The organism is Pseudomonas sp. L5B5, from assembly GCF_020520285.1.
Taxonomy (GTDB): Bacteria; Pseudomonadota; Gammaproteobacteria; order Pseudomonadales; family Pseudomonadaceae; genus Aquipseudomonas.
The window spans coordinates 2,658,923-2,715,339 of sequence record NZ_CP084742.1 but is presented as its reverse complement, the minus strand read 5'-3'; the positions used below and the strand labels follow the sequence as shown (position 1 = coordinate 2,715,339).

The 56,417-nt window shown below is 63.5% G+C and carries 51 protein-coding genes and 1 pseudogene (2 of these 52 running past the window's edge); 27 read left to right on the top strand and 25 right to left on the bottom strand.

Going from position 1 to position 56,417, the window contains the following annotated elements; translation table 11 throughout:
• From LGQ10_RS12385 to LGQ10_RS12355, 7 genes are all read right to left on the bottom strand, one after another.
• Positions 1-173, bottom strand: partial view of a DUF692 domain-containing protein gene (locus tag LGQ10_RS12385; protein ID WP_226525699.1) — the 5' portion only. The gene continues 715 nt to the left of window position 1, outside the view; only the first 173 of its 888 coding nucleotides appear in the window; the start codon lies at positions 171-173; its stop codon lies beyond the left edge, outside the window.
• Between the two features lie 25 nt (positions 174-198).
• Entirely contained in the window at positions 199-501 is a 303-nt protein-coding gene (locus LGQ10_RS12380; protein WP_058433620.1) for a DUF2282 domain-containing protein, read from the bottom strand.
• Between the two features lie 154 nt (positions 502-655).
• Complete coding sequence (locus LGQ10_RS12375; protein ID WP_226525698.1) at positions 656-1,357, bottom strand: ABC transporter ATP-binding protein; 702 nt, start codon at positions 1,355-1,357, stop codon at positions 656-658.
• Positions 1,358-2,125, bottom strand: coding sequence for a high-affinity branched-chain amino acid ABC transporter ATP-binding protein LivG (gene livG, locus LGQ10_RS12370; RefSeq protein WP_058433619.1), 768 nt, complete (start codon positions 2,123-2,125; stop codon positions 1,358-1,360).
• A complete protein-coding gene (locus tag LGQ10_RS12365; protein WP_058433618.1) occupies positions 2,122-3,378 on the bottom strand; it encodes a high-affinity branched-chain amino acid ABC transporter permease LivM in 1,257 nt (418 codons plus the stop codon). Before LGQ10_RS12365 ends, livG begins: the two co-directional genes overlap by 4 nt.
• The gene (livH, locus tag LGQ10_RS12360; RefSeq protein ID WP_058433617.1) at positions 3,375-4,298 is read right to left on the bottom strand and encodes a high-affinity branched-chain amino acid ABC transporter permease LivH; all 924 of its coding nucleotides are present in this window, start codon (positions 4,296-4,298) and stop codon (positions 3,375-3,377) included. The genes LGQ10_RS12365 and livH overlap by 4 nt, the downstream gene beginning before the upstream one ends.
• Positions 4,299-4,527: 229 nt before the next feature.
• Positions 4,528-5,655: a branched-chain amino acid ABC transporter substrate-binding protein gene (locus LGQ10_RS12355; protein WP_058433616.1), complete on the bottom strand. Its 1,128-nt coding sequence runs from the start codon at positions 5,653-5,655 to the stop codon at positions 4,528-4,530.
• A 338-nt stretch (positions 5,656-5,993) separates the two neighbouring features.
• Here LGQ10_RS12355 and LGQ10_RS12350 point away from each other — a divergent pair, with 338 nt between their 5' ends.
• Positions 5,994-6,299 carry a DUF2288 domain-containing protein gene (locus tag LGQ10_RS12350; protein ID WP_413247620.1) on the top strand — a complete coding sequence of 102 codons (306 nt, stop codon included), beginning with the start codon at positions 5,994-5,996 and terminating at the stop codon, positions 6,297-6,299.
• Positions 6,300-6,585: 286 nt separating this feature from the next.
• On the opposite strand, the gene LGQ10_RS12345 is transcribed toward LGQ10_RS12350, so the two are convergent.
• Positions 6,586-8,766 carry a hypothetical protein gene (locus LGQ10_RS12345; RefSeq protein WP_226525696.1) on the bottom strand — a complete coding sequence of 727 codons (2,181 nt, stop codon included), beginning with the start codon at positions 8,764-8,766 and terminating at the stop codon, positions 6,586-6,588.
• A gap of 198 nt (positions 8,767-8,964) precedes the next feature.
• Here LGQ10_RS12345 and LGQ10_RS12340 point away from each other — a divergent pair, with 198 nt between their 5' ends.
• Positions 8,965-9,861, top strand: a complete 897-nt coding sequence (locus LGQ10_RS12340; protein WP_226525695.1) for an NAD(P)-dependent oxidoreductase — start codon at positions 8,965-8,967, stop codon at positions 9,859-9,861.
• Here the strand turns inward: LGQ10_RS12340 and LGQ10_RS12335 are convergent.
• Together LGQ10_RS12335 and LGQ10_RS12330 are read right to left on the bottom strand one after the other, a co-directional pair.
• Positions 9,752-12,031, bottom strand: a complete 2,280-nt coding sequence (locus tag LGQ10_RS12335; RefSeq protein ID WP_226525694.1) for a putative bifunctional diguanylate cyclase/phosphodiesterase — start codon at positions 12,029-12,031, stop codon at positions 9,752-9,754. The genes LGQ10_RS12340 and LGQ10_RS12335 overlap by 110 nt on opposite strands.
• Before the next feature lie 141 nt (positions 12,032-12,172).
• A complete protein-coding gene (locus LGQ10_RS12330; RefSeq protein WP_058436948.1) occupies positions 12,173-12,541 on the bottom strand; it encodes a YkgJ family cysteine cluster protein in 369 nt (122 codons plus the stop codon).
• Between the two features lie 322 nt (positions 12,542-12,863).
• Here LGQ10_RS12330 and LGQ10_RS12325 point away from each other — a divergent pair, with 322 nt between their 5' ends.
• Positions 12,864-14,210, top strand: a complete 1,347-nt coding sequence (locus tag LGQ10_RS12325; RefSeq protein WP_226525693.1) for a spinster family MFS transporter — start codon at positions 12,864-12,866, stop codon at positions 14,208-14,210.
• A gap of 165 nt (positions 14,211-14,375) precedes the next feature.
• On the opposite strand, the gene rapA is transcribed toward LGQ10_RS12325, so the two are convergent.
• A complete protein-coding gene (gene rapA / locus LGQ10_RS12320; RefSeq protein ID WP_058436946.1) occupies positions 14,376-17,225 on the bottom strand; it encodes an RNA polymerase-associated protein RapA in 2,850 nt (949 codons plus the stop codon).
• A gap of 216 nt (positions 17,226-17,441) precedes the next feature.
• Between rapA and LGQ10_RS12315 the strand changes: the two genes are divergently transcribed.
• A complete protein-coding gene (locus LGQ10_RS12315) occupies positions 17,442-17,783 on the top strand; it encodes a hypothetical protein (RefSeq protein WP_058436945.1) in 342 nt (113 codons plus the stop codon).
• Here LGQ10_RS12315 and LGQ10_RS12310 read toward each other — a convergent pair.
• The 3 genes from LGQ10_RS12310 to LGQ10_RS12300 form a co-directional block, all read right to left on the bottom strand.
• A complete protein-coding gene (locus tag LGQ10_RS12310) occupies positions 17,780-18,985 on the bottom strand; it encodes an aminotransferase class V-fold PLP-dependent enzyme (RefSeq protein WP_226525692.1) in 1,206 nt (401 codons plus the stop codon). The genes LGQ10_RS12315 and LGQ10_RS12310 overlap by 4 nt on opposite strands.
• Positions 18,982-19,452 carry a RidA family protein gene (locus LGQ10_RS12305; RefSeq protein WP_226525691.1) on the bottom strand — a complete coding sequence of 157 codons (471 nt, stop codon included), beginning with the start codon at positions 19,450-19,452 and terminating at the stop codon, positions 18,982-18,984. The genes LGQ10_RS12310 and LGQ10_RS12305 overlap by 4 nt, the downstream gene beginning before the upstream one ends.
• Before the next feature lie 66 nt (positions 19,453-19,518).
• Complete coding sequence (locus tag LGQ10_RS12300; protein ID WP_226525690.1) at positions 19,519-20,415, bottom strand: LysR substrate-binding domain-containing protein; 897 nt, start codon at positions 20,413-20,415, stop codon at positions 19,519-19,521.
• Positions 20,416-20,594: 179 nt separating this feature from the next.
• Between LGQ10_RS12300 and LGQ10_RS12295 the strand changes: the two genes are divergently transcribed.
• Together LGQ10_RS12295 and ccoM are read left to right on the top strand one after the other, a co-directional pair.
• Positions 20,595-20,738 carry a hypothetical protein gene (locus LGQ10_RS12295; protein ID WP_226526244.1) on the top strand — a complete coding sequence of 48 codons (144 nt, stop codon included), beginning with the start codon at positions 20,595-20,597 and terminating at the stop codon, positions 20,736-20,738.
• Positions 20,739-20,882: 144 nt separating this feature from the next.
• Positions 20,883-20,999, top strand: coding sequence for a cytochrome c oxidase subunit CcoM (gene ccoM / locus LGQ10_RS31410; protein ID WP_007959205.1), 117 nt, complete (start codon positions 20,883-20,885; stop codon positions 20,997-20,999).
• 152 nt (positions 21,000-21,151) lie between these two features.
• Here ccoM and LGQ10_RS12290 read toward each other — a convergent pair whose 3' ends face one another.
• Positions 21,152-22,627, bottom strand: a complete 1,476-nt coding sequence (locus tag LGQ10_RS12290) for an inorganic phosphate transporter (RefSeq protein ID WP_058436942.1) — start codon at positions 22,625-22,627, stop codon at positions 21,152-21,154.
• Positions 22,628-22,953: 326 nt separating this feature from the next.
• The gene (locus LGQ10_RS12285) at positions 22,954-23,154 is read right to left on the bottom strand and encodes a hypothetical protein (protein WP_226525689.1); all 201 of its coding nucleotides are present in this window, start codon (positions 23,152-23,154) and stop codon (positions 22,954-22,956) included.
• Positions 23,155-23,791: 637 nt separating this feature from the next.
• Between LGQ10_RS12285 and pcaR the strand changes: the two genes are divergently transcribed.
• From pcaR to pcaC, 9 genes and pseudogenes are all read left to right on the top strand, one after another.
• Positions 23,792-24,634: a pca regulon transcriptional regulator PcaR gene (gene pcaR / locus LGQ10_RS12280; protein WP_058436940.1), complete on the top strand. Its 843-nt coding sequence runs from the start codon at positions 23,792-23,794 to the stop codon at positions 24,632-24,634.
• 267 nt (positions 24,635-24,901) lie between these two features.
• Positions 24,902-25,578, top strand: a pseudogene (locus LGQ10_RS12275) (MFS transporter); the annotation flags it as partial.
• A gap of 215 nt (positions 25,579-25,793) precedes the next feature.
• The gene (locus LGQ10_RS12270; protein WP_226525688.1) at positions 25,794-26,654 is read left to right on the top strand and encodes a CoA transferase subunit A; all 861 of its coding nucleotides are present in this window, start codon (positions 25,794-25,796) and stop codon (positions 26,652-26,654) included.
• Positions 26,651-27,430 (top strand): CoA-transferase subunit beta, encoded by a 780-nt coding sequence (locus tag LGQ10_RS12265; RefSeq protein WP_226525687.1) that lies wholly within the window; start codon positions 26,651-26,653, stop codon positions 27,428-27,430. Before LGQ10_RS12270 ends, LGQ10_RS12265 begins: the two co-directional genes overlap by 4 nt.
• Positions 27,427-28,632 (top strand): 3-oxoadipyl-CoA thiolase, encoded by a 1,206-nt coding sequence (gene pcaF / locus LGQ10_RS12260; RefSeq protein ID WP_226526133.1) that lies wholly within the window; start codon positions 27,427-27,429, stop codon positions 28,630-28,632. Before LGQ10_RS12265 ends, pcaF begins: the two co-directional genes overlap by 4 nt.
• 115 nt (positions 28,633-28,747) lie before the next feature.
• Entirely contained in the window at positions 28,748-30,043 is a 1,296-nt protein-coding gene (locus tag LGQ10_RS12255) for an MFS family transporter (protein ID WP_058437305.1), read from the top strand.
• Positions 30,044-30,088: 45 nt separating this feature from the next.
• On the top strand, positions 30,089-31,453 hold the full coding sequence (locus tag LGQ10_RS12250; RefSeq protein ID WP_226525686.1) for a 3-carboxy-cis,cis-muconate cycloisomerase: 1,365 nt from the start codon (positions 30,089-30,091) through the stop codon (positions 31,451-31,453).
• Between the two features lie 11 nt (positions 31,454-31,464).
• A complete protein-coding gene (pcaD, locus tag LGQ10_RS12245) occupies positions 31,465-32,253 on the top strand; it encodes a 3-oxoadipate enol-lactonase (protein ID WP_226525685.1) in 789 nt (262 codons plus the stop codon).
• Positions 32,254-32,275: 22 nt separating this feature from the next.
• The gene (gene pcaC, locus LGQ10_RS12240) at positions 32,276-32,674 is read left to right on the top strand and encodes a 4-carboxymuconolactone decarboxylase (protein WP_058437074.1); all 399 of its coding nucleotides are present in this window, start codon (positions 32,276-32,278) and stop codon (positions 32,672-32,674) included.
• A gap of 86 nt (positions 32,675-32,760) precedes the next feature.
• Here the strand turns inward: pcaC and adeC are convergent, their stop codons facing one another.
• From adeC to emhA, 3 genes are read right to left on the bottom strand one after another with little or no spacing between them, the layout of a single operon-like run.
• On the bottom strand, positions 32,761-34,224 hold the full coding sequence (gene adeC / locus LGQ10_RS12235) for an AdeC/AdeK/OprM family multidrug efflux complex outer membrane factor (protein WP_226525684.1): 1,464 nt from the start codon (positions 34,222-34,224) through the stop codon (positions 32,761-32,763).
• Positions 34,221-37,367 (bottom strand): efflux RND transporter permease subunit, encoded by a 3,147-nt coding sequence (locus LGQ10_RS12230; protein WP_226525683.1) that lies wholly within the window; start codon positions 37,365-37,367, stop codon positions 34,221-34,223. The genes adeC and LGQ10_RS12230 overlap by 4 nt, the downstream gene beginning before the upstream one ends.
• Positions 37,368-37,370: 3 nt before the next feature.
• A complete protein-coding gene (gene emhA / locus LGQ10_RS12225) occupies positions 37,371-38,528 on the bottom strand; it encodes an efflux RND transporter periplasmic adaptor subunit EmhA (protein ID WP_226525682.1) in 1,158 nt (385 codons plus the stop codon).
• Positions 38,529-38,793: 265 nt separating this feature from the next.
• Between emhA and emhR the strand changes: the two genes are divergently transcribed.
• Entirely contained in the window at positions 38,794-39,426 is a 633-nt protein-coding gene (emhR, locus tag LGQ10_RS12220) for an efflux system transcriptional repressor EmhR (protein ID WP_226526132.1), read from the top strand.
• A 164-nt stretch (positions 39,427-39,590) separates the two neighbouring features.
• A complete protein-coding gene (locus LGQ10_RS12215) occupies positions 39,591-40,475 on the top strand; it encodes a DMT family transporter (protein ID WP_058438537.1) in 885 nt (294 codons plus the stop codon).
• A gap of 72 nt (positions 40,476-40,547) precedes the next feature.
• Here the strand turns inward: LGQ10_RS12215 and LGQ10_RS12210 are convergent, their stop codons facing one another.
• From LGQ10_RS12210 to LGQ10_RS12200, 3 genes are read right to left on the bottom strand one after another with little or no spacing between them, the layout of a single operon-like run.
• The gene (locus LGQ10_RS12210; RefSeq protein WP_058438535.1) at positions 40,548-41,597 is read right to left on the bottom strand and encodes an alkene reductase; all 1,050 of its coding nucleotides are present in this window, start codon (positions 41,595-41,597) and stop codon (positions 40,548-40,550) included.
• Between the two features lie 34 nt (positions 41,598-41,631).
• A complete protein-coding gene (locus LGQ10_RS12205; RefSeq protein ID WP_226525681.1) occupies positions 41,632-42,798 on the bottom strand; it encodes an MFS transporter in 1,167 nt (388 codons plus the stop codon).
• 18 nt (positions 42,799-42,816) lie between these two features.
• Entirely contained in the window at positions 42,817-43,119 is a 303-nt protein-coding gene (locus LGQ10_RS12200; protein ID WP_058434778.1) for an ArsR/SmtB family transcription factor, read from the bottom strand.
• A 154-nt stretch (positions 43,120-43,273) separates the two neighbouring features.
• On the opposite strand from LGQ10_RS12200, the gene LGQ10_RS12195 reads away from it, so the two are divergent.
• Entirely contained in the window at positions 43,274-43,864 is a 591-nt protein-coding gene (locus LGQ10_RS12195; protein WP_226525680.1) for an ACP phosphodiesterase, read from the top strand.
• A 7-nt stretch (positions 43,865-43,871) separates the two neighbouring features.
• Here the strand turns inward: LGQ10_RS12195 and LGQ10_RS12190 are convergent, their stop codons facing one another.
• Both LGQ10_RS12190 and olsB read right to left on the bottom strand, forming a co-directional pair.
• Positions 43,872-44,666, bottom strand: coding sequence for a lysophospholipid acyltransferase family protein (locus LGQ10_RS12190; RefSeq protein WP_058434776.1), 795 nt, complete (start codon positions 44,664-44,666; stop codon positions 43,872-43,874).
• Positions 44,666-45,421: an L-ornithine N(alpha)-acyltransferase gene (olsB, locus tag LGQ10_RS12185; protein WP_058434775.1), complete on the bottom strand. Its 756-nt coding sequence runs from the start codon at positions 45,419-45,421 to the stop codon at positions 44,666-44,668. Before olsB ends, LGQ10_RS12190 begins: the two co-directional genes overlap by 1 nt.
• A gap of 141 nt (positions 45,422-45,562) precedes the next feature.
• On the opposite strand from olsB, the gene LGQ10_RS12180 reads away from it, so the two are divergent.
• The 9 genes from LGQ10_RS12180 (at position 45,563) to LGQ10_RS12140 (ending at position 55,012) form a co-directional block, all read left to right on the top strand.
• Positions 45,563-46,459: an acyl-CoA dehydrogenase gene (locus LGQ10_RS12180; protein WP_058434774.1), complete on the top strand. Its 897-nt coding sequence runs from the start codon at positions 45,563-45,565 to the stop codon at positions 46,457-46,459.
• A 70-nt stretch (positions 46,460-46,529) separates the two neighbouring features.
• Complete coding sequence (locus tag LGQ10_RS12175; protein WP_226525679.1) at positions 46,530-47,627, top strand: serine hydrolase domain-containing protein; 1,098 nt, start codon at positions 46,530-46,532, stop codon at positions 47,625-47,627.
• Positions 47,624-47,953 carry an amidase gene (locus LGQ10_RS12170; RefSeq protein WP_226525678.1) on the top strand — a complete coding sequence of 110 codons (330 nt, stop codon included), beginning with the start codon at positions 47,624-47,626 and terminating at the stop codon, positions 47,951-47,953. Before LGQ10_RS12175 ends, LGQ10_RS12170 begins: the two co-directional genes overlap by 4 nt.
• A 123-nt stretch (positions 47,954-48,076) precedes the next feature.
• Entirely contained in the window at positions 48,077-49,252 is a 1,176-nt protein-coding gene (locus tag LGQ10_RS12165) for a M20 aminoacylase family protein (protein ID WP_226525677.1), read from the top strand.
• A 102-nt stretch (positions 49,253-49,354) separates the two neighbouring features.
• A complete protein-coding gene (locus tag LGQ10_RS12160) occupies positions 49,355-50,665 on the top strand; it encodes a citrate-proton symporter (RefSeq protein ID WP_226525676.1) in 1,311 nt (436 codons plus the stop codon).
• Positions 50,662-52,125, top strand: a complete 1,464-nt coding sequence (locus LGQ10_RS12155) for an amidase (protein WP_226525675.1) — start codon at positions 50,662-50,664, stop codon at positions 52,123-52,125. The genes LGQ10_RS12160 and LGQ10_RS12155 overlap by 4 nt, the downstream gene beginning before the upstream one ends.
• An 85-nt stretch (positions 52,126-52,210) precedes the next feature.
• Positions 52,211-52,984 (top strand): IclR family transcriptional regulator, encoded by a 774-nt coding sequence (locus tag LGQ10_RS12150; protein ID WP_226525674.1) that lies wholly within the window; start codon positions 52,211-52,213, stop codon positions 52,982-52,984.
• Positions 52,985-53,271: 287 nt separating this feature from the next.
• Entirely contained in the window at positions 53,272-53,853 is a 582-nt protein-coding gene (locus LGQ10_RS12145) for a YceI family protein (protein ID WP_058438622.1), read from the top strand.
• A 1-nt stretch (position 53,854) separates the two neighbouring features.
• Positions 53,855-55,012, top strand: a complete 1,158-nt coding sequence (locus tag LGQ10_RS12140) for a phospholipase D-like domain-containing protein (RefSeq protein WP_226525673.1) — start codon at positions 53,855-53,857, stop codon at positions 55,010-55,012.
• A 248-nt stretch (positions 55,013-55,260) separates the two neighbouring features.
• Here the strand turns inward: LGQ10_RS12140 and bglX are convergent, their stop codons facing one another.
• Positions 55,261-56,417 carry the 3' portion of a beta-glucosidase BglX gene (gene bglX / locus LGQ10_RS12135; protein WP_058436333.1) on the bottom strand. Its footprint extends 1,135 nt past the window's final position, so only the last 1,157 of its 2,292 coding nucleotides appear in the window; its start codon lies beyond the right edge, outside the window; its stop codon occupies positions 55,261-55,263.

The following is a 56,417-nucleotide window of genomic DNA, read 5'->3' as shown; positions in this document are numbered from 1 at the left end:
GGACCACCCGCCACCATGTAGTTTTCGGCGTGCACTTCGAAGAAGCCAATGTCGGGCCGTTGCTCGAGCACCGGCTTGAAGTGCTCGGTCTTGAGTCCCAGGCCGGCCCGGTACGGCAGGCCTGGGGCTGCCGGAGTGCCGGGAGGGGCCGCTTGGTTCAGGCTGGTATTCATCGTCGGCACTCGGGCAGGCAAGGGGTCAGGACTTGGCCTTGAACGCCTGGAGCTGGCCGAAGCCGGTAGGCGAGGTGCTGCTGGCGGTTTTCTCGCAGGTGCCCTTGGGCACCAGTTTCCAGGCATTGGCCTGGTCATTGAGCTTTGAGGTTCCGGCGCAGGTGGTGCCGGCGCCGGCTGCGCAATCGTTCTTGCCTTTCATGGCCACGCCGAAGCATTTCTCCATGTCCTCGGCGGCATGGGCGGTGGTGGGCAGGGCGGCGATGCTCAGGGCGGACCCCAAGGCCAGGACCAGGGCGGTAGCGGACAGGGTGCGGGGGTTGCTCATGGTGATTCTCCAGGATCGGGTTTGGAAAAAGCAGCATTGGTGCTTGCTTGTTCCTCTAGAGAAGGACCGGGGCGGTTCGTTACAGCTGGCCGGCAAGTATTTTCAAGGTCAATGAAAAACGGCCCCGAAGGGCCGTTCTGTTTGTTGCCTGCGCTCAACCGCCCAGGTAGGCGTCGCGGACCTTGGGATCGGTCAGCAAGGCTTCGCCGGTGCCCTGCATCACCACCCGGCCGTTTTCCAGTACATAGGCACGGTCAGCGATCTTCAGCGCCTGGTTGGCGTTCTGCTCCACCAGGAACACCGTCACGCCGTCGCGGCGCAGTTGCTCGATGATGTCGAAGATCTGCTGGATGATGATCGGCGCCAGGCCCAGGGACGGTTCGTCCAGGAGCAGCAGCTTGGGTTTGCTCATCAGCGCCCGGCCGATGGCGAGCATTTGCTGTTCGCCCCCGGACATGGTGCCGCCACGCTGGGTGAAGCGCTCCTTGAGCCGCGGGAACAGGTGCAGGACCTTGTCCATCTGCTCCTGGTAGTCGCCCTTGTCGGTGAAGAAACCGCCCATGGCCAGGTTCTCCTCCACTGTCAGGCGGGCGAACACCCGGCGCCCCTCGGGCACTACGGCAATGCTCTTGCGCATGATCTGCGCCGAGGTCTGCCCCACCAGCTCCTCGCCCAGGTAGCGAATGCTGCCGCTGTGGGCCTGGGGCGAGCCACACAGGGTCATCAGCAGGGTGGACTTGCCAGCGCCGTTGGCCCCGATCAGGGTGACGATCTCGCCCTGGCGGATCTCGACGTTGACACTGTGCAGCGCCTGGATCTTGCCGTAGTAGGTGGAAACGTTCTCGAACTGCAGCATTTACGCTTCTCCCAGGTAGGCTTTGATCACTTCGGGATTGTCGCGGATCTGCTCCGGCGTACCGTCAGCCAAGGGCGTGCCCTGGTTGATCACGACGATGTGGTCGGAAATGCTCATGACCAGCTTCATGTCGTGCTCGATCAGCAGCACAGTGACGTTGTGCTCTTCACGCAGCACGCTGATCAGCGCCTTGAGATCCTCGGTTTCCCTCGGGTTCAGGCCGGCGGCAGGCTCGTCGAGCATGAGGATCCGCGGTCGGGTCATCATGCAGCGGGCGATTTCCAGGCGCCGTTGCTGACCATAGGCCAGGGTACCGGCGGGACGGTTGGCAAACTCGCGCAGGTTGACCTTGTCCAGCCAGTAGCCGGCGTACTCCATGGCCTCGTGCTCGCTCTTGCGAAACGCCGGGGTCTTGAACAGCCCGGACAGGAAGTTGGTGTTCAGGTGACGATGCTGGGCGATCAACAGGTTCTCGACCGCGGTCATGTCCTTGAACAGCCGCACGTTCTGGAAGGTCCGCACCACGCCCTTGCGGGCGATCTTGTGGCCGGGCAGGCCCTGGATCGGCTCGCCGTCCAGCAGGATGGTGCCGGCGCTTGGTTGGTAGAAGCCGGTGAGGCAGTTGAATACCGTGGTCTTGCCGGCGCCGTTCGGGCCGATCAGCGCCACCACTTGTTTTTCCTTGACGGTCAGGGCCACGCTGTTGACCGCCAGCAGGCCGCCGAAGCGCATGGACAGGCCGGTTACTTTCAGGATCTCACGGCTCATTTGCGCAGCTCCATGTGAGGACGTTGCATGGGCAGCAGACCTTGAGGACGCCAGATCATCATCAGCACCATCATGGCGCCGAACATCAACATCCGGTATTCGCTGAATTCACGCATCATTTCGGGCAGCAGGATCATCACGATTGCCGCGAGGATGACCCCCAGTTGCGAGCCCATGCCGCCGAGCACGACGATGGCGAGAATGATCGCCGACTCGATGAAGGTGAAGGACTCCGGGGTCACAAGGCCCTGGCGTGCAGCGAAGAAGCTGCCGGCGAAACCGGCGAACGCGGCACCCAGGGTGAAGGCCGAGAGCTTGATCACAGTGGGGTTCAAGCCCAGGGCGCGGCAGGCGATCTCGTCTTCACGCAAGGCTTCCCAGGCACGGCCGATCGGCATGCGCAGCAGGCGGTTGATGACGAACAGGGCCGCCAGTGCCAGCAGCAGGGCCACCAGGTAGAGGAAGATCACCTTGTTGATCGAGTTGTATTGCAGGCCGAAGAACTCGTGGAAGGTCTGCATGCCTTCTGCGGCCTTGCGTTCGAAGGTCAGGCCGAAGAAGGTCGGTTTCTCGATGTTGCTGATGCCGTTGGGGCCGCCGGTCAGGTCGGTCATGTTGCGCAGCAGCAGGCGGATGATTTCACCGAAGCCCAGGGTCACGATCGCCAGGTAGTCACCCCGCAGGCGCAGCACCGGGAAGCCCAGCAGGAAGCCGAAGGTGGCCGCCATCAGGCCGGCGATGGGCAGGCAGATCCAGAAGCTCAGGCCGAAGTAGTGCGACAGCAGCGCGTAGCTGTAGGCGCCCACGGCGTAGAACCCCACGTAACCCAGGTCCAGCAGGCCGGCCAGACCGACGACGATGTTCAGGCCAAGGCCGAGCATCACGTAGATCAGGATCAGCGTGGCAATGTCCACCGCCCCGCGCGAGCCGAAGAACGGCCAGACCAGGGCGCCGAGGATCAACGCCAGGATGATCCAGCGCTGAGTGCCGGGCAGGGTCAGGAAGTTGCTGGCCTTGGCCGGGATCAACGGCATGCTGGGAGAGGACTTCCAGGCTGCGCTGATCTGGGAGTGGAACAGCACCCGCAGGAACATCAGCACCGAACACACCGCGATGGTGGCAAGGATGGTCGGGCTGGTGTTGTGGACTTCCAGGTTGATGCCGACGATGGTCAGTTTCAGGCCCAGTACCGGGTAGGCTACTGCCCAGACCAACAAGGCGCTGAACAGCGCCGATTTAAGATTCCTAGTCATACTTTCTCAACCTCCGGACGGCCCAGAATGCCGGTCGGCCGGAACAACAGCACCAGAACCAACAGGCCGAACGCCACGACATCCTTGTACTGGTCGCCGAACACGTCGGCGCCAAAGGCTTCAGCCACCCCCAGCACCAGCCCGCCGAGCATCGCGCCCGGGATACTGCCGATGCCGCCCAAGACCGCTGCGGTGAAGGCCTTCAGGCCCACCAGGAAACCGGCGTTGGGGTTGATCACACCGTATTGCATGCTCAGCAGCACGGCGGCGATGGCCGCCAGCGCAGCGCCGATCACGAAGGTCAGGGCGATGATGTTGTTGGTATTGATGCCCAGCAGGTTGGCCATCCTGATGTCCTCGGCACAGGCACGGCAAGCGCGACCCAGGCGAGAGCGGGAGATGAACAGCGTCAGGCCGAGCATGGCGATGAGGGTCACCACGAATACCACGATCTGCATGTAGGAAATCAGCACTTCATGTGCACCACCTGGCCCGATGGAGAAGTTCCCCGGGATCAGGTTGGGGATGGACTTGTCCTTGGAGTCCTGCGCCAGCAGCACGGTGTTCTGCAGGAAGATCGACATGCCGATGGCAGAGATCAGCGGGATCAGGCGGTTACTGCCACGCAAGGGGCGGTAGGCGATCCGTTCGATGCTGTAGCCATAGGCACTGGTGACGACGATGCTCGCGATGAAGGCTGCGGTCATCAGAAGCGGGACACTGTCGAGTCCCATCATGGCCAGGCCCGCGATGGCGATGAACGCCACGTAGGATCCGATCATGTAGACCTCGCCGTGGGCGAAGTTGATCATTCCAATGATGCCGTAGACCATCGTATAGCCGATGGCGATCAAGGCATACGTGCTGCCAACGGTGAGACCGTTAACCAGCTGTTGGAAAAAGTGATAGATGTCAGGCATTACAACGCTCCTAAAAACCTGATACGCATTTCACTGGTGGAGTCATTTTCCCGGCCATGCCCCGTAGGTCTGCACCCACTTCGGGCTGGACTTTGCCAGCGAACCGCTGATGACGGTTTTGAGATTTTCAGGTGGGCAGGCTCCCGGATCACGGAAGCACGGCCCATACATTCGTAAAACAAAGCCCACGGCAAGCCGTGGGCTTTATCGGCAGTCAGTCAGGGCAGCCTTACTGAGGCGAAACTTCGGTTTTTGGCTTGCCGAAGTGCCACTCGTAGACCACGAACTTGAAGTCTTTCAAGTCGCCCTTGGCATCGAAGCTCAGGTCGCCGGTCGGGGTCTTGAAGGTACCGGCGTGGATGGCTTCGGCCACCTTGGCCGCGTCTTCGCTCTTGGCGTTGGTGATGGCGCCGGCGATGACTTCAACTGCGGAGTAGGAAGGGAATACGAAAGGACCGCTCGGGTCTTCTTTCTTGGCCTTGAACGCGTCAGCCAGGGCGACGTTGGCCGGGTCCTGGTCGAAGGACTTGGGCAGGGTCACCAGCAGGCCTTCGGAAGCGTCCTTGGCAATCTGCGAAATGGAGTCGTTACCCACGCCTTCCGGGCCCATGAACTTGGCCTTCAGGCCTTTTTCCTGTGCCTGGCGCAGGATCAGGCCCAGTTCCGGGTGGTAGCCGCCGTAGTAGACGAAATCGACGTTGGCCTGCTTGAGCTTGGCGATCAGCGACGAGAAGTCCTTGTCGCCGGCGTTGATGCCTTCGAACAGGCCGACCTTGGTGCCTTTCTTCTCCAGGGTCTGCTTCACGGCGGTGGCGATGCCTTCACCGTACTGCTGCTTGTCGTGGAGCACGGCGACGATCTTCGGTTTCACGTGATCGGCGATGTAGTTGCCGGCGGCCGGGCCCTGGGCGCTGTCCAGGCCAATGGTGCGGAACACCATCTTGTAGCCCCGGGCGGTGATGTCCGGGCTGGTGGCGGCGGGGGTGATCATCACCACGCCTTCATCTTCATAGATGTCGGAGGCCGGTTGAGTGGAGCTGGAGCAGAGATGGCCGACGACATACTTGACGCCATCGTTGACCACCTTGTTGGCGACTGCCACGGCCTGCTTGGGATCGCAGGCGTCGTCGTATTCGACGGCTTCGAGTTTCTTGCCGTTGACGCCGCCCTTGGCGTTGATCTGTTCAATGGCCATCTTGGCACCACTGAACTGCATGTCTCCGTACTGTGCTACAGGGCCGGTTTTGGGGCCGGCGATACCGATCTTGATGGTGTCAGCTGCGAACGAATGGCTGGCAACCCCGGCCAGGACCATAGCGGCAAACAGTTTGGAAATCTGCTTAGTAGCCTTATTCATAGTGCTCCACTCTTGCTGTTGTAATTTTTATAGTTCCGGCGGCCTTGAGTCGCAGAACCGAACCGATATCGCGAATATCCGTCGGAAATGCCCCTGGCAACTGTACCGGTACAGTGTAGTGCGCCGGTCGTTCGCTTGAAAAGCTGGCTGCTGGGGGCAAAAACGCGGAGTGTCGCTTGGTTGAAAGAAAAAGACAGATTTGCGGCGTGGTTTTTCGCGCGATTCGGCGTCAATCCCTGGCGCTTCTGAGCTTCTCGATCGATGACGCTTTTGCTACCGGGTTTTTCTGCCAGGGCACCGACGTTATGATTGCGCCGATTTCTTTTCTGGACAGTCCCATGACTCAAGAACCTAGCACCCTCTATGCCAAGCTGCTTGGCGAGACCGCATCCATCAGCTGGAAGGAACTGGAGCGGTTCTTTGCCAAGGGTGCCCTATTGTGGGTCGATGCCGACCTGGATCTGATCGAAGCGGCCCAGGCCGTGGCCGAGAACCAGGCGGACAAAGTGGCGGCCTGGCTGGCCGAGGGGACCGTTGAAAAGCTGTCTGCAACGCGGGCGTCCGATCTGCAGGAGCGTGATCCGACGTTATGGGCGGTGGTGGTGTCGCCCTGGATCCTGGTCCAGGAAAGGGCATCGCGCTGATGGCGTGCGCCGAAGTGGTGCGGTTTTTTGTCGGACAAAAGTGTGTAGCCGAGTAACCGTGAATCCAGTGATGGCACCTTGCCGTAGAGAAAGGCCCCACAGCCCGATTTGCCCAAGGTGACGTTCACGGAAGGGGAACAGTTTCAAGCTCGTCCGACGAGCTGTTCAAGTGTTCCACGGCACTGGGTGGACCTGTCGGTCCACCTCTCTTGCCTGGTCTGATCTGCGGCCGGTGGCGGCACGACAGATCCGTTGTCTGTCCGTGCCGCAGCCGGCGGGCGAATGATCAGTAGGCAGTCTTGCCGGTGTGCTGATTGAGGGAGATGACCCGGGTCTTGCCGATGCGGTGACGGTAGATTTCCCGCAGGTACTTGATGGCTTTCTTCACGCAATCCCGGGACAGGCGGATGTCGTTGATCGAGACGAACTTGTCCTTGTCGTTGATCAGCTCGCGGTATTTCTTCTCGTACATCGGCTTGATCGCGTACCAGTTGGTGTCGAGGATTTTCGCCGGGTTCTCGAATTCGTTGAGCAGATCGTCGATGTGATTTTCGTCGAAGTGGTCGCTGGTGATGAAGTCCAGCACCGAGTTGTCCAGGGTGTCGTCGAAACGGTACGGATTGCGCGCGAAGCAGCGCTTGATGAAGGCCACGATCAGGGTCAGGAAGTCATCCGACAGGCACGGGCTCTTGGCGATCAGGGTGGTCAGCGACAGGTTGGCCGAAGCGCCGATCACCAGCGCATAACGCTTGAGGGTGGTATTGGGGAACAGGCTGTTGAGGTGGGTCTTGAGCCGGTTCAGGTCCATGTAGGACAGCTTGTAGTCCTTGGGCAGCGACACGATGGACACCACCGACGAGCAGTTCTTGAAGAAGTGCAGGTCGTGCAGTGCCGCGGCGTCGAACCCCGAGGCCTTGTACTGCTCCAGCGCCGCGCGATAGCGCTTGGACTCGATTGGCAGCAGGCTGATCCCTTCGATGGCCTGGGTCTGCTTGTTGAAGTGCGGCAGGTCGATGGAGCGGAAGAACAGGTCGTCGATGTTCAGGCGCTGTGGCTCCTTCTCGAACACCTTGAACTTGTCGCCGGTCGGCACCGGCTGCTCCGGCACCACGGATTCGGCGTAGGCGATCGCCACGGGACCGGCCAGGCTCATGAACAGGTCGTTGGCGTCCAGGCGGATGGTTTCGCCGATGTCGATGCCGGCACGACGGAAGTAGTTCTGGTCGTAGTCGGTGGTCACCGCCTGGGCCGTGAGGATGTTGAAGATCTGCTGGGAGATGTACTGGTTGGCGTGCTTCTCCATGGCGTTGACGTCAATGTTCTGGATGTTGCCGTCATCGCTTTCTTCGGCATAACGCATGATGTCGTTGGAGATCAGCATCATTGCGTTCCATGGGCGGATCCGGCCCATGACGCTGGCTTCACTGCTGTCTTCGTTATCGAAGTTGTAGGAGAAGTCCCACTCTTCCGACAGGTATTTGCACAGCAGGCGGCCGGCGTTGATGTGCAACGCCTCGGACATCTCGCTGCGGTGGTCGGAAATGTTGGGCAGCACGCAGATGCCGCTGGTGAAGATCGGCTCGAAGACGAAGGAGTGCCCGCTCTTGCTGTCGTGCTCGTCCATCGGCTTGGTGTCGAAGGTCTTGTTCATGTACGAATACTGCTGGGCCAGGCCGAATTCCGAGGCCATGCCCGAGCCGGTACCGCCGCCGGCGCTGAAGATCGAGAAGTACAGGCGCGACTGGTTGGCCTTGATCCCGCAGGAATCGATCAGGTACGAGTGGATCATTTTCCAGTCGGGGCTGGAGAAGCGCTGGGTGTCCTTGTTGAGGATGATCTTGGCCAGGTACTGGCCGAGGATCGGCGCGTTACCGGCGCCACCGGCGTGGACTTCCGAGAGGTCCATGATCTTCATCTTGCTGTAGTCGCGGATGAACCCGCTCTTTTCGCCCTTGCGCGAGAAGCGGATGCGCCCGGCGATGTCCTTGTCCAGGTCGCCCAGCATCACCAGCGGCTCCACCAGGAACACGGGCTTGCTGGCCTTGTTCTGGCCCAGGCGCAGATTCTGCCGAATCCACTGGCCAGGGCTGTAGGCGCCTTCGTAGGCCTTGTCTTCGTTGTTGAATTCGTTGAGGTAGAACTTGCGCGCGTTGTACACCAGCTCCGCCACGTCCAGGGCGATGTTGGAGCCGCAGCGGCCGAGGCCGATCAGGCATACCGACGGGAACTCCTGCTCGCGGCGGTTTTCCTGCTCGTCTTCCAGATGCACCGGGCGCGGGAACACCATGTCACGCAGGCCATCGAGGTTATCGAGGATGCGGTCGGTATTGGTTTCGGTGAAGTACAGGTACTGCTGGGTCGACAGGGGGCGTGAACTGGACAATGGCTTCGTATCCGAGTGGCTTGGTTTGGAGGAGGTCAGCGTCATCTCGGAGACTGCGTTGGCAGGATCATTTTTAGAAGTCATTGTGCGCCATATGCCTGGTCAGGTTGGCTCGGGGACGAGGTGTCGGCGAGCCATCACGGAGTGGGACCTCGCTGCTGCGTGGAGCGCGAATTTTACCCAAGGTGTCAGGGTTTTTTCTGAGCGACGCTCGGGGGAGTCCTTTCCTGAATCAAGATGAATCGGCCAGTATTCACTGATCTTTAATCAAATGAGGGCAATATGATGTCAGCGTTACCTTCACTCGGTTTTGCCGGGATCGGCCTGATGGGATTGCCAATGTGCCAGCGCCTGCTGGCTGCGGGCTATCCGGTGGCGGTGTGGAACCGCAATCCGCAGAAGTGCGCTGCCCTGGTGGCCGCCGGGGCGCGACAAGTTGCCGCGCCATCGCAGCTCTGTCAGCAGGCCGACCTGGTGCTGTTGTGCCTGGCCAATACCGAGGTGGTGCGCGAGGTGGTCTTTGGTCCTGGAGGGATTGCCGAGGGCGCCCGGCCCGGCCAGTTGCTGCTAGACCTGTCCAGCCTGGAGCCGGGCGCGACCCGGGAAATGGCTGCCACGCTGGCTCGTGATACTGGCATGGGCTGGGTCGACGCCCCGGTGTCCGGCGGCACCCAGGGCGCCGAGGCCGGTAGCCTGGCGATCATGGTCGGTGGCGAGGTGGCGGATGTCGAACGCGTGCGACCGGTGCTGCTGGCCATGGGGCAGCGGGTCACGCATATGGGAGCAGTGGGGGCGGGCCAGGTGACCAAGGCCTGCAACCAGATGATCGTCGCCTGCAATGCCCTGGTGATTGCCGAGGTCGTGGCCCTGGCCGAGCGGTCCGGAGTCGATGCGCGGTTGCTGGCCGAGGCCCTGGCCGGGGGCTTCGCCGATTCACGGCCGCTGCAGATTCTGGCTCCGCAGATGGCCGAGAGCCGTTTCGAGCCGGTGAAATGGCATGTGCGGACCCTGCTCAAGGACCTGGATGGCGCGGTGAAACTCTCCCGGGAACAGGGCGCCGCGACGCCGATCAGCGGGTTAGCTGCGCAGTTGATGCGTCTGCATGGTGGGCAAGGCTATCTGGAAAAAGATCCAGCGACGCTGGTTCATCTCTATCGGGACCCGCCAACCGGGGAGTGAGGTCGCCGGCATGGCGGCTGTCGAGTTCGTCCAGCACCTCGCGCAATTCATGCAGTGGCACTGGCCGGCTGAGCAGGTAGCCCTGCAGGTAGTCGCAGCCGTAGTGCTTCAGCAGTTGTTGCTGCTCCAGGGTCTCGACGCCTTCGGTGACCACCTGCAAATGCAGGGTATGGGCCATGACGATGATCGCCTGGACGATCTCCATGTCCTGGGTCGACTTGGGGATGTCCTGGATGAACGAACGGTCGATCTTCAGGGTATTGAGAGGCAGGCGCTTGAGATAGGCCAGGGAGGAGTAGCCGGTGCCGAAGTCGTCGATCGACAATGATACCCCCAGGCCGCGAATCTGCTTGAGCAGCGCCAGGGTGCTGGCGATGTTGCCCATCAGGGCGTTTTCCGTGACTTCCAGTTCAAGTCGCTGGGGCGCCACTTGGGCACTGCGCAGGGCGCTCTCGATTTCCCCGGCCAGTTCCTCGCGGGTCAGGTTCAGTGCCGAACAGTTGACCGCAATCTTCAGTTCCCCACGGCCATGGCGTGAAAGATGGGCGAGGTCCTGGCAGGCCTTGCGCAGCACCCAGTTGTCCAGCTCGGCGATCATGCCGTTGGCTTCGGCAATGCTGATGAAGCGCTCCGGGCTCAGCAGGCCGTGGTGTGGGTGCTGCCAGCGCACCAGGGCCTCGAGCTTGGTGACCCGGGCGCTCTTGAGGTCATAGATCGGCTGGTAGTACAGCAGCAAGCCCTGGTCGTCGCGCAGGGCATTGCGCAGTTCTTCCTCCAGTTGCAGCTCCAGGGTGGCCCGGGTCTTGAGGTTGGAACTGAAGAAATGCAGGCTGTTGCGTCCCGAGTCCTTGGACTGGTAGAGGGCCAGGTCGGCGTTCTTCAGCAGTTCCTCGCAGGTCTTGCCGTCATCGGGATAGAGGCTGATGCCGATGCTGGTGGTCATCACCATGCGCCGTCCACCCAGTTCGATCGGCTGCTTCATCTTCTGCATGATGCGCTGGGCCATGTTGCGTGCCTCTTCGCGCTCGTACAGGTTGATGAGGATGCAGAACTCGTCGCCGCCCAGGCGGGCCACCACGTCCTCGTGGCTGCGGGTGGAACTCTTGATGTGCCCGGCGATGACCTTGAGCAGCTCATCGCCGGCATCGTGGCCGAGGCTGTCGTTGATGCGCTTGAAATGGTCGATGTCGAGGAACATCACCGCCAGCATGCCGCCGAACGTGCTCTTTTCCATCAGCTTTTCGGCGAACATCTGGTTGAAGCCGCGTCGGTTGATCAGGTTGGTCAGGGCATCGTAGTGGGCCACGTGCTGCAGGGAGGCCCGGGCCTGGTCCAGCTGCGAGAGCAGGGCGTTGACCCGCCGCAGGTCTCGCTCCTTGTGCTGTAGCTTCTTGTCCGCCAGGGCCGCGCTGATACCACTGCCGATGACCAGCAGCACGATCGCGCAGACAGCCAGCGCCAGTTGCAGGTGGCCATCGGGCGCCACCGAGATGGGCAGGGCCCCGGCGGGCAGGGCCAGGGTCATGGACCACATGCCGGTGAAATGCATGAGGACGATGGCGCCGCCCAGTACCAGGCTGCTGGTGTACTTGAGCAGTTGATGGAACATCCCGCTGCCTTCACGCAGGTGCCGTGACAGCAGCAGGGCCGCCAGGCTGCAGGCGATGGCCACCAGCAGTGACAGCCCCATGAGCCAGGGGTCGTAGTACAGGGTCGCGCTGGAGCGCATGGCCGCCATGCCCACGTAATGCATGGTGCTGATCCCCAGGCCGATCCACACCGACGCCAGGCCATAGCGCCAGAGTGGCAATTGCAGGTGGCTCAGGGTGTTCATCGCCAGCCAGGCGGCGATCAGGGCGATGAACAGCGACAGCAGGGTCAGCGGTAGGTCGTACCGGATTTCCAGCGGTGCCTCGAACGCCAGCATGGCGATGAAGTGCATGGACCAGATGCCGCCGGCCAGGCAGCAGGCGCCGAACCAGCGCCACAGGCGCTGGCTGGTCGGATGCTCGACATGGCTGACGCGTTCGGCCATGTCCAGGGTAGCGAAGCTGGCGGCGCAGGCCACCAGGTAAGCCAGCAGCACCAGAACCGGATTGTGGGTGCAATGGAGGACCACTTGCCCGCTGTCCGGAAGCTCGGTAATGAAATGCAGACCCAGCCAATCCATAGCGTGCCCATTTTATTGGTCATCTGGCGTCGGCGGTTCAGCGCCAACGAGTGCTTGGAGTATAGAGGGCACCCGGTGGCTGCAATGGGCAGTGGCAGTTTGGCTCTAATGATTTGCTTATGGCTTCTATCGCCAATCGCGCTAAGCGCTTTCCTCGTACCAGGGCTCGTCGTTCGCCGGCTCAAGGGGCGCAAGCCCGAAGGCGGCACGGGCGGCGTCGCAGGCGCTGTTGTGCAGCCCATCGACCCAGGACGCCTCGAACTCCCGGCAAGGGCTGGCGCGCTGGGCATAGATTGAGCAGCTCACGCCCTGGCCGACCTCACCTTGCAGGGCGACGCAGCGCGGCGACTTGCAGTCGGTGCCGAGCATCGCCACCCGGCTGGGGCTGATGCTCAGCACCAGCTCGTCGGGGACCGTTCCGCCGGACGAAGCGCATTCGCCCCAGAAAAAAGACACACGAAAGTGTGAACAGCAGGCACCGCAATTCAGACACGGACTGGCTTCGGACATAGGCGTATTCAACGGGGAAGGGGTGGGGAAGGGGGGAGGCAAGGCGGCTATTCTAGGCTTCGCATCGGCCTTGGGAAGGGGGGGCACAAGGTATTTTTTCAACCTTGGCCAAGCCCTTGAAAATCTTGCTCAAGCCCCGGGTTACGGGGGCTGTGGCCAAGTCGCCGAGCCTCTTGGGGCCATCCGTGCCCAGGCCTGCCAGGTCGGCCTGCGATGCTCTGGTATCAGGCTGGCGAATGATCACAGACAGTTGCGGCGCGCCTGACTAGATTGCACTCTCCAGGCTCGCGTCTGGCCGAATAACAATAAAAGAGATCGACCCATGGATAACTCGACTCAAGCGGCAAATGCCTGGCGCATTCTGTTCCTGTTGTTTTTGGCAAACCTGTTCAACTTCTTCGACCGCACCATTCCCGCGATCATCATCGAGCCGATCCGCATGGAATGGCACCTGAGCGATTTCCAGCTGGGGATCATCGGTACCGCCTTCACCATCGTCTATGCCATTGCCGGCCTGCCCCTGGGACGGATGGCCGATACCGGCTCGCGCAGTAAACTGATGGGCTGGGGCCTGGCGGTCTGGAGCGGGCTCACCGCCGTCAATGGCATGGTCGGCAGTTTCTGGAGCTTTTTGCTGGTGCGCATGGGCGTCGGGATTGGCGAGGCCAGTTACGCGCCGGCGGCCAACTCGCTGATCGGCGACCTGTTCCCGGCCCATCGCCGGGGCCGGGCCATGGGCATCTTCATGCTGGGTTTGCCCCTGGGCCTGCTGTTGGCGTTCTTCACCATCGGGGCCATGGTCAAGGCGTTCGACAGCTGGCGCGCGCCGTTCTTCATCGCTGCCGTGCCGGGCTTGCTGCTGGCGGTGTTCATGTTCTTCATCAAGGAGCCCAAGCGCGGAGCGGCCGAGGCGACCAAGGTGTCCCAGGAACGGATCGAACGGCCGATCCGTCGGGTGCTGGCGATCCCGACCTTTCTCTGGCTGACCCTGGCCGGCCTGACCTTCAACTTCGCCACGTATGCCTGCAACTCGTTCCTGGTGCCGATGCTGCAGCGCTACTTCCTGATGCCCTTGCAGGAGGCCGCGGTAGCCACCGGGGTGATCGTCGGCGTGACCGGCCTGATCGGCTTGACCCTGGGGGGCTGGGTCGCCGACAAGATCCACCAGCGAGTGGCCAACGGCCGGTTGCTGTTCGCTGCCGCCAGCCTGCTGGTCTCCACCCTGTGCACCGCCTGGGCCCTGCACGCCGGACGGATCGAGATCGGGGTATTCGTCGCGGTGTTCAGCCTCGGCTGGCTGTTTGCCTACAACTTCTATACCTGTGTCTACACCGCGATCCAGGATGTGGTGGAACCTCGGTTGCGGGCCACTGCCATGGCGCTGTTTTTTGCCGGCTTGTACCTGTTGGGGGGCGGCCTGGGGCCAGTGGTGGTGGGCGCGTTGTCCGATCATTTCGCCCATTCGGCGATGTATGCCGCTGGGGCCGGGCAGATGACCGAGGCCTTCAAGGCCATCGGCCTGCACGATGCGATGTACCTGATCCCGGTGGCGTTGTTGTTGACCCTGGTGTTTCTGTTCATGGCCTCACGCTGCTTTGTGCGGGATGCACAGCGGATGCGCGACGGGCTGGCGCCGGGCGAGCCGGTGGGCGCGGCAGCCACGGCCTGATGGCTCGGCTGTTGTCGGAGCGAGGCTTGCCCGCGATAGGAACAACGCGTTGTGTCTGACGCATCGCTGATCGCTGATCGCTGGTCGCGGGCAAGCCTCGCTCCTACGGACGACGATAAAAAAAGCCCGCATTGCGCGGGCTTTTTCGTGGGGCGGGAGACGACTTCAGCCGGCTACCAGGACCCGGATCGCTTCCAGGCGCAGCGCCGCTTTCTCGAGCATGGCCAGGCCTTGTTCGCGCTGCTTGCGCAGGGCTACCAGTTCGCTGTCACGAACAGTCGGGTTGACCGCCTGCAACGCGGTCAGGCGTGCCAGCTCTTCTTCGGTATCGGCAGCCAGGCGGCGTTGGGCCTCGGCCACGCGCTCGGCGTGACGGGGGGCGATCTTGGCTTCGCCAGCGTTGATCTTCGGCGCCAGCTGGTCGCGCTGGGCCTGGATGAACTTGTTGGCACTGGCCTTGGGTACGCTTTCCAGCTGGTCGTTCAGGGTCTCGAAGGCCACCCGTGGCGACAGGTCATTGCCATTGGCGTCCAGCAGGCAGCGCAGGGCGGCCGGTGGCAGGTAGCGACCCAGCTGCAGCGAGCGAGGGGCGACCACTTCGCTGACATACAGCAGCTCCAGCAGCACGGTACCGGGCTTGAGTGCCTTGTTCTTGATCAGCGCCACGGCGGTGTTGCCCATGGAGCCGGACAGCACCAGGTCCATGCCGCCCTGTACCATCGGGTGTTCCCAGGTGATGAACTGCATGTCCTCGCGGGACAGCGCCTGGCCACGGTCGTAGGTGATGGTCACGCCTTCGTCGTCGCCCAGGGGGAAGCTGGCGTCGAGCATCTTCTCGCTGGGCTTGAGGATCAGGGCATTGTCCGAGTGGTCCTCGCTGTCGATGCCGAAGGCGTCGAACAGGGTTTCCATGTAGATCGGCAGGGCGAACTGGTCGTCTTGTTCGAGGATCGCTTCCACCAGCGCATCGCCTTCGCCGGCACCGCCGGAGTTCAGCTCCAGCAGGCGGTCGCGGCCGGTGTGCAGCTCCGCTTCCAGGCGCTCACGCTCGGCGCGGGCTTCGTCGATCAGCGCTTGCCATTCGCCGTCGTCGGCGTTTTCCAGCAGCGGCAGCAGGCGCGGGCCGAACTGGTGCTGTAGGGCGTTGCCTGTCGGGCAGGTGTTGAGGAAGGCGTTCAGCGCTTCGTGGTACCACTGGAACAGGCGCTCTTGCGGGCTGGTCTCCAGGTACGGGATGTGCAGTTCGATCACGTGCTTCTGGCCGATCCGGTCCAGTCGGCCGATGCGCTGCTCCAGCAGGTCCGGGTGCGCCGGGAGGTCGAACATCACCAGATGATGGGCGAACTGGAAGTTGCGGCCTTCACTGCCGATTTCCGAGCAGATCAGCACCTGGGCGCCGAACTCTTCATCAGCGAAATAGGCGGCGGCGCGGTCGCGCTCGAGAATGTTCATGCCTTCGTGGAAGACCGTGGCCGGGATGCCGGAGCGCACGCGCAGGGCGTCCTCCAGGTCCATGGCGGTCTCGGCGTGGGCGCAGATCACCAGGACCTTGGTGCGCTTGAGCATCTTCAGCTGGTCGATCAGCCACTCGACCCGTGGGTCGAACTTCCACCAGCGCTGTTCTTCATCGCTGGCCTCGGGCTGGGCCTGGAAGCTGACTTCCGGGTACAGCTCGGCATGTTCGCCCAGGGGCAGTTCCAGGTACTCGTCCGGGCACGGCAGCGGGTAGGCGTGCAGCTTGCGCTCCGGGAAACCCTGGACGGCGGCGCGGGTATTGCGAAACAGCACGCGGCCGGTGCCGTGGCGGTCCAGCAGTTCGCGCACCAGGCGTGCACTGGCTTCACTGTCGCCATCATTGACGGCGCTCAGCAGGGCTTCGCCCTCGTCGCCGAGGAAACCCTGGATGGTCTTGTGCGCTTGGGGAGACAGGCGTCCCTGGTCCAGCAGTTCCTGCACGGCTTCGGCCACTGGGCGGTAGTTCTCGCTCTCGGCACGGAATGCCGCCAGGTCGTGGAAACGGTTCGGGTCCAGCAGGCGCAGGCGGGCGAAGTGGCTGTCCTGGCCCAGCTGTTCCGGGGTCGCCGTCAGCAGCAGCACGCCGGGGATGGTCTCTGCCAGTTGCTCGACCAGGGTGTATTGCGGGCTGGCCTGCTCTTCGTGCCAGACCAGGTGGTGGGCTTCGTCCACGACCATCAGGTCCCAGCCGGCGGCGAACAGCGCGTCCTGGGCCTTTTCGTCGTCCACCAGCCATTCCAGGGCGACCAGGGCCAGCTGAGTGTCTTCGAACGGGTTGCTGGCATCGCTTTCGATGAAGCGTTCCTCGTCAAACAATGCCACCTGCAGGTTGAAGCGCCGGCGCATCTCCACCAGCCACTGGTGCTGGAGGTTTTCCGGAACCAGGATCAGCACCCGGCTGGCACGCCCCGAAAGCAGCTGGCGATGAATCACCAGGCCGGCTTCGATGGTCTTGCCCAGGCCCACTTCGTCCGCCAGCAGCACCCGTGGCGCGATGCGGTCGGCGACCTCACGGGCAATGTGCAGTTGGTGGGCGATGGGCTGGGCGCGCACGCCGCCCAGGCCCCAGAGCGGGGACTGCAGCTGGCGGCTGGTGTGTTCCAGGGTGTGGTAGCGCAGCGAGAACCAGGCCAGCGGATCGATCTGGCCGGCGAACAAGCGGTCGCTGGCCAGGCGGAACTGGATGAAGTTCGACAGTTGGGTTTCCGGCAGGATGACGGGCTCGTTCTGCCCGTTGAGGCCGTGGTAGACCAGCAGGCCGTCGACGTCCTCGACTTCCTGGACGGTCATTTTCCAACCTTCGAAGTGGGTGATGCTGTCACCCGGCGAAAATCTCACGCGAGTGAGGGGCGCATTCCGTAGCGCATACTGGCGGGTGTCGCCAGTGGCCGGATAGAGCACGGTCAGCAAGCGGCCGTCCTGTGCCAGAACGGTGCCTAGACCTAGCTCGGCTTCGCTGTCACTGATCCAGCGTTGCCCCGGTTGATACTGCTGCGCCATGCTGCCTGACTCCCGCTTTGAAAAAGCCGACTATCTTAACGGAACCTGCTTGCAGTCCAAAGAACTCTGATAAAACCCCTGTATAAAAAGTAGCGTAGGCAGTGTGTTCGTCAGTGCAGCGGGCACTATCGGCTGACGACTGGGTCACAGTTTTGCGACCGATGGCTCAAGTCGCCCATGCCGCGGCCGACAGCCTGCCGACAGGAGACCAATAACATGCTGCCACCGATGCTCCCCTTGAGCGCCGTGCCCGTCACCTCCCAGCAGGACCCGATCCGCCCGCGACCGGACATCCCGCCTGTGGTACCGGTGCAGGAAAGCTCCAATGAAAGCACCATCGACCTGCAAAAACGCGATGCCGAGCAGTCGGCCCTGCTCCTGCGCGAGGAACAGCAGCGCCAGCAGGAACGGCAACGGCGCCAGCGTGAAGACCAGGACGATCCGGAGCAGCACCTGGCGGTGCCCGGTGACGAGTTGAACGCCGACAACACGGTGCCGGTGGCGCCGCTGATCGAAGATGCCCCGCGCCAGGGCTTGTGGGTAGACGTGCAGGTCTAGCCCGCCGGGCCTGATCCGGCCAGTGTCCTGAGCGCCTGCAGCAGGCGTTCGATTTCCTTTTCGGTATTCAGATGGCTCAGGGCGATCCGCGCGACGCTGTCCAGGCCTCGAGCCTGCATGTCCAGCGGGGTGTAGGCCACGCCATTGGCGCCAATATTGATGCCCTGGCGCGCCAGGCGGGCCTTGAGGGCAAAGCTGTCCCAGCCTGCGAGGGTGAAGGCGATCAGGCCCGATTGCTTCCCCGGTTCGCCCAGGTCTTGGCGTTGCAGGCCGGGTATGCGGTCCAGGGCTTGGCGCAGAGGGTCGCTCAGGTGCCTGATGTGTTGTTCGATGGTCTCGCTGCCGATTTCGTTGAGCTCCTGCAGGGCATTGGCCAGCCCGACGAGCAGGACCAGCGACATCTCGCTGGTTTCGAAACGCCGGGCATCTCCACGCAGGCCGAAGCCTCGGCCGTCCCAGGGCGCCGACAGCACATCCCGTGGCAAGGGCTGCAACTGTTCGATAAAGCCGGGCCTTATGTACAGCAATGCCGTACCTCGAGGCCCCCGCAGGTATTTGCGCCCCGCAGCCTTGAGCACATCGCAGCCCAGGGCCTGGACATCGCAGGGCAGTTGGCCAAGCGCCTGGCCGGCATCGATGAAATAGGGGATGTGCCACTGGCGCGCCAGGCGGCCGATGGCGGCGACGGGGTTGATCAGGCCGCCGTTGGCCGGCAGCCAGGTCAGGGCGATCAGGCGCACCCGGGCATCGAGCATGGATTCAAGGGCTTGGACCGATACGGCACCGTGGCTGTCGCAGGGAATGATTTCCAGGCGCGCGCCCGCCGCCAAGGCCGGAGCCATGCAGGCCAGGTTGCCGCCCCATTCATGACGTCCCACCAGAATACGGTCGCCTGGCTGCCAGCGGGGCAGTGCGCTGAAGGCGCTGCCCCAGGCCGCCGACCCGCTGCTGGCGAAGGCGATCGCCTCGCTCGAGGTATTGAGCAGGCGGGCGGCGGCCTGGCGGGCCCGCTCTGGCCAAGCCGCATCCAGTGCAGCCTCCATCGGCCCTTCGGTGGCTTCGCGATGCAGCTGCCCAAGCATGGCATCCAGGGTTCCCTGGCTGGGCAGCGATGCACCGGCATGGTTGAAGTGGCACACGCGAGCGCAACCCGGGGTGGCCTGGCGCAGGCGAGCAACGTGTTCCGGGCCCAGGCTGGTCATGGCTGGAGCTCGAAAATCCCGTCCACCTCCACGGCTACACCGGCAGGCAGGCTGGCCACGCCGATGGCGGTACGGGCATGCCGGCCCTTGTCGCCGAGGGCGTTGACGACCAGGTCGGAAGCACCGTTGGCGACGCCGCTATGGCCCTGGAAATCGCCGCTGGCGGCGATGAACACGTTGAGCCGGCTGATGCGCTGCAATCGCGACAGGTCGTCATCCAGGGCTGCGCTCAGTTGGGCCAGCAGGCCCAGGGCGGCCAGCTCGGCGGCCTGGGCGCCCTGTTCAGGTGACAAATTCTCGCCGAGTCGGCCAAGCAGGGCAGGTTGGCCGTGGTGCAGGGGGATCTGCCCGGAAATGAACAGCAGGTTTTGGCTGCGCACGTGATTGACGTAGTTGGCGGCTGGCTGGCCGGGCTCCGGCAGTTCCAGGCCCAGTTGCTGCACGCGATGTTTCAAGGAGTGGTTCATGGCAAGCCCTCGGATGGAAGACCAGCAGCATCGGCTTTCGCTCCGGGGGGCGACAAACGGATAGATCTAATTCGACGTATCTGAATTTCTCATGGATGCCTCGACCTGTTCCTGCAACCACAGGGCAAAGCATTGCGCTGCAGGATTCGACGCAGCCCTGGCGGTCACCAGCCAGTAGCCGATCTCGCTGTGCAGGGGCGGCAGGTCGAAGGCATCCACCAGGCTGCCCTGGTCCAGATGGCGTTGGATCAGTTGGCGGCGACCCATGGCGATACCCTGGCCGGCCACTGCGGCTTCCACCACGATGTTGTAGTCGTGCAGCATCACTTGCGGGTGCTGGCTGAGGTCCAGGCCATGGCTCGCACTCCAGTCATGCCACTCGAAGGGCTGGTGGGAGCGCGCCATCAGGCGTGGAGCGTGGGCCAGGGCAGTGGCCTTGAGCTGCGGACTGCAGACTGGCGAGAGTTGTTCAGCCAGCAGCAGTGTGGAGTCGACCCGGGGCCAGTGGCCTTTGCCGTAGCGGATGGCCAGGTCGACTTCGGCCCCGGCGACGTCCGCCAACTCGATGGCCGGTTGCAGTTCCAGCTGGATATGTGGGTAGCGTCGGCTGAAATCCGCCAGGCGCGGCGCCAGCCAGAGGGTGGCGAAGGAGGCCAGAAGACCGATGCGCAAGGCGCGCTGTTCAGGAACGGCCAGCAGTTCCTGGGTTGCCTGGGCGATCTGCTCCAGGGCGGGGCGGATCTGTCGATAGTAGGCATCGCCCGTGCAGGTCAGGTCGATGGCCCGAGTGCGTCGGATGAACAACGGCTGTCCCAGGTGCTCCTCGAGCTTGTGCACCTGATGGCTGATGGCACTCTGGCTGACGCACAGTTCCCGGGCTGCCTTGATGAAGCTCAGGTGTCGGGCCACGGCTTCGAAGGCGCGCAGGGCCAGCAGCGGCGGCAGGTGCTTGGGCATTTCCACGGCAGGTTTCCCGGAGGCGGTTCAAAGGCCAATTGTGCGGATAAAAAAGTGGCGCAGCAGCGATTTTATTCGCCGGATGCGGGTCAGATGACTGGTCAGGGGCGACGTCACGCCGCATTATTGCCCCATCCGCCATTGATCCTCCGTGATGCAGCCAAGCCATGAATCAAGACGTCAAGTTGATCGACCTCAACGCTGAGCGCGCCAAGCGCGTGCACGACCTCAACGAAAAGCGCCTGAATGAAGTGCGCCAGGCCTTCGAGCAGGCGATGCCTTTGGGCAAAACCAAGAAAAAGCCAAAAAACAAACCGAAAAAGCGCTGAACAGCCGGTTTTCTGTTGATACAGGTCAGTTATTCCCCCTTCCTCGCCCTCCGTCCATGGCGTCATTGACGCCGGTCAATTTTCTCCTGCCCCTCTTTGGTTACCTTAGCTCCATCGCAACGAGGCACGAGCAGGAGGCTGGTCATGTTTTTCGACAATGTGGTGTTCGCCGGAGTGCTGACAGTCGGCCTCATGGTTCTGTTTTTCGCAGGTTTTGGATTCTTCATCTGGAAAGACGCAAACAAGCGTAAAAAACCTTAAGCCTTTCCAGGGCAACGAGCACGCAAGGCATTTTGGGCAACTTCGGTTGCCCTTTTTTTTGCCTGCAGGAAAGTGCCTGACTTGAAAGGCCAGGCATAAAAAAAGGTGCGCCCCTGGGGGCGCACCTTTTGTCTGGCTGCTCGAAGCGCTTGTCAGCTGCCCAGGACCTTGGAGGCAGCCCAGAACAGGCCTGCCGACAGGGCCACGGTAGCCGGCAGGGTCAGGACCCAGGCCATCAGGATGGTCTTCACCGTGCCGCTTTGCAGGCCGCTCTTGTTGGCGACCATGGTCCCGGCCACGCCGGAGGAGAGCACGTGTGTGGTGGAAACCGGCAGGCTGAAGACGTTGGCCAGGCCGATCAGGCCGGCCGCGGTGATCTGGGCCGACATCCCCTGGGCGTAGGTCATGCCCTGCTTGCCGATCTTCTCGCCGATGGTCTGTACCACACGTTTCCAGCCGATCATGGTGCCCAGGCCCAGGGCCAGGGCCACGGCCAGGATCACCCAGAACGGTGCGTATTCGGTGGTGGCGGTCAAATCCTTGCGCAGCTTGTCCAGGTCGGCCTTTTCACGGGCGGCCAGGCCAGGCAGCTTGCCGACTTTCTTGGCGGTGTCGTCCAGGCACAGCAGGTAGCGGCGCACTTCGATGCGGTCTTCCGGGGACAGCGAATGGTAGTCGGAAACACCCTTGAGGCTGCTCAGCAAGGCGCTGATGGTCGGTTCGGTCTGTTGCGGATTGCAACGGAACTTGCCGGGAAGATCATCCTTCACGCTTTTGCCCAGGGCCAGGAACTCGCCCAGGGATTCATGGTTGCGCTGGTAGAACTGACTCAGGTGCAGGGTGGCGTCGCGGGTACGTTCGATCTGGTAGGTGGTGCTGTTGAGGTCCAGCACGAACTGCGCGGGCACGATGCCGATCAGTACCAGCATGATCAGGCCGATGCCTTTCTGGCCATCGTTGGAGCCGTGCACGAAGCTCACGGCCATGGCCGAGATCACCAGCACCAGGCGGTTCCAGAACGGTGGGTGTTTCTTGTCGTCGACCTTGCGCCGCTGTTCCGGGGTCTTGTGCATCTTCGAAATGGGGCGCCACCATTTCAGGCCGATCAGTACCAGCGCTGCAATAATGAAGCCCGCCATGGGCGAGACCACCAGGGACGCGCCGATATCGATCGCCTTCTGCCAGTTCACGCCATCGCCCAAGGGGATGTCATTGAGCAGGGCGTTGGCCAGGCCCACGCCGAGGATCGAGCCGATCAGGGTGTGGGAGCTGGAAGCGGGGATGCCGAAGTACCAGGTGCCCAGGTTCCAGGCGATGGCTGCGGCCAGCAAGGAGAAGACCATGGCCAGGCCGTGGCCGGTATTGACATTGATCAGCAGCTCGACCGGCAGCAGGTGGACGATGGCGTACGCCACGCCGACGCCGCCAAGGAGCACGCCGAGGAAATTGAATACACCGGAGAAGAACACGGCCAGGTGCGGCGGCATGGCTTTGGTGTAGATGACAGTGGCAACCGCATTTGCGGTGTCATGAAAGCCGTTGATGAACTCGTAGGCGAGGACAAAAGCCAGGGCGAGCAAGAGGCTCACAAGCACCCAAGCATCCAGTCCGCTGAATAAATCGATCATGAAGGTTTTCTGACCCGGTCATAAGGGGGCGCGATTATGCCAGAAAACCCTGCTAATCAACGCACAAGCTGCTCACCGGTAACATTCTTCAACGAAAAAACTGACCCGGAGCAGAGTTTTCTCCGATTCCTCTCAGAGCTTTCAACCCACTGATTTTGCTAGGTCATGGCTCATTGGGCGAGGGTTCGGGCCTGGTTTCAAGGGGGTTAAAACTTTTGTATGAAATTTCACCGAAAGGTCTTGCCGGGTGTTGTCCCTCGGCCGGGCAGGGCGAGGCACTGAAGGCCCGGGGTGGCAAATATCGATGATCGGCCTGGCCGCCGGACTCATGCCTGCTCGGGCCTGAGTTCCTTTTCCATCTTCTGCAGTTCCTGGTTGAACGCCTGGTCGCGAATGCTGGAGCGTTTACGCCAAGGTTTGCGTTCAGGTTCCGGCTGGGCGGCATAAAGAGTGACTTCGCCACCGTAAACGTCCTTGTAACGTTGCTCCTGGCGCTCAAGTTCCGCGCGCAGTTCGTCTTTCGTCACAGTGTTACCTAATTGAGTGAGGGGCCATTCCGGTGTAACGCATGGCTGGAGGACGCCTACGGAAAAGCGGACTCATCACCGCTCTGGGTTCTGAATCGCAATCCTTTCAAGCAAGCCCTTTAATGCATGCGGCCACGTCACCGGATGAAAACGACTGTCGTAGCAACAGCGTCGTCCAATGCAAACGGACTGACCAAATAGTCTTTTGGGGTCAAGCGTTTGCGGAAGGTGATCGATTATAGCGGCAGATCACCTGGATGAGGGGCAAAGGGCCTTCGCCCATCTTCCTCATTCGAGCAGTATAGCTTCGGTAAAGGATAACTGTATGACCGTAAAGTTTAAAACTGCCAACTTCAGTGTGAGTGTTTTGTTACGTACAAGTTCTACTCATTTTTTATGCTGGTGGCTGTTCCGGTACTTTGCAGGCGCAACTCTGGCGAGCGAGACACTGCTTGCAGCTATTTTTACCGGATGATTGTTACCTTGGGTGAATCAATGTGCTGCTCGTAGTTGGGACTTGAGGGGTTATTTGCGATTAGCGATCGACGGTTCGATAATCGCCCGGTCTTGCCTGCGCCTGCTGTAGGGTGACAGTACAGCTTGCAATGGCGCAGAACTTCCCCGCAGAGAGCCTGAAATGAACGATCAGATGCGTAACTCCTTCACGTCGATGGCGCCCCCGATCGTGGCATCTGCGGCGAAGAGAATCCAGGCATTCACCGGTGACCCGGACTTCATGACCTCCCTGGCCCGGGGCCTGGCGGTGATACAGGCGTTTCAGGAGCGCAAGCGGCACCTGACCATCGCCCAGATCAGCCATCGCACGGAAATTCCCCGGGCTGCGGTGCGCCGCTGCCTGCACACGCTGATCAAGCTGGGTTACGCCACCACCGACGGGCGTACCTATTCGCTGCTGCCCAAGGTCCTGACCCTGGGGCATGCCTATTTGTCGTCGACTCCCCTGGCCGTGTCGGCGCAACCCTACCTGGATCGCATGAGCGAGCAACTGCGCGAGGCCTGCAACATGGCCACCCTGGAAGGCGACGACATCCTTTATATCGCCCGTTCGGCCACGACCCAGCGGCTGATCTCCGTCGATCTCTCGGTAGGGGGGCGGTTGCCCGCCTACTGCACGTCCATGGGGCGGATCCTGCTGGCCGCGCTGGATGACTCCTCGTTGCGCGAGTATCTGGAACATGCCGACCTGCAAGCCAAGACCAGCCGCACCCTGCATACCCCCCAGGCGTTGCTGGAGTGCCTGCAGCAGGTACGCCAGCAGGGCTGGTGCATTGTCGACCAGGAGCTGGAGCAGGGATTGCGTTCGATCGCCGTGCCGGTCTACGACGCTTCCGGCCAGGTGCTGGCGGCGCTCAATGTCAGTACCCATGCCGGTCGGGTCAGCTGCACCGAGTTGGAGCAGCGATTCCTGCCCGGTCTGTTGGTTGCCAGCCGCGAACTCAGTGCCCAGCTGTTCGCTTGAGTCGTTCGATAAACGCACAGAACCGCCCTCGACGAATTGACGCTTTTTACCTTGGCATCATTGATGCCGTGGGAGTGTCATCGGCTGCATGCACCGTCCCACGCCAATAATAAAGAAGAGGCCTGTCCCATGAGCACGTTCCCTGCGCGTCGTTGCCGCGACCGTTCTCGCCGCCCCAGGCAATAGGCCTGACTCCCTCGTTCCTGCTGTGACCTGGCCAACCCTGGCACAGGCGCCCGCCGGGGATTGTGCATGGATACAAAAGCCATGCACCTATCGCGATCCACGGCAGGGAACTGTCTTGACGTGCAGTCCCTGATCAACGCCCGACCCTTGTCGCTCTACCAGTGGCGGGTGGTGGTCCTGTGTTTCCTGATGGTCTTTCTCGATGGCCTGGATACTGCGGCCATGGGCTTCATTGCCCCGGCCCTGTCCCGGGACTGGAGCATCGATCGCGCCAGCCTCGGCCCGGTGATGAGTGCGGCGCTGATTGGCATGGTCTTCGGAGCCCTGGGGTCCGGGCCGCTGGCCGACCGTTTCGGACGCAAGTGGGTATTGGTGGGCGCCGTGCTGTTGTTCGGCTCTTTCAGCCTGGTATCGGCCTACCGCACCAGCGTCGAGCAGTTGCTGGTCCTGCGGCTCCTCACTGGCCTGTGACTCGGGGCGGGCATGCGCAATGCCACCACGCTACTCTCCGAATACACCCCAGAAGCCACAAGTCGCTGCTGGTGACCGGCATGTTCTGTGGTTTCAACCTGGGCATGTCCGCAGGTGGGTTCATCTCCGCCAAGCTGATCCCCGCCTTTGGCTGGCACAGCCTGTTGCTGATCGGCGGCATCCTGCCGTTGCTGCTGGCGCCGGTCTTGCTGGTCTGGTTGCCGGAGTCGGCGCGTTACCTGGTGGTACGCAACCGTGGCACCGCCAAGGTACGCAAGGCCTTGGCGTCGAACCCCCTCTATGCGCACGGCAAGAGCGAGGCGGGAAGTCTCGGGGCTGGAGCGGGGCAATCGATAGCTTGGTAACAATTGGTTCGATAATCGAACACTTAGTCGATTATCGGATTGTCTTGCGGTTTTTCCCCGGCTTAATCTTCAGGCACCGCGGCGCACCCAGAGCGCCTCTTCTCCAGTCGCTGGACATCTACCGGGAGACTCCCTCCATGGCTGCAATCCTCTCGCTGCATGAGGCCGTGAAGCAGTTCATCAACGACGGCGACACCGTCGCGCTCGAAGGTTTCACTCACCTGATTCCCACGGCCGCCGGCCATGAAATCATCCGCCAGGGCAAGCAGGACCTGACCCTTGTGCGGATGACCCCGGACCTGATCTATGACCAGCTGATTGGCGCCGGTTGTGCCCGCAAGCTGATCTTTTCCTGGGGTGGCAATCCGGGGGTGGGTTCCCTGCATCGCCTGCGCGATGCCGTGGAAAAACACTGGCCTGGGCCGCTGGAGATCGAGGAGCACAGCCATGCGGACCTGGCCAATGCCTACGTCGCCGGTGCTTCAGGCCTGCCGTTCGCCGTGCTGCGTGCGTACGCCGGCTCCGACTTGCCCAAGGTCAACCCGCTGATCAAGACCGTGACTTGCCCCTTCACGGGTGAAGTGCTGGCGGCGGTGCCTTCGGTACGTCCCGACGTCACGGTGATCCACGCCCAGAAGGCCGATCGCCAGGGCAACGTGCTGTTGTGGGGCATCCTCGGGGTACAGAAGGAGGCGGCGCTGGCCGCCAAGCGTTGCATCGTCACCGTCGAGGAGATCGTCGATGACCTGAACGCGCCGATGAACGCCTGCGTACTGCCGACCTGGGCTCTGAGCGCGGTGTGCCATGTGCCTGGCGGTGCCCATCCGTCCTACGCCCACGGCTACTCCGAGCGCGACAACCGCTTCTACCAGGCCTGGGACTCCATCGCCCGCGATCGCGAGACCTTCACTGCGTGGATCGACCACTACATCCTCGGCAGTGCCGACTTCAGTGAATTCCAGGCCAAGCTGGCCGCTACCCGTGAGGCCCGGCAATGACTTACTCCACCAGTGAAATGATGACCGTGGCCGCTGCCCGGCGCCTGCGCAACGGTTCGGTGTGCTTCGTCGGCATCGGCCTGCCATCCAAGGCCGCCAACCTGGCACGCCTGACTTCGTCGCCCGATGTGGTGCTGATCTACGAGTCCGGTCCGATCGGTGCCAAGCCCAGCGTCCTGCCGCTATCCATTGGCGACGGTGAACTGGCGGAAACCGCCGATACCGTGGTGCCCACCGGGGAAATCTTCCGCTACTGGCTGCAGGGCGGGCGGATCGACGTGGGTTTCCTGGGCGCGGCCCAGGTTGACCGCTTCGGCAATATCAACACCACGGTGGTCGGCGACTACCACCAGCCCAAGGTGCGTCTGCCGGGGGCCGGAGGTGCGCCGGAAATCGCCGGCTCGGCCAAGAGCGTACTGATCATCCTCAAGCAGTCCGCCCGTTCCTTCGTCGACAAGCTGGACTTCATGACCTCGGTCGGCCATGGCGAGGGCGGTGATTCACGCAAGCGCCTGGGCCTGCCGGGCGCCGGTCCGGTGGGGATCATCACCGACCTGTGCATCATGGAGCCGGAAGCTGGCAGCAATGAGTTCATCGTCACCTCCCTGCACCCGGGCGTGACCCGCGAGCAGGTGGTGGAGGCCACGGGCTGGGCTATTCGTTTTGCCGAGCAGGTGGCCGAGACCAGCGCGCCCACCGCGCTTGAGCTGACAGCCCTGCGCGAACTTGAAGCGCGTACCGCCACGGCCCATGGCCAGACTCCGGGAGAAGCCTGATGCGCGACGTATTCATCTGCGATGCCATTCGTACCCCCATCGGTCGTTTTGGCGGCGGCCTGGCGACCGTGCGGGCCGATGACCTGGCGGCGCTGCCGATCAAGGCCCTGATGGAGCGCAACCCCCAGGTGGACTGGAGCGCCGTGGACGAGGTGTTCCTCGGCTGTGCCAACCAGGCGGGCGAAGACAACCGCAATGTGGCGCGCATGGCGCTGTTGCTGGCAGGCCTGCCCGACAGCGTGCCGGGGGTTACCCTCAATCGTCTTTGCGCCTCGGGCATGGAGGCCATCGGCACAGCATTTCGCGCCATCGCCAGCGGCGAAATGGAGTTGGCCATTGCGGGTGGCGTCGAGTCGATGTCCCGCGCGCCCTTCGTCATGGGCAAGGCCGACAGCGCCTTTTCACGCAACATGAAGCTGGAGGACACCACCATCGGCTGGCGCTTCATCAACCCCTTGATGACCGCCCAGTACGGCGTGGATGCCATGCCCCAGACCGCCGACAACGTGGCGGACGAGCACGGCGTGTCCCGCGCCGACCAGGACGCTTTTGCCCTGCGCAGCCAGCAGCGCACTGCCGCGGCCCAGGCGGCGGGGTTCTTCGCCGGGGAAATCGTCCCGGTGCGCATCGCCCACAAGAAGGGCGAGACCCTGGTGGAACAGGACGAACATCCGCGGGCCGATACCAGCCTGCAAGCGCTGGGCAAGCTCAAGCCGGTCAACGGTGCGGACAAGACCGTCACCGCCGGCAATGCCTCCGGGGTCAACGATGGCGCCGCGGCGTTGATCCTGGCTTCGGCTGCGGCAGTGCAGCGCCATGGCTTGACGCCCCGGGCGCGGGTACTGGGCATGGCCAGCGCTGGCGTGGCGCCACGGGTCATGGGCATCGGGCCGGTGCCGGCGGTGCGCAAACTCACCGAGCGCCTGGGCCTGGCGGTCGGCGATTTCGATGTGATCGAACTCAACGAGGCGTTCGCCAGCCAGGCCCTGGCCGTGCTGCGCGAGCTGGGGCTGGCGGACGACGCCCCCCAGGTCAATCCCAATGGTGGCGCCATCGCCCTGGGGCATCCGTTGGGCATGAGCGGTGCACGGCTGGTGCTGACGGCCCTGCGCCAGCTTGAGCTGACCGGTGGCAGGAAAGGCCTGGCCACCTTGTGCGTGGGGGTCGGCCAAGGCCTGGCCCTGGCCATCGAGCGGATCTGACGCCTGTTGCCGGCAGCTGCGGGAGCGGCTGCGGCAGCGGTTGTCATGGAGAATGCGGAACGGGAGTGTTGCCAAGTATGTCTAGACTGACACTGTCCCCCATGAGTGCAAAAAAATGACTACAACGACCAGTCACTACACCGGAGAGGAACGCAGCAAAAGGATCTTTGCCATTGTCGGTGCTTCGTCCGGCAACCTTGTGGAATGGTTCGACTTCTATGTCTATGCCTTCTGTGCCATCTACTTTGCCCCAGCCTTCTTTCCCTCGGACGACCCAACGGTGCAGTTGCTCAACACGGCCGGGGTGTTCGCTGCCGGATTCCTGATGCGTCCGATTGGCGGCTGGCTGTTCGGCCGGGTCGCCGACCGCCATGGGCGCAAGAATTCGATGATGATCTCGGTGCTGATGATGTGCGCCGGTTCCCTGGTCATCGCCTTCCTGCCGACCTACGCCAGCATTGGTGCCTGGGCACCGTTCATGTTGTTGGTGGCGCGGTTGTTCCAGGGCTTGTCGGTGGGAGGCGAGTACGGCACCACCGCCACTTACATGAGTGAAGTGGCGCTCAAGGGCCAGCGCGGTTTCTTCGCCTCGTTCCAGTATGTGACGCTGATCGGCGGGCAGTTGCTGGCGGTGCTGGTGGTGGTGATCCTCCAGCAGTTTCTCGACGAGGCGCAACTCAAGGCCTGGGGCTGGCGCATCCCGTTCGTGATCGGGGCCATCGCGGCGCTGATCTCGTTGCTGTTGCGCCGCTCGCTGAAGGAAACCACGAGCAAGGAGCTGCGCGAGGACAAGGATGCCGGCAGCGTCGCAGCCCTGTTCAAGCATCATTCGGCGGCCTTCATTACGGTGCTGGGCTACACCGCCGGCGGCTCGCTGATCTTCTACACCTTCACCACCTACATGCAGAAGTACCTGGTGAACACCGCCGGCATGCACGCCAAGACAGCCAGCTATGTCATGACCGGTGCGCTGTTCCTGTACATGTGCATGCAGCCGCTGTTCGGCATGCTGGCGGACCGCATCGGCCGGCGCAATTCGATGCTCTGGTTCGGCGCCCTGGGCACGCTGTTCACGGTGCCGATCCTGCTGGCGCTGAAAACGGTCAGCAGCCCGCTGCTGGCGTTCGTGCTGATCACCCTGGCCCTGGCCATCGTCAGTTTCTACACCTCCATCAGCGGCCTGGTGAAGGCCGAGATGTTCCCGCCTCAGGTGCGGGCGCTGGGCGTGGGCCTGGCCTACGCCGTGGCCAACGCGATCTTCGGCGGTTCGGCGGAATGGGTGGCCCTGAACTTCAAGAACATGGGCATGGAAAACACCTTCTACTGGTACGTTACGGCAATGATGGCGATCGCGTTCCTGTTCAGCCTGCGGTTGCCGAAGCAGGCGGCGTACTTGCACCACGATCTTTGACCCACGAGCCTGCCCCCTGGTAGGGCAGGCAGCCAAGGACCCTTTATGACCCTAGATGCGAGCAATCAGCTGTTCGATGCCTATTTCACTGCCCGGTCGATGCGTGACGTGTTCTGCGACCAGGGGCGAATCCAGGCAATGCTCGACTTCGAAGCGGCCCTGGCCCGGGCCGAAGCCCGGGTCGGATTGATCCCGGCCAGCGCCGTCGCCCCGATCGAGGCCGCGTGCCAGGCCGGGCTGTATGACGTGCAGGCGTTGGGCGAGGCCATCGTCACGGCGGGCAACCCGGCCATTCCCCTGGTCAGGGCCCTGGGCAGGCAGGTGGCCGGGAATGCCCCCGAGGCTGAGCGTCATGTGCACCTGGGTGCCACCAGCCAGGATGTGATGGACAGCGGCCTGGTATTGCAATTGCGCAGCGCCGTGCTGCTGCTGGAGCAGGACCTGCAACGGTTGGGCGAACGCCTGGCCGCCCAGGCCCAGCGTCATGGCGGCTTGCCCCTGGCGGGCCGGACCTGGCTGCAACATGCCACTCCGGTGACCCTGGGCATGAAGATCGCCGGCTGGCTGGGAGCCGTGACCCGCAGTCGCGAGCGCCTGCAACAGCTCAAGCCGCGGTTGCTGGTGCTGCAGTTCGGCGGGGCTAGCGGAACCCTGGCGGCCCTGGGCGAACAGGCGTTGCCCGTGGCCCGGGCCCTGGCCGAGGAGCTGTGCCTGGAGCTGCCGGAGCAACCCTGGCATACCCAGCGCGATCGCCTGGTGGAGTTCGCCTCGATGCTGGGCTTGCTGGCTGGCAGCCTGGGCAAGCTGGGCCGGGATATCAGCCTGCTGATGCAGACCGAGGTCGCAGAGGTTTTCGAACCTGCGGCGGCAGGCAAGGGCGGCTCGTCCACCATGCCCCACAAGCGCAACCCGGTGGGCGCAGCGGTGTTGATCAGCGCCGCGACCCGGGTGCCGGGCCTGTTGGCGACACTGTTCGCCGCCATGCCCCAGGAGCACGAGCGCAGCCTGGGGTTGTGGCATGCCGAATGGGAAACCCTGCCGCAGATCTGCTGCCTGGTGTCCGGTGCCCTGCAGCAGGCGCTGGCGCTGGCTGCTGGCCTGGAGGTGGACGAACAGCGCATGGCGCACAACCTCGACCTGACTCAGGGGCTGGTGCTGGCCGAGGCGGTGAGCGTGGTTCTGGCCCAGCGCCTGGGGCGCGAAACGGCCCACCACCTGCTGGAGCAATGCTGCAAGCGCGCGGTGGCCGAGCAACGTCATTTGCGTGAAGTATTGGGCGACGATGCACAGGTCAATGCCGAGCTGTCGGCGACCGAACTGGATCGTCTGCTGGACCCGGCGCATTACCTGGGCCAGGCGCAGGCCTGGGTCGAGCGTGCCGTGGCTGAACATTTTGCCTTGAAGGCCTGAAGGAGATTGCCGTGGGATTCGTGAAACTCGCCGGGGGCGAACTGCACTATCAACTGGAGGGGCCGGCGCAGGCGCCGGTGCTGGTACTGTCCAACTCCCTGGGCACCAACCTGCACATGTGGGACAAGCAGATGCCGGTCTTCAGCCAGCACTTGCAGGTGCTGCGCATGGACACTCGCGGCCATGGCCAGTCCCTGGTCACCGAGGGGCCCTACAGCATCGAGCAACTGGGACGTGATGTACTGGCGCTGCTGGATACCCTGGATATCCAGCGTGCACATTTCTGCGGCTTGTCCATGGGCGGGCTGATCGGGCAGTGGCTGGGGATTCATGCCGGCGAGCGCCTGGGCAAGCTGGTGGTGTGCAACACCGCGGCGAAAATCGGCGACCCGTCCGTATGGAACCCGCGGATCGAGACCGTGCTACGTGACGGCCAGGCTGCCATGGTGGCGCTGCGCGATGCCTCCATCGCCCGCTGGTTCACCAGCGATTTTGCCGAAGCTCACCCTGACCAGGCCAAGCAGATCACCGACATGCTCGCGGCCACCCCGCCGCAAGGCTATGCGGCCAACTGCGCGGCGGTGCGGGATGCGGATTTTCGTGAACAGCTGGGGGCGATCAAGGTGCCGACCCTGGTGATTGCCGGCACTGAAGACGCCGTGACACCACCGTCCGGCGGGCACTTCATCCAGCAGCAGGTGGCGGGCGCGGAGTATGCCGAGTTCTATGCCGCGCATTTGTCCAATGTCCAGGCCGGCGATGCCTTCAGCGCTCGGGTCGTGGACTTCCTGCTGGCCTGAGAGTCGATTCAAGGAGCCATTCGTGGACGAAAAACAACGTTATGCCGAGGGCCTGCAGGTTCGCCGCGCGGTGCTGGGCGAGGCCCATGTCGAGCGCAGCCTGGCGGCCCTGAACGAGTTCAACTCGGAGTTCCAGGACATGATCACTCGTCATGCCTGGGGGGATATCTGGACCCGTCCGGGCCTGTCCCGCCATACCCGCAGCCTGATCACCATCGCCATGCTGATTGGGATGAACCGCAACGAGGAGCTCAAGCTGCATCTGCGCGCGGCGGCCAACAACGGCGTGAGCCGTGGCGAAATCAAGGAGGTGATCATGCAGAGCGCGATCTACTGTGGGATCCCTGCGGCCAATGCCACTTTCCACCTGGCCGAGTCGGTGTGGGATGAACTGGGAGTCGAGTCACGCCAGGCGCCTTAGGCGAAGGCGGCTAGGTCGATTCTGGTCGTGCGCTACAAACGAAAAACCCACCGTCAGGTGGGTTTTTCATGCAGCCAGGTCACGCTTCAGAACAGGTGCAGTTCGGGGGCTTTCTTTTCCGCCGTCGCTTCGTTCTTCGCGGTCTGCTCGTTCCAGCCGCCGCCGAGTGCCTTGTACAGGTTGACCTCACTGGTCAGCTGCGACAGGCGATCGGTAATCAGCGCTTGCTGGGCACTGAACAGCGACCGCTGGGCATCGAGGAAGGTCAGGTTGCTGTCGACCCCGATGCGGTAGCGGCGCTCGGCCAGACGGTAGTAGTCCTGGTTGGCGCTGACGAAATCACGCTGGGCCTGCAACTGTTGGTTGTAGGTCTGGCGTGAGGCAAGGCCATCGGAGACTTCCTGGAAGGCGGTCTGGATGGATTTCTCGTACTGCGCGACGGTGATGTCTTTCTGGATTTTCGAGTAGTCCAGGCTGGCGCGCAGGCTGCCGGCGTTGAAGATCGGCAGGTTGATCTGCGGCTGGAACAGCCAGGTGCCCGAGCCGCCCTTGAACAGGCCGGAGAGATCCGGGCTCAGGCTGCCGGCGTTGGCCGTCAGGCTGATGCGCGGGAAGAATGCCGCCCGCGCCGCGCCGATATTGGCATTGGCTGCCTTGAGCTTGTACTCGGCCTCGAGGATGTCCGGACGCCGTTGCAGCAGCTCCGACGGCAGGCCGGAAGGCAGTTCGCTCAGCAGGTCGGCCGACAGCGGCTGGGCCGCTGGCAGATTGGCCGGGATCGCGGTGCCCAGCAGCAGGGTCAGGCTGTTCTCATCCTGGGCCACCTGGCGGGTGTAGCGCGCCAGTTGTACCCGGGCGTTTTCCACGGAGGTGCGCGACTGGCTCAGGTCCAGGGCCGAGGCGACCCCGACCTCGTTGCTGCGGGACGTCAGGCGGTAGCTTTCTTCGTAGGTCGCCAGGGTTTCCTGGGTCAGCTTCAGCAGTTCCTTGTCGGCCTGCCAGGTGATGTAGGCATTGGCCACGCTGGCCACCAGGCTGATCTGGGTGCTGCGACGCGCCTCTTCAGTGGAGAAGTACGTCTGCAGGGCTTGCTCGCTCAGACTGCGAACGCGACCGAACAGGTCCAGTTCATAAGAGCTGATGCCCACGGTGGCCGAGTGCTGGCCGGTGATCCGGTCATCCCCGGTCCCGTTTACCCGGGCCGGCGTGCGTTGGCGCTGGCTGTTGAGGTTGGCCGATATCGCGGGGAACAGGTCAGCCCGCTGGATCTGGTACTGCGCGGCATAGGCGTCGATGTTCAGCGCCGCGACCTTGAGATCGCGGTTGTTTTCCAGGGAAACCTGGATCAGCTGCTGCAGCGCAGGGTCATGGAAGAACTGCCGCCAGCCTTGTTCGGCGGCCGCCACGTTGGCGGCCTCCTGTGGTGAATAGGCGGGGCCTTGGGGGAATTGCGCCGCCACCGGCGCTTCCGGGCGCTGATAATCCGGTATCAGCGAGCAACCACTTAGCGCGATGGCGGTGATTGCCAGGGAGAGTAGCGACTTGCTCATTGGCCAGCCTCATTAGAAGGTGCAGTGGTTTCTGATTGGTCCGCTTTCCTGCGGCCCATGGACGATACGACGACGAAGAATAGCGGGACCCAGAAGATCGCCAGGATCGTCGCGGTTAGCATACCGCCAATCACGCCGGTACCGATCGCATGCTGGCTGCCCGAGCCGGCGCCGGTGGAGATGGCCAGTGGCACGACCCCGAGGACGAAGGCCAGGGAGGTCATGATGATCGGCCGCAGGCGCATGCGGCAGGCTTCCACCGCAGCATCCACCAGGGAGCGACCCTGTTCGTGCAGTTCCTTGGCGAACTCGACGATCAGGATGGCGTTCTTCGCCGCCAGGCCGATAGTCACCAACAGCCCCACCTGGAAGTACACGTCGTTGGACAGGCCGCGCAGGCTGGTGGCCATCAGGGCACCGATGATCCCCAGGGGCACGACCAGCATGACCGCGATCGGAATCGACCAGCTTTCATACAGCGCCGCCAGACACAGGAACACCATCAGCAGGGACAAGGCATACAGCGCAGGTGCCTGGGAGCCCGACAGACGTTCCTCATAGGACAGTCCGGTCCAGGAGATACCGACACCCGGTGGCAGCTTGGCGGCAATGGCTTCGACTTCCGCCATGGCCTCACCGGTACTGTAGCCAGGGGCCGGGGCACCGAGGACTTCCATGGCTTCCACGCCGTTGTAGCGGGCCAGTTTCGGCGAACCGTAGATCCATTCGCCCTTGGCGAAGGAAGAGAACGGCACCATGGTCCCGGCACTGTTGCGTACGTACCATTTCTTCAGGTCTTCGGGGCTCATGCGCGCACCGGCCTGGCCCTGGATGTACACCTTCTTCACCCGACCACGGTCGATGAAGTCGTTGACATAGCTACTGCCCAGGGCGATCGACAGGGTGTTGTTGATGTCGGTGAGGGTCACGCCCAGGGCACTGGCGCGCTCGTCATCGATGGTCAACTGGTACTGCGGTTCATCGTTCAGGCCGTTCGGACGCACCTGGGACAGCACCTTGCTCTGGGCCGCCATGCCGAGGAACTGGTTGCGGGCCGCCATGAGTTTCTCGTGACCGATACCGGCGCGGTCCTGGAGGAACACGTCGAAACCGGTGGCGTTACCCAGCTCCAGTACCGCCGGAGGGGCGAAGGCGAACACCATCGCATCGCGGAAGCTGAAGAAATGCTGCTGGGCGCGGTTCGCCAGGTTGAACACGCTGTTTTCCGTGGAGCGCTCGTCCCAGGGCTTGAGCATGATGAAGGCCATGCCCGAGCTCTGGCCGCGACCGGCGAAGTTGAAGCCGTTCACGGTGAACACCGAAGCCACGGTGTCCTTTTCCTTGTCCAGCAGGTAGGTGCGCATCTCGTCCACCACCACCTGGGTCCGTTCGGCACTGGAACCGGCTGGAGTCTGTACCTGGGCGAACAGTACGCCCTGGTCTTCTTCCGGCAGGAACGCGGTCGGGATGCGGGTGAACAGCCAGATCATGCCCACGACGATCAGCGCATAGGCCAGCAGGTACGGGATCTTGTGGCGCAGCATGTTGCCGACGCCGCGCTCGTAGCTTTTCACGCTGCGATCGAAGGTGCGGTTGAACCAGCCGAAGAAACCACGCTTCTCGGCGGCGTGCTCGCCTTGCTGCACGGCCTTGAGCATGGTGGCGCACAGGGCCGGGGTAAAGATCAGGGCCACCAGTACCGACAGGGCCATGGCCGAAACCACGGTGATCGAGAACTGCTTGTAGATCACGCCCGTGGAGCCGCTGAAGAAGGCCATCGGCAGCAGTACCGCGGACAGTACCAGGGCGATCCCCACCAGGGCTCCCTGGATCTGGCCCATGGACTTCTTCGTGGCTTCCTTGGGCGACAGCCCTTCCTCGTGCATCACCCGCTCGACGTTCTCCACCACAACGATGGCGTCGTCCACCAGCAATCCGATGGCCAGTACCATGCCGAACATGGTCAGGGTGTTGATGCTGAACCCGGCCGCCGCGAGGATGCCGAAGGTCCCCAGCAATACCACCGGCACCGTCATGGTGGTGATCACCGTGGCGCGGAAGTTCTGCAGGAACAGGAACATCACCAGGAACACCAGGACGATCGCTTCCACCAGGGTTTCAACCACGCCCTTGATGGATTCGGTCACCACTGGGGTGGTGTCATAGGGGAACACGACCTTCATGCCCTGCGGGAAGAAGGGCTCCAGGTCGCTGATGGTCTTGCGCAGCGCCTTGGCGGTGTCCAGGGCGTTGGCGCCGTTGGCCAGCTTCACCGCCAGACCGGAAGCCGGGCTGCCGTTGAACTGGGCGCTGATGGCGTAGTTCTCGCCGCCAAGCGCCACGTCCGCGACGTCACCCAGGCGCACCTGCGAGCCGTCCTTGTTGACCTTCAGCAGGATCGCCTTGAACTGCTCGGCAGTCTGCAGGCGGGTCTTGCCGATGATGGTGGCGTTGAGCTGCTGGCCGGGCAGGGCAGGCAGGCCGCCGAGCTGGCCGGACGATACCTGGACGTTCTGCGCGGCAACCGCGGTCTTCACGTCCACCGGGGTCAGGTTGAAGTTGTTGAGCTTGGCCGGGTCGAGCCAGATGCGCATGGCGTACTGGGCACCGAACACCTGGAAGTCACCGACACCCGCGGTCCGCGAGATCGGGTCTTGCATGTTCGACACGATGTAGTTCGACAGGTCGTCCTTGGACATGCTGCCGTCCTCGGATACCACGCCGATCACCAGCAGGAAGTTCTTCACGGCCTTGGTCACGCGAATACCCTGTTGCTGCACCTCTTGAGGCAGCAGCGGGGTGGCCAGGTTGAGTTTGTTCTGCACCTGGACCTGCGCGGTGTCCGAGTTGGTGCCCTGCTCGAAGGTCGCAGTGATAGTCATGCTGCCGTCGGAGTTACTTTCCGAGGACACATAACGCAGGTTGTCGATACCGTTGAGCTGTTGCTCGATCACCTGGACCACGGTGTCCTGCACGGTCTGTGCGGAAGCACCTGGGTAGGTCACGGAGATGGCGATCGCCGGTGGGGCGATGCTCGGGTACTGGTTGATCGGCAATTTGAGGATCGATAGAGCCCCGACCAGCATGATCACCAGGGCGATTACCCAGGCGAAGATCGGACGGTCGATAAAAAATTTCGACATGGTTTACTCCCCTTTGCCGCCTGCAGCTTTGTCAGTTGCCTGTGCAGGGGCCGGGTTTTTCGCTGGAACGTTGGTCGCCTCGCTGGCCTTGACTTCAATGCCCGGCTTGACGAATTGCAGGCCTTCGGTGATCAGACGGTCGCCGGCTTTCAGGCCATCGTCCACCAGCCACTGGTTGCCGACCGTACGACTGGCCTTGAGCTGGCGCAGTTCGACCTTGTTATCCGGGCCAACCACCAGGGCGGTCGGAGTACCTTTGAGGTCGCGGGTCACGCCTTGCTGTGGCGCCAGGATCGCGGCGCTGTTCACCCCGGCCTGCAGCTGGGCGTGGACGAACATGCCCGGCAGCAGGGTGTGATCGGGGTTCGGGAACACGGCGCGCAGCGTCACCGAGCCGGTGGTTTCGTCCACCGAGACTTCGGAGAACTCCAGCTTGCCGTCGAGCTTGTACTGGCTGCCGTCTTCCAGGGTCAGCTTGACCTTGGCGGCATTGTCGCCAACTTTCTGCAGGCGACCGCTATCCAGCTCGCGGCGCAGCTCCAGCAATTCCACGGAGGACTGGGTGACGTCGACGTAGATCGGGTCCAGCTGCTGGATCACCGCCATGGCAGTGGCTTGACCATTGCTCACTAGGGCGCCTTCGGTTACCGAGGAACGGCCGATGCGGCCAGTCAGCGGTGACAGCACCTTGGTGTAGCGCAGATTGATCTGGGCGTTTTGCAGCGATGCCTCGGATTGCAGGCGGTTGGCCACGGCGGTGTCGTATTCCTGGCGGCTTACGGCCTGTTCGTTGACCAGTTGCTTGTAGCGATCGGAGATCGACCGGGTCGATTGCAGGTTCGCCTCGGCGCTCTTGAGCGTGGCTTCATAGATCGACGGGTCGATCTGATAAAGCTGCTGCCCTTCCTTCACATCTCCACCTTCCTTGAACAGGCGCTTGAGGATGATCCCGTTTACCTGCGGGCGAACTTCGGCGATGCGGAACGCGGTGGTCCGGCCCGGGAGTTCTGAAGTCAAGGTAAAGGCTTGTGGTTGCAGGGTAACGACGCCGACCTGAGGGGCTTGAGGGGCGGGCGCCGCCTCTTCCTTTTTACATCCGCTGAGCAGCGATGCCAGGGCGACGGCAGTGACCAGAGCGGTAACAGCTGGCTTGAGTTGCATGAAGATCCTCGGGTCAGGCACGCGAGATGCGTACAAGAAAAGTGGAAGGGTAAAAAGAATTGGCTGAGTGGATAAGTAGCTTGCTAAGGAATATACTTACGTACATGGCTGTTTGTAAATACCTTGGTGGCGTACCCATCCGGTTACAAAAGCTCCCGCAAGTGTTGAATTGTAGGTCGGGTAAACGGCACTCGAGATGTCGTTCCATATTTATTCAGAAGGTCTTTGCGCATCGCTGAAAGATCCTGATCGAGGTTGTACTGCCATGGTCCGTCGTACCAAAGAGGAAGCTCAAGAAACCCGCGCCCAGATACTCGAGGCGGCCGAAAAGGCCTTTTACGAGCGTGGCGTGGCGCGGACCACCCTGGCCGACATCGCGACGCTGGCGGGAGTCACGCGTGGGGCGATCTACTGGCACTTCAGCAACAAGGCCGACCTGGTGCAGGCCATGCTCGACAGTCTGCGCGAACCCCTGGGAGAGATGGCGGCTGCCAGCGAAGATGTAGATGAAGTGGACCCCTTGGGCTGGACGCGCAAACTGCTCGTTCACTTGTTTCATCAAGTTGCCCTGGACCCGAAAACCCGACGCATCAATGAAATTCTGTTCCATAAGTGCGAGTTCACCGATGAGATGTGCGATCTGCGTCGTCAGCGTCGCGCCGCCAGCCTGGAGTGCAACCTGCATATCGAGCTGACATTGAGCAACGCGGTGAATCGTGGGCAACTGCCCGCCAATCTCGATACTAGGCGGGCAGCTATCAGCATGCGGGCCTTTGTCGATGGGCTTCTCTACCAGTGGTTGCTGGACCCGGAAAGTTTTGTCCTGCATACCGAGGCGCAGCGCTGGGTCGATATCGGACTGGACATGTTGCGCCTGAGCCCGAACCTTCGTCATTAAGACAAAATGCGTAATTGAATCCGCTTGTGTCAAGATCTGCGGCAAGATGCCTTTGGCCTCCTGGACCGCTGGGTCACGACGGGGTGCTTTTATATACCGGACCGGCCCTGTCTTGACAGATAGCGAGCTATGTATTTTGTAGGCAATTTGTTGCGGGTATGTGAATGAGTGTGAGCCCTTCACCCTTCGGCGGTGCGGACCATCCCCTGAAGGGCATCGTCCTGATCTGCCTGGCGGTCCTGCTCTTTGCCAGCCACGACACACTCTCCAAGTACCTCTCGGCCTTCTACCCGATCGTGATGGTGGTCTGGGCACGCTATGTGGTGCACACCCTGCTGATGCTGGTGGTGTTCGTACCGCGCAGCGGATTTTCCGCAGTGGTACGGACCAAGCGTCCCGGCCTGCAATTGCTCCGGGCCCTGTGCATGATCGGCACCAGCCTGCTGTTCACCACCGGCCTGCGCTATATCCCCCTGGCCGAAGCCACCGCGGTCAACTTCCTGGCGCCGCTGCTGGTCACTGCCTTGTCCGTCCCGTTCCTGGGGGAGCGTGTCAGCCGTGCCCAATGGTTGGCGGTGCTGGTCGGGTTCGTCGGGGTACTGATCGTGGTACGTCCCGGTGGATCGCTGTTCACCCCGGCCATTCTCTTGCCCCTGGGGTCGGCGCTGTGCTTCGGTTTCTATCAGTTGCTGACCCGCAAGCTCAGCGGTGTCGATAGCCCGACCACCAGCAACTTCCTCATCGGGATCATCAACAGCCTGATCATGAGCGCGCTGTTGCCGTTTTTCTGGAGCACTCCGAGCCTGGTCCATGGCCTGTTCATGATCGGCCTGGGCGCTTGCGGCATGTTTGGCCACCTGCTGCTGACCCAGGCGTTCCGCCATGCCGCCCCGGCCATGCTGGCGCCTTTCAGTTATGGGCAGATCCTGTTTGCCGGCATGTACGGCTACCTGATCTTCGGTCATACCCCGGACAGCTACGGCCTGGTGGGCATCGCGGTGATCTGCCTCAGCGGCCTGGCAGTGGCCTGGACCCAGCGCAAGCGCTGATCCTGGCTGCATAGTAAGCAGGCATGAAAAAGCCCCGGCTCTGGTGAACCGGGGCTTTTTCATGGCTGATGCTTACAACATCGGATAGTCGATGTAGCCGACCGGGCCCTTGGCGTAGAAGGTTTCCGGATGCGGTTCGTTCAATGGCGCATCGGTTTTCAGGCGAGCGGGCAGGTCCGGGTTGGCGATGAAGGGTATGCCGAAGGCCACGGCGTCGGCCTTGCCCTCGGCCAGCCAGGCGTTGGCGCTGTCCTTGGTGAAGCGTTCGTTTGCGATGTAGGGGCCGCCGAAGGCTTCTTTCAATTGCGGGCCGAGGCTGTCCGCGCCTTCTTTCTCGCGGGAGCAGATAAACGCGATGCCGCGCTTGCCCAGTTCACGGGCCACGTAGGTGAAGGTTTCCGCCACGTTGGCGTCGCCCATGTCATGGGCGTCGGCACGCGGTGCCAGGTGTACACCCACCCGGCCGGCGCCCCAGATTTCGATCGCAGCGTCGGTGACTTCCAGCAACAGGCGGGCACGGTTTTCCAGGGAGCCGCCGTACTGGTCGGTGCGTTGGTTGGTGCTGCTTTGCAGGAACTGATCCAGCAGGTAGCCGTTGGCGCCGTGGATTTCCACGCCGTCAAAACCGGCAGCCTTGGCATTTTCCGCTCCGACCCGGTAGGTCTCGATCACGTCGGCGATTTCAGCGGTTTCCAACGCTCGCGGCGTCGGGTAGTCGGCCAGAGGGCGCACCAGGCTGACGTGGCCCTTGGGCTGGATGGCGCTGGGACCTACGGGCGTCTCGCCGTCCAGGTAGGACGGATGGGAAATTCGCCCCACGTGCCACAGTTGCAGGAAGATCTTGCCGCCAGCACCGTGCACGGCCTTGGTCACGTTAGCCCAGCCGCGGACCTGGTCGTTGGACCAGATGCCAGGGGTATCCGGGTAACCGACGCCCATCGGAGTCACCGAAGTGGCTTCGCTGAGAATCAGCCCGGCCGAGGCCCGCTGCACGTAGTACTCGGCCATCAGGGCGTTGGGCACCCGGCCGGCGTCGGCGCGGCAGCGGGTCAGTGGCGCCATGATGATGCGGTTGGGCAGTTCGAGGTCGCCGAGCTTGATCGGATCAAAAAGAGTCGTCATGGGATACAGCCTTCTTCAAGGGGTAGGGAAGCTATCAGGGCGTCGCAGGGGCCAGTTCGGCGTTGCCGCCCTGGCGAAAGGTGATCAGCGTTACCAGCAGGGCCAGGATCGCCAGGGCAGCAGCCGCCAGCGGCACGCTGGTGAGGCCGAAACCGTGGGCGATCACGCTGCCGCCGACCCAGGCGCCCAGGGCGTTGCCGATGTTGAAGGCGCCGATGTTCAGGGTCGAAACCAGGTTGGGCGCGGCCTTGCCGAAGGTCACCACGTTGACCTGCAGGGCCGGGACCGCGGCGAAGGAGGCGGTAGCCCAGAGGAACAGGGTGATCTCCGTGGGGATCAGCGCGACGCTGGTCCAGGTCAGCACGGTGGAGATCACGGCCATGGCGGCGAATACTCCCAGCAGGGTGGCGCCCAGGCGCTTGTCCGCCATCTTGCCGCCGAGGATGTTGCCCAGGGTCAGGCCCAGGCCGATCAACAGCAGTGTCCAGGTCACGCCCCGGGGCGACACTCCGGTCACATCGCCCAGCAGAGGCGCGACATAGGTGAACAGGGTGAACATCGAGGCTGCGAACAATGCGGTCATGCTCAGGGACAACCAGATCCCGGCACCCTTGAGGGCCGCCAGTTCCGCACGCATGTCGAGCTTCTCCTCGTCTCGCTTGGCCGGCAGGAAACGCAGCAGGCCGAACAGCGCCAACACCCCGATCACGGTCACCACCCAGAAGGTCGAGCGCCACCCGGCAACCTGGCCCAGCGCGGTGCCCAGCGGGACACCGAGCACATTGGCCAGGGTCAGGCCGGTGAACATCAGGGCCACGGCCGAGGCGCGCTTGTTGGCTGGCACCAGGCCCGCGGCCACCACTGAACCGATACCGAAGAAGGCGCCGTGGCACAGCGCGGTGATGACACGGGCGAACATCAGCACGTTGTAATCACTGGCCAGTGCACACAGCAGGTTGCCGACAATGAAGATCCCCATCAGCGCTACCAGCGCCGCCTTGCGCGGCAGTCGGGCAGTGGCCAGGGCCATGAACGGCGCGCCGATGGCCACGCCCAGGGCGTAGCCGGTCACCAGCCAGCCGGCGCCGGGAATCGACACCCCGAGGTCAGCCGCCACATCGGGCAACAGGCCCATGATGACGAACTCGGTGGTGCCGATGGCGAAGGCACTCAAGGCCAGGATGAGAAGTGAAAGGGGCATTATCGGGTCCTTGTCAGATCAGAGCTGTTGGCTCATTTGCGTGAGGAACTGCTGGATGGTGTCCTCGTTGCGTTTGAAAAAATGCCACTGGCCGACTTTGCGGCTACTGACCAGCCCGGCGCGTTGCAGCGTGGCCAGATGGGCGGATACGGTCGACTGCGAAAGGCCGCAGCGCTGATCGATCTGCCCGGCGCAGACACCGTGCTCGTTGCTGTGGGCCTGGTCAGGGAATTCGACTGTCGGGTCTTTCAGCCAGTGCAGGATTTCCCTGCGAACCGGGTGCGCCAGGGCTTTTATTATTTCGTCGAGGTCGATGGACATGGCGTTGCTCGCTTTTCCATGAAACGTTGTATCGCGATGAGGCGAAATTTAAATCGTTATTTCGCGATATACCAATATGATTTTGATCTTACTCAAGCATTTATCGGTATATCGGGTTATAACGATATGGTGGGCGCGGTGCTAAGCTGCGCAAATGAATTATCTCGCACATCTGCACCTTGGCGGCCAGCGCCCGGGTCAATTACTTGGCAGCCTCTACGGCGACTTCGTCAAAGGCCGCCTGCAAGGGGAGTTCGCCCCGGAGGTCGAGGCGGCGATCCAGCTGCATCGGCGCATCGACACCTACACCGACAGCCATGCGCTGGTGACGGCGGCGCTGGGACGTTTTTCCCTGACCCGGCGGCGTTACGCCGGCATCGTCATCGACGTGTTCTTCGATCACTGCCTGGCCCGGGACTGGGTCCAGTACGCCGATCACCCACTGCAGTCGTTCACGGCCAACGTGTACCAGGTATTGGCCGCCGAGCCGCAGTTACCAGGGCGCCTGGCACAGATCGCGCCCTACATGGCGGCCGATGACTGGCTGGGGTCCTATCGGGATTTCCAGGTGCTGGAACAGGTCTTGAGGGGCATTGCCCGACGCCTGTCGCGGCCAGAGGAACTGACCGCGGCGATGGGCGAGCTGGAGCGGCTGTACCAGCCCTTGAGCGAGGATTTTCGCGAGTTCTACCCGCAGCTGCAGGCTTTCGCCGCGCAGTACACGGCCCCGTCGCCGGGGCGCTGAAACCCTTTCAGGCGGCGACCAGTTCGCCGCTGCGGCGCGGTTCGGCTGGCTGCAATACATCATCGAACAGGGCTTTGTGCACTGCCTGCTGGGCCTGGAAGGCCAGCGCCGCGCGTTCCTGACCCAGGCAGGGAATCGGCTTGAGCAGGTGAATCTCCACCTGGCCTTGATCGTTGGCGAACAGCCGCAGCAGATGAGACAGCAGGTCGTCGTCGCCCACAAAGGGTGCCAGGTTGTCGACCTGGCCGTCGCGCAGGTAGCGGATCGCCACGGGTTGCAGGCAGACCTCGGCCTCGATGGCGCTGGCCAGCAAGCGTCCGTGGAAGGTGCGCAGGCCACGACCGTCGGTGGTGGTGCCTTCGGGAAACAGCAGCAGCGGATGCTGTTCCTGCAAATGCCGGGTCATCTGCTTGCGGATCAACTGGCTGTCCCCGGCGCCGCGGCGGATGAACAGGCTGCCGGCCTTGGCGGCCAGCCATCCGGCCACCGGCCAGGTGCGCACTTCGGCCTTGGACAGGAACGACAGCGGGGTGAGCATGCCCAGCAGCGGGATGTCGGTCCAGGACACGTGATTGCTGACCCAAAGCATCGGTTGGCGTGGCATCTGCCCATGCACCGTCACCTGGAAGGGCAGGGCGTTGGCCAGGCGCGCCATGAAGAAGCGCGACCAGCGCTGGCGGCGGACCATGGAGTTGCTGATGTTCATGCGCTCCAGCACGCCAAAGACACTGGCCATGCCCAGGCCCAGCGCCACCACCAGCAGCACCCGGGCGATGCGCCCGTAGACCCGTAGCCGGCGCATCACACGGCCGCCTTGAAGTGCCGGGCGTAGCGCGGGCACAGCTCATCGCGCTTGAGCAGGATGAATACGTCGGCCACCTGGAAGTCCTGGTCCCAGCAGGGTTCGCCACAGATCTTCGCGCCCAGGCGCATGTAGGCCTTGAGCAGCGGCGGCATCTCGGCGATGACGTTGCCGGGCAGGTCCAGGCTCGGCAGCGGGTGCTTGGGTTCGGCTCGCAGGTGCTCGGTGCTCAGGTAGCGGTCGCGCAGGCGCTGCATGATCGCGTGGGCCTGCACGCCGCCGTCCTGCATGGGAATGCTGGCGCAACCCATCAGGTAGCTGTAGCCACCTTCGTTGAGCACTTCGGCCAGCTCGCCCCAGAGCACGGCGATGGTGCCGCCGTTGCGGTAGGCCGGGTCGACGCAGGTGCGGCCGATCTCCAGGATCGGCCCCTTGAGCTGCACCAGGCCGTGCAGGCTGAATTCCTCTTCGCTGTAGAAGCGTCCCAGGCTGCTGGCGGCCTGGTGATCAAGCAGGCGGGTAGTGGCTACCAGGCGCCCGCTGTTCAGGTCGCGTACTCCGATGTGGCTGCAGTGGACGTCGTAGTCATCCATGTCCAGACCCAGTTCCGCGCCCTTGAGCTTGGCGTTGAATTCGCCGCTGAAAACGTTGAAACGCAGGGCCTGGGCTTCCTGCAGGGCCTGGGCGCCGATCAGGCGTTCGGCTTGCAGGCGGCGTTCAGTGCCGGTGTCGTTGATGCGGGCGATCTGAGTCATCGTGAATCTCCGTGCGGGCCAGCGACCCGCCTTGGGTTGCAGCCAGTCGACTTTGTTGTGCAAAGTCAGGCTATGTAGCCGCGGTGTCATCGCCATGAACCTTTGGTGATGCTTATGTGACAGCCCCTGAGGACCATCGAAATGCCCTGGCAAGCCCTGCTCGAGAGCCATCAACGACTGCCCGCCAACCCCGATCTGGCGGAGGGTTACGGTGTTTTGCTGGCCCATCTGGGCAACGTCACGCCCTTCGAATTGGCGGTGCTGGGCGGGCGCTTGATGGCGACACCCGGCCTGGCGTTCCTGGTGGGTTACCAGGCGGCATTGCGCATGTTGTGGCCCAGTGCGCCCCTGAGCCTGGGTGCCTTGTGCGCGACTGAACGTCGCAGCTTGCGTCCGGCAGACATGCAGACTCGCCTGCAGGATCTGCGCCTGCATGGGCGCAAGGATTTCGTCACCGCTGGCGATGCCGCCGACTGGCTGCTGGTGGCGGCTCGCAGCGAGGCTCCTGGGGAGCGGGCGGCGCTGCGCCTGACGGTGGTCTATCCGGGGGAGGCAGGGGTCAAGGTCCAGGCCCTGCCGGCCATCGCCCTGATGCCGGAAATCAGCCACGGCTGCCTGGTCCTGGACAATGCCGCCTGCGAGCTGCTGGCCGGCGATGGCTGGGACGCCTACGTCAAGCCGTTCCGCACCCTGGAGGACATCTACGTCCTGAGTGCCATGGCGGCCTGGCTCTACGGCGTCGGCCGGGACAGTCACTGGCCGCAGCCCCTGCTCCTGCAACTGCTGGGCTTGCTGGCCGGCTGTGCCGAGGCCAGCCGGCAGAACCCGACCCAGGACAGTGGACACGTTCTACTGGGCGGGCTGTTCGTGCAGTTCGAGGCGCTCAAGCCGGAGATCGCCATGGCGTTCGCCCAGGGGCCGCAGTTCTGGCGCGAGCAGTGGACTCGGGACCAGGCCCTGCTCGAGCTGGCTGCCGGCGCCCGTGCCAAGCGCCTGGCCAAGGCCCTGGCGGCTTTGCAGTCGACGGTGGGGCATTGACGCCACGGTTGCAGCAAAACTGTCATCAGCCTTGATTAGGCTCGGTCATCGGTTTTCTCGAGAGTCGCCCATGGCCAAAGGCCCGATCCTGCTGGTGCTGCTTGCCTTGCTCAGCCTCCCGGTCCAGGCCGAGGACTGGCCGGCCGAGCAGTGGAGTCGTGACCCCGAGCCCCGGGGGCCGGCGCTCCAGGCATTGGAGGACTATGCCTTCGTGCCTCGCGACGATGGGTCGCGCCAGGGCGTGCGTACCGACGCCCTGCTGGTGGTGCGCGATGGGCGCCTGGTCTACGAGCGCTACGCCGGCGAGACCGGGCCTCGGACCCCCCACCTGATCTGGTCCGCCAGCAAGAGCCTGCTGGCGGTGGTCATGGGGGTTGCGTTTGGCGAAGGGCGTTTTGCCCTGCAAGATTCTGCATCGAAGTTCTATCCGCCTCTCAAGCACCATCCGGACATTACCCTGGCCGACTTGTTGCACTGGGCCTCGGGCCTGGACTGGCAAGAGGACTATGAGTACGCGCCGCTCAATTCATCGGTGGTGGCCATGCTCTACACCCGTGGCCATCGCGACATGGCGGCCTTCGCTGCCCAGCGGGCGGCCTTCACGTCCCCCGGCCAGGCGTTTCGTTACTCCAGCGGCGACAGCAACCTGTTGGCGGCCAGCCTGCGGGGCATGTTGGGCGCGCAGCCATACGCCGACTATCCCTGGCAGGCCCTGTTCGAGCCCCTTGGCATCAGCCAGGCAGTCTGGGAACGGGATGCCGCCGGGACCTTCGTGGCGTCCTCCTACCTGTACATGACTGCCCAGGGCCTGGCCCGTGTTGGCTTGCTGATGCAGCGCGAGGGGCGCTGGCGCGACCGGCAATTGCTGCCCAGGGCCTGGGTCGAGTTCTGTCGCACACCGTTCGCCGGCTACCGGGCGGGCCAGGATGTCGCGGTGGCGGGTGGGCACTGGTGGCTCAACCGCGCCGTGGACGGTGCACCCAGGCCCTGGCCGGATGCGCCGCAGGAGACCTACGCCGCCCTGGGGCACTGGGGCCAGGCGCTGTATATCGTGCCGCAGCAGCGCCTGGTGATCGTGCGTTACGGCGATGATCGCGACGGCAGTTATCAGCACAACGAGTTGCTCAAGCGGGTGCTGGCGGCATTCCCGACACCGGAGCAGCCATGACCCGGCGTGCCTTTGTCCTGCGCCATCCCATGCTCTGCCTGCTGCTGGCCGGCCTGCTGGCGCTGCTGGTCTGGGCCTGGCAGCAGCGCGAGGCGCTGCAGGCGTTCCCGGATATCCTCGGTGCCTACACCGCCAAGGAATACTGCTCCTGCCGTTACGTGATGCAGCAACCGGCCGACTACTGCCGTGGCTACGTGCGCCAGTACCTGCCCATCAGCAGCCTGGTCGATGAGCCCGCTTTGCGACGCGTCAGTGCCAGTGCCCTGGGGCGCACCCACAGCGCCGCCTGGCAGGGAGCACGCGAGGGCTGTCGCCTGGATCCCTGAGTCCGCCAGCTGTTCCACCCAGTGGAACCACATTCGATTGTCCCCCGCGCCGGCTCGCGGTTAGCTACCTGCGAACCGTGCACAACAAGAACGGGAACCCACCCGGCTCGGAGGACAGACACCATGACTCGACACCAGCACATCCTCGCCTGGCTCGACGACGTCGCCGGCGACTTGCGGGCGATTCGCCAGGACATCCATGCCCATCCCGAACTGGGATTCCAGGAAAATCGCACGGCGGCACTGGTTGCCAACTGTCTCGAAGACTGGGGGTTCGAGGTGCACCGGGGCATCGGCTGTACCGGGGTCGTGGGCGTCCTGCGCAATGGCGGCAGCCCGCGCACCCTGGGCCTGCGGGCGGACATGGACGCCCTGCCGATCGTCGAGACCGGCGAGACGCCCTACAGCAGCCGCCACCCCGGGTGCATGCACGCCTGTGGCCATGATGGCCACACCACCATCCTGCTGGGTGCTGCCCGCTACCTGGCGGCCACCCGGCAGTTCGACGGCACCCTGAACCTGATCTTCCAGCCGGCGGAGGAGGGCCAAGGTGGCGCCGAGGCCATGCTTGCCGACGGCCTGCTGGAGCGTTTTCCCTGTGATGCCCTGTTCGGCCTGCACAACATGCCAGGGTTGCCGGCCGGGCACCTGGGGTTTCGCCAGGGGCCGATGATGGCCTCCCAGGATCTGCTCGAAGTGGTGGTCGAAGGCATTGGCGGTCACGGCTCCATGCCACACCTGGCAGTGGACCCGCTGGTCGCCGCGGCGAGCATGGTCATGGCCTTGCAGACAGTGGTCGCGCGCAATATCGATGCCCAGCAGGCGGCCGTGGTCACCGTTGGCGCCCTGCAGGCGGGCGAGGCCGCCAACGTGATTCCCCAACAGGCCCTGTTGCGCCTGAGCCTGCGGGCCCTCGATGCTCCGGTGCGCTCGCAGGTACTGGAGCGGGTCAGGGCGATCATCCAGACCCAGGCCGAAAGCTTCGGCTGCACCGCCAGCATCCTCCATCGCCCGGCGTATCCGGTGCTGGTCAACAGCCCGGCCGAGACCGAGTTCGCCCGGCAGGTGGCCGTCGAACTGGTGGGCGCGGACGCGGTGGACGGCAATACGCCCAAGCTGATGGGCAGCGAGGACTTCGGCTGGATGCTGCAACGCTGCCCCGGTAGCTACCTGTTCATTGGCAACGGTATAGGGCAGCCGATGGTGCATAACCCGGCCTATGACTTCAACGACGACATCCTGCTCACCGGCGCGGCCTACTGGGGAGCCCTGGTGGAAAGCTGGCTCAAGCCGCTCTGACCGTCGTTCTTCCTGCATTTGCCAGTTCCCCGGGCGCCCTTGCCTGTGCCCGGCACTTCAACGAGCCCGCAAGAAGGCTCAAAAGTCCGTGTGGAGCCTTTCATGAGCGACTCGACGCCCGCTGTTTCCAAGACCCGGCAGGTGGTTGCCGCCGTCATCGGCAATGCCCTGGAATGGTATGACTTCATCATCTATGGCTTTCTCGCCAGTTTCATCGCCCGCCAGTTCTTCCCTGGCAGCGATGAATACACCTCGTTGCTGATGGCCCTGGCCACCTTTGGCGTGGGTTTTTTCATGCGTCCGGTGGGTGGTGTACTGCTGGGCATCTATTCCGACCGCAAGGGGCGCAAGGCGGCGATGCTGCTGATCATCCAGCTGATGACCCTGGCCATTGCGATCATCGTGTTCACCCCCGGTTACGCGGCCATCGGGCTCGGGGCGCCGTTGCTGGTCGTGGTGGCGCGCATGCTCCAGGGCTTCGCCACCGGGGGGGAATATGCCAGCGCCACGGCCTACCTGGTGGAGAGCGCACCGCCCCACCGCAAGGGCTTGTATGGTTCCTGGCAATTGGTGGGGCAGTGCCTGGCGGTGTTCAGCGGCGCGGCGATGGCCGCGGCGGTGACGCACTTCTTCACGCCCCAGGCCCTGGAACAGTGGGGGTGGCGCCTGCCGTTCGTGATCGGCCTGCTGATCGGTCCGCTGGGCTTGTGGATCCGCAAGTACATGGACGAGCCGCAAGCCTTCGTCGAGGCTCGCAAGCAGATACGTGGTGCCGGCCCGGGGTTGCTGCAGGTGGTCCGCGATCAGCGCCGGGGGATCCTGGTGTCCATGGGCCTGGCCTGCGGCGGCACCGTATCGTTCTATGTGCTGCTGGTGAACATGCCGACCTTCGCCCACAACAACCTGGGCTTGCCCCTGGACCAGGTGCTGCTGGTGCAGATGCTCGCGGTGGCACTGATGACCCTGGTCATCCCGCTGGCCGGGGCACTGTCGGATCGTCATGGCCGACGGCCGGTGCTGATGGCCTTCACCCTGGCGTTCTTCGCCATGGTCTACCCCTTGTATGCCTGGGTGGTGGCGGCGCCGTCCATCGAACGCCTGCTGGTGATGCAGTTGTTGCTGTGCAGTGCCATCGGCGGCTCCTTCGGTCCCGCGCCCACCGCCCTGGCCGAGCAGTTTCCCATCGAGGTGCGCTCGACCGGCGTGTCGGTGGCGTATAACGTCGCCGTGATGCTGTTCGGTGGTTTCGCACCGCTGGTGGTGACCTGGCTGAGCAAGGTCCTGGCCACCCCCGTGGCGCCCGCATTCTATGTACTGGCGACATCGATGCTGAGCTTGCTGGCCATCTATTGCCTGCACGATCCGCTCAAGCAGAACAATCCTTCGCCCTTGCCCCTGGGAGGTGCGTCTTGACCAAGCTCCATGATTCTTCGGCGGGAGACTCGATCGTCGAGCTCGACGCCTTGGCGCTGTCCCGCGCGATCCATGACCGCGAGCTGTCCTGCCGGGAAGTGATGCAGGCCTACCTGGCGCAGATCGAGCGCTTGAATCCGCAGGCCAATGCCCTGGTATCGCTGCGCGAGCCTGAACGCCTGCTGGAGGAGGCCGACGAGCGTGACCGGCAACTGGCCCAGGGCCAATCCCTGGGCTGGATGCACGGCATGCCCCAGGCGATCAAGGACCTGGCCGCCACCGCCGGCTTGGCCACCAGCCTGGGCTCGCCACTGTTCGCCGCGCAGGTGCCGCAGGAGGACGCCATCAGCGTGGCGCGAGTACGCGCCAGCGGGGCGCTGATCGTTGGCAAGAGCAATGTCCCGGAGTTCGGCCTGGGCTCGCACACCTACAACCAGCTGTTCGGCACCACCGGCAATGCCTACGACAACAACCTGAGCGCCGGTGGCAGCAGCGGCGGGGCGGCGGTGGCCCTGGCGCTGCGCATGCTGCCGGTGGCCGATGGCAGCGACATGATGGGCTCGCTGCGCAACCCGGCGGCGTTCAACAACGTGTTCGGCATGCGGCCCTCCCTGGGCCGGGTGCCCCATGGCCCGGCGCCGGAACTGTTCGTCCAGCAACTGGCTACCGAGGGACCGATGGGGCGCACCGTGGCCGACGTCGCCCAACTGCTGGCGACCCAATCGGGCTATGACCCCCGGGTTCCCCTGTCGCTCAAGGAGGACCCGGCGCAGCTGGGCGCGCCGTTGCAGCGCGATGTGCGAGGGCTGCGCCTGGGCTGGCTGGGGGACTACAACGGCTACCTGGCCATGGAGCCCGGGGTGCTGGCGCTGTGCGAGAAGGCCCTGGCGGATTTCCTCGACCTGGGTTGCGAGGTGGACAGTTGCCAGCCGGAGTTCTCCCTGGCGCAGCTCTGGGATTGCTGGCTCGTGCACCGGCACTGGTTGATCCAGGGCTCCCTGGGATCGCTGTACAACGATCCGGATACGCGCCGCTGGCTCAAGCCCGAGGCCCGCTGGGAAGTGGAGGGGGCGGCCCATCTCAGCGCCGACGATGTGTATCGCGCCTGCCAGAGTCGCAGTGATTGGTACCGGGCCCTGCTGCGCCTGTTCGAACGTTACGATTTCCTGCTGCTGCCCACCGCCCAGGTGTTCCCTTTCGATGCACGGCAGGCCTGGCCACGCCAGATCGGTGGGCAGGAAATGGACACTTACCATCGCTGGATGGAAGTGGTCATCGGTCCGACCCTGGCTGGCCTGCCCAGCATCAGCATCCCGGTGGGTTTCAACCTGGCGGGGTTGCCCATGGGGATGCAGATCATCGGCCCGCCCCAGGCCGACCACGCCGTGCTGCAACTGGCCCATGCCCATGAACAGCTCACGCAGTGGGTTCGCCGGCGGCCTCCTGGCAATATCCGGTAATCAGGCAAGCGTCACAGACAAGGTCCAGGGGCCCGCATCTTGCTGGGAAAAACCTCACCCATCCTCGAGGCAGGGAGTTCGGACCATGGCCAGCAAGGTAGAAGGCGGCAGTGTGCGTTCAGTGGAGCGGGCCCTGGCCATTGTCGAGTTGCTGGGCCAGCACCAGGCCCTGGGCCTGGAGGAATTGCACTACCTGACCGGCCTGCCCAAGGCCACGGTATCGCGCCTGCTGCTGACCTTGCTGGAGCAGGGTTGGATCTACCGCAGTCTGAGCGACCGGCGCTACTGCCTGAGTGCCCGCAGCCTGTTCGGTGACAGCCGGCAACGCTTCAAGCGCCAGCTGGCGGAGCGTGCCGGCCCCTGGCTGCTGGAACTGAGCGCCCGCACTGGGCTGGTGAGCGATCTGTCGAGTTTCGATGGCGAACATCTGGAGGTGCTGGAAAGCGTGGTGCCCGAGGTGTTGCGCAAGCGCTATCCGAGCAGTAGCAGCCGGGTGGTCGGCCAGCATGCCAGCCTGTTTCATTCGGCCATGGGCAAGGCCTGCCTTGGCGCCTTGCCCTGGGCAGAAGTCCAGCGCCTGGCTGCGCGCGAGTGCGTGCCGATCGATGCCTGGCAGCTGCCGTGCGTGCAGTTCCAGCACCTGGGGTGCGGCCAGCGCACCGAAGGCTACTGGGAATACCCGATGCGCCTGCCGTTCCTGATCCGCGCCGTGGCCTTGCCGTTGCTGGTGGACGGCCGGGTGATCGGCAGCATCGCCCTGCATTGGCCCCAGGACGTGTCCTGTGTCGAGCAGGTGCGCCACCAGTACCTGGGGTTGCTCGCCGAGACCGTTGTCCAGTTGCAGAAAAACCTCGCCTGAGCCCACCCCCTGCGCCTGGGTTCCACCCAGGGGAAGCGATTGCCCTTTGCCATGCAGCTTCGACCATAGACCCGCAACCCTGGCAGCTGGGACAGCAGAGCTTGGCCACCGTGGGGCGAGCCCGGTGGGGGCTGCTCCCAAGAGCCGGCTGGGATCATCAGCCATCGTTCCGAACGGTTCCATCTGGGCTACACCTATGGCTTCTGGCCCCGGTAACCGGTGGCTTGGGGGTTTGCCAGCCTTCGGGCAGCCGGTTAAGGTGGCGCCTTCTGTTCACGGGAGCTTGCATGCGTACTCCGATCCGCCTTCTTCTCGGCCTGTTGTCAGCGCTGGCCTTGCCGGCCCAGGCCAACTGGTACCTGGACAACGAATCCTCCCGCGTGTCCTTCGTGACCACCAAGAATGCCAGCATTGCCGAGGTCCAGCGTTTTCTGGTGCTGCACGGCAAGGTCGATGGCAAGGGCCTGGCTCAGTTGCAGATCGAACTCGACTCGGTCAGCAGCGGCATTCCCCTGCGCGATGAACGCATGCGCCAGGACCTGTTCCAGGTCCAGCAGTTTGCCGAGGCCCAGATCAGCGCGCAGATCAATCTGCGACCGATCAACGACCTGGCCAATGGTGCGCAGATCGAGCTATTGCTGCCGGTCACGGTGAACCTGCATGGCCAGGAGCACACCTATAACGCCGAGTTGCTGGCTACGCGCCTGGACGAGCGACGTTTCCAGGTAGTGACCCTCGAACCCCTGGTCCTCAATGCCGAAGACTTCAACCTGGCGCCTGGCCTCGACAGCCTGCGCAAGGCCGCTGGGCTTTCGGCCATCAGTTTTTCGGTGCCGGTGGGTGCGGTGCTGATCTTCACGGCGCGTTGAAATGCGCGGAGCGGTTTTCCCCTGGCGCGAAGGCAACCGCTTCGAACTGCTGATCGACGGCCCGGCGTTCTTCCCACGCATGCTGGTGGCCATCGCCCGCGCCCAGCAGCAGGTAGAACTGGAGCTGTACCTGGTGGAAGCCGGATCCTGCGCGCAAGCCATGGTCCAGGCCCTCGTCCAGGCTGCCGAGCGTGGCGTGCGGGTGCGCTGCCTGTTCGACGACTACGGCAGCCTGGCCTTCACCCAGGCCCTGCGCCGCAGCCTGACCGAGGCCGGCGTCGAGCTGCGCTTCTACAACCGCCTTCGATGGCGCCAGGGCTTTCTCAACCTGTATCGCGACCATCGCAAGCTGCTGCTGGTGGACCATTCCCTGGCGGTAGTGGGCGGTACCGGGGTCACCGACGAATTCTGGCTGCCGGAACGCAACAGTTGCGACTGGCACGAGGTCATGGTGCAGATCAGCGGCCCGATGGTGGCTGACTGGCAGGTACTGTTCGATCGCCAGTGGGACGCCAACCTCTATCGCGGCGCCTGGAAACCCAGCGCCGACTTTGGCCTGCAACGGGTGCCGCGCCTGCCTGACACCGGCGAGGGCATGGGCCGGGTGGCCTATGCCGATGCTCGCCAGCACCGTGACATCCTGCATTCGCTGATCCGGGCACTGCACAGTGGCCAGCGACGTGTCTGGCTGGCCACGCCATACTTTCTGCCCACCTGGTCGGTGCGTCGCTCGCTGCGCAAGGCCGCAGCCCGGGGCCTGGACGTGCGCCTGCTGCTGACCGGACCGCGTACCGATCACCCGGCGGTGCGTTACGCCGGGCACCGTTACTACCCGCGCCTGCTCAAGGCCGGGGTACGGATCTTCGAGTACCAGCCGTGTTTCCTGCACCTGAAGATGGTGTTGGTGGACGATTGGGTGAGCGTCGGCTCGTGCAATTTCGACCACTGGAACCTGCGCTTCAACCTGGAAGCCAACCTGGAGGCCCTGGACCCGGCGCTGACCGCCGCGGTGACGGCGAGCTTCGAGGCGGACTTCGCCCAGAGCGAGGAGGTCAGCCTGGCGGTGTGGCGCAACCGGCCCTTGTGGCGCCGGATCAAGCAGCGGATCTGGGGATGGGTCGATCGCCTGGTGGTCAACCTGCTGGATCGGCGTGGCTGACCGTCACGCCTGATACGGCTGGCTGTAACCGCTGCCGCAGGCTGCGCACGAGCGCGAAGCGGTCGCGGCGGTCGTGAGTCCGATGGAGGTTTGGCGGGAGATCGACAAGCAAGGACCTGCGGACCTTTGCGCAGCCTCGCAGGCTCGGGAGCGGCTACAGAAATTGCAGGGGTTGTGGACGTGCAGAGATTCTAGACATTGCAGAGGCAGCCGGCCGGCGCAGGTCATGCGCCAGCCGGTGCGGGGGATCAGAGCAGTTCGAAGCTCTGTTGCTCGACGTCCTGGGAGTCCAGGCCGATCTGCACGTTGAAGTCGCCGGGTTCGGCGGCGTACTTGAGCTGGGCGTTGTAGAACTTCAGGTCGTCCTCGGTGATGGTGAAGTGAATGGCTTTCTCTTCACCGGCCTTGAGCATGACCTTCTGGAAGTTCTTCAGCTCCTTGATCGGGCGGATCATCGAGCCGGCCACGTCCTGGATGTACAACTGCACCACGGTCTCGCCGTCGCGCTTGCCGGTGTTCTTCAACGTCACGCTGGCTTGCAGCTTGCCGCCCTTGTGCAGGGTAGTGGAGGACAGGGCCATGCCCGACAGGCTGAAGCTGGTGTAGCTCAGGCCGTAGCCGAACGGGAACAGCGGTCCTGTGGTGTCGTCGAAGTACTGCGAGGTGTAGTTGCCCGGCTTGCCCGGGGTGAACGGCCGGCCGATGGTCAGGTGGTTGTAGTAGGTCGGGATCTGGCCCACCGAGCGGGGGAAGGTGATCGGCAACTTGCCCGAAGGGTTGTAGTCGCCGAACAGCACGTCGGCGATGGCGTTGCCACCCTCGGTACCGCTGAACCAGGTTTCCAGGATCGCGTCGGCCTGCTGGTTTTCCTCCAGCAGGGTCAGTGGCCGGCCATTCATCAGTACCAGTACCAGGGGCTTGCCGGTGGCCTTGAGGGCCTTGATCAGGTCGCGCTGGCTGGCAGGGATGTTCAGCTCGGTACGGCTCGAGGACTCGTGGGACATGCCCCGCGATTCACCCACGGCGGCAACGATCACGTCCGAGGCCTGGGCGGCCTTCACGGCCTCGTCGATCATCTGCTGGGCCGGACGCGGGTCGTCCACCACTTCCGGGGCATCGAAGTTGAGGAAGTTCAGGTAATCCACCACCTTCTTGTCGGCGGTGATGTTGGAACCCCGGGCGTACACCAGTTGGGCCTTGTCTCCCAGCACATTGCGCATGCCGTCGTAGAGGGTCACCGATTGCGCCGGCACGCCAGCGGCGGCCCAGCTGCCCATCATGTCGATCGGCGCCTTGGCCAGCGGGCCGACCACGGCAATCTTCGCGGTCTTCTTCAGCGGCAGGGTGTCGTTGTGGTTCTTCAGCAGGACCAGGCTGCGCCGCGCGATATCCCGGGCATCGCTGC

Bases quoted from the DNA above. Each gene is read 5' to 3' on its own strand.
- olsB (WP_058434775.1), bottom strand. From the start codon at position 45,421: ATGACTCAGATCGCCCGCATCAACGACACCGGCACTGAACGCCGCCTG.
- LGQ10_RS12335 (WP_226525694.1), bottom strand. From the start codon at position 12,031: ATGGATTGGCTGGGTCTGCATTTCATTACCGAGCTTCCGGACAGCGGG.
- LGQ10_RS12180 (WP_058434774.1), top strand. From the start codon at position 45,563: ATGCCCTGGCAAGCCCTGCTCGAGAGCCATCAACGACTGCCCGCCAAC.
- LGQ10_RS12255 (WP_058437305.1), top strand. From the start codon at position 28,748: ATGACTACAACGACCAGTCACTACACCGGAGAGGAACGCAGCAAAAGG.
- LGQ10_RS12290 (WP_058436942.1), bottom strand. From the start codon at position 22,627: ATGATCGATTTATTCAGCGGACTGGATGCTTGGGTGCTTGTGAGCCTC.
- LGQ10_RS12250 (WP_226525686.1), top strand. From the start codon at position 30,089: ATGACCCTAGATGCGAGCAATCAGCTGTTCGATGCCTATTTCACTGCC.
- LGQ10_RS12210 (WP_058438535.1), bottom strand. From the start codon at position 41,597: ATGACGACTCTTTTTGATCCGATCAAGCTCGGCGACCTCGAACTGCCC.
- LGQ10_RS12340 (WP_226525695.1), top strand. From the start codon at position 8,965: ATGATGTCAGCGTTACCTTCACTCGGTTTTGCCGGGATCGGCCTGATG.
- LGQ10_RS12165 (WP_226525677.1), top strand. From the start codon at position 48,077: ATGACTCGACACCAGCACATCCTCGCCTGGCTCGACGACGTCGCCGGC.
- adeC (WP_226525684.1), bottom strand. From the start codon at position 34,224: ATGAGCAAGTCGCTACTCTCCCTGGCAATCACCGCCATCGCGCTAAGT.
- LGQ10_RS12170 (WP_226525678.1), top strand. From the start codon at position 47,624: ATGACCCGGCGTGCCTTTGTCCTGCGCCATCCCATGCTCTGCCTGCTG.
- LGQ10_RS12195 (WP_226525680.1), top strand. From the start codon at position 43,274: ATGAATTATCTCGCACATCTGCACCTTGGCGGCCAGCGCCCGGGTCAA.
- LGQ10_RS12330 (WP_058436948.1), bottom strand. From the start codon at position 12,541: ATGTCCGAAGCCAGTCCGTGTCTGAATTGCGGTGCCTGCTGTTCACAC.
- LGQ10_RS12190 (WP_058434776.1), bottom strand. From the start codon at position 44,666: ATGCGCCGGCTACGGGTCTACGGGCGCATCGCCCGGGTGCTGCTGGTG.
- LGQ10_RS12350 (WP_413247620.1), top strand. From the start codon at position 5,994: ATGACTCAAGAACCTAGCACCCTCTATGCCAAGCTGCTTGGCGAGACC.
- LGQ10_RS12310 (WP_226525692.1), bottom strand. From the start codon at position 18,985: ATGACCAGCCTGGGCCCGGAACACGTTGCTCGCCTGCGCCAGGCCACC.
- LGQ10_RS12215 (WP_058438537.1), top strand. From the start codon at position 39,591: ATGAGTGTGAGCCCTTCACCCTTCGGCGGTGCGGACCATCCCCTGAAG.
- LGQ10_RS12375 (WP_226525698.1), bottom strand. From the start codon at position 1,357: ATGCTGCAGTTCGAGAACGTTTCCACCTACTACGGCAAGATCCAGGCG.
- LGQ10_RS12305 (WP_226525691.1), bottom strand. From the start codon at position 19,452: ATGAACCACTCCTTGAAACATCGCGTGCAGCAACTGGGCCTGGAACTG.
- LGQ10_RS12315 (WP_058436945.1), top strand. From the start codon at position 17,442: ATGCTGCCACCGATGCTCCCCTTGAGCGCCGTGCCCGTCACCTCCCAG.
- LGQ10_RS12145 (WP_058438622.1), top strand. From the start codon at position 53,272: ATGCGTACTCCGATCCGCCTTCTTCTCGGCCTGTTGTCAGCGCTGGCC.
- LGQ10_RS12345 (WP_226525696.1), bottom strand. From the start codon at position 8,766: ATGACTTCTAAAAATGATCCTGCCAACGCAGTCTCCGAGATGACGCTG.
- ccoM (WP_007959205.1), top strand. From the start codon at position 20,883: ATGTTTTTCGACAATGTGGTGTTCGCCGGAGTGCTGACAGTCGGCCTC.
- LGQ10_RS12355 (WP_058433616.1), bottom strand. From the start codon at position 5,655: ATGAATAAGGCTACTAAGCAGATTTCCAAACTGTTTGCCGCTATGGTC.
- LGQ10_RS12140 (WP_226525673.1), top strand. From the start codon at position 53,855: ATGCGCGGAGCGGTTTTCCCCTGGCGCGAAGGCAACCGCTTCGAACTG.
- LGQ10_RS12175 (WP_226525679.1), top strand. From the start codon at position 46,530: ATGGCCAAAGGCCCGATCCTGCTGGTGCTGCTTGCCTTGCTCAGCCTC.
- livG (WP_058433619.1), bottom strand. From the start codon at position 2,125: ATGAGCCGTGAGATCCTGAAAGTAACCGGCCTGTCCATGCGCTTCGGC.
- rapA (WP_058436946.1), bottom strand. From the start codon at position 17,225: ATGGCGCAGCAGTATCAACCGGGGCAACGCTGGATCAGTGACAGCGAA.
- emhR (WP_226526132.1), top strand. From the start codon at position 38,794: ATGGTCCGTCGTACCAAAGAGGAAGCTCAAGAAACCCGCGCCCAGATA.
- LGQ10_RS12205 (WP_226525681.1), bottom strand. From the start codon at position 42,798: ATGCCCCTTTCACTTCTCATCCTGGCCTTGAGTGCCTTCGCCATCGGC.
- emhA (WP_226525682.1), bottom strand. From the start codon at position 38,528: ATGCAACTCAAGCCAGCTGTTACCGCTCTGGTCACTGCCGTCGCCCTG.
- LGQ10_RS12230 (WP_226525683.1), bottom strand. From the start codon at position 37,367: ATGTCGAAATTTTTTATCGACCGTCCGATCTTCGCCTGGGTAATCGCC.
- LGQ10_RS12270 (WP_226525688.1), top strand. From the start codon at position 25,794: ATGGCTGCAATCCTCTCGCTGCATGAGGCCGTGAAGCAGTTCATCAAC.
- livH (WP_058433617.1), bottom strand. From the start codon at position 4,298: ATGCCTGACATCTATCACTTTTTCCAACAGCTGGTTAACGGTCTCACC.
- LGQ10_RS12150 (WP_226525674.1), top strand. From the start codon at position 52,211: ATGGCCAGCAAGGTAGAAGGCGGCAGTGTGCGTTCAGTGGAGCGGGCC.
- LGQ10_RS12200 (WP_058434778.1), bottom strand. From the start codon at position 43,119: ATGTCCATCGACCTCGACGAAATAATAAAAGCCCTGGCGCACCCGGTT.
- LGQ10_RS12380 (WP_058433620.1), bottom strand. From the start codon at position 501: ATGAGCAACCCCCGCACCCTGTCCGCTACCGCCCTGGTCCTGGCCTTG.
- pcaR (WP_058436940.1), top strand. From the start codon at position 23,792: ATGAACGATCAGATGCGTAACTCCTTCACGTCGATGGCGCCCCCGATC.
- LGQ10_RS12365 (WP_058433618.1), bottom strand. From the start codon at position 3,378: ATGACTAGGAATCTTAAATCGGCGCTGTTCAGCGCCTTGTTGGTCTGG.
- LGQ10_RS12325 (WP_226525693.1), top strand. From the start codon at position 12,864: ATGGATAACTCGACTCAAGCGGCAAATGCCTGGCGCATTCTGTTCCTG.
- LGQ10_RS12160 (WP_226525676.1), top strand. From the start codon at position 49,355: ATGAGCGACTCGACGCCCGCTGTTTCCAAGACCCGGCAGGTGGTTGCC.
- LGQ10_RS12265 (WP_226525687.1), top strand. From the start codon at position 26,651: ATGACTTACTCCACCAGTGAAATGATGACCGTGGCCGCTGCCCGGCGC.